This is a genomic window from Pseudonocardia sp. NPDC046786, assembly GCF_040645415.1.
Taxonomy (GTDB): Bacteria; Actinomycetota; Actinomycetes; order Mycobacteriales; family Pseudonocardiaceae; genus Pseudonocardia; species Pseudonocardia kongjuensis.
In genome coordinates this window covers 57036-113603 of record NZ_JBEYYF010000021.1, presented here as the reverse complement: position 1 = coordinate 113603, position 56568 = coordinate 57036, and the positions used below count along the sequence as shown (strand labels likewise).

At 75.1% G+C, this 56568-nt stretch carries 53 protein-coding genes and 1 pseudogene (2 of these 54 running past the window's edge); 23 read left to right on the top strand and 31 right to left on the bottom strand.

The window, feature by feature from the left end:
- Window positions 1-305 carry the final stretch of a response regulator transcription factor gene (locus ABZ881_RS23365; RefSeq protein ID WP_358487642.1) on the top strand. The gene continues 376 nt to the left of window position 1, outside the view, so 305 of the gene's 681 nt are visible here — the last part of the coding sequence; the start codon falls outside the window, past its left edge; the stop codon is at window positions 303-305.
- Complete coding sequence (locus tag ABZ881_RS23360) at window positions 302-1684, top strand: HAMP domain-containing sensor histidine kinase (RefSeq protein WP_358487641.1); 1383 nt, start codon at window positions 302-304, stop codon at window positions 1682-1684. Before ABZ881_RS23365 ends, ABZ881_RS23360 begins: the two co-directional genes overlap by 4 nt.
- A gap of 7 nt (window positions 1685-1691) precedes the next feature.
- On the opposite strand, the gene ABZ881_RS23355 is transcribed toward ABZ881_RS23360, so the two are convergent.
- A complete protein-coding gene (locus ABZ881_RS23355) occupies window positions 1692-2630 on the bottom strand; it encodes a TAXI family TRAP transporter solute-binding subunit (protein ID WP_358487640.1) in 939 nt (312 codons plus the stop codon).
- A gap of 129 nt (window positions 2631-2759) precedes the next feature.
- Here ABZ881_RS23355 and dctA point away from each other — a divergent pair, with 129 nt between their 5' ends.
- The 4 genes from dctA to ABZ881_RS23335 all read left to right on the top strand — a co-directional run bounded on the left by dctA (window position 2760) and on the right by ABZ881_RS23335 (window position 6995).
- Entirely contained in the window at window positions 2760-4256 is a 1497-nt protein-coding gene (gene dctA, locus ABZ881_RS23350) for a C4-dicarboxylate transporter DctA (RefSeq protein WP_358487639.1), read from the top strand.
- A 528-nt stretch (window positions 4257-4784) separates the two neighbouring features.
- A complete protein-coding gene (locus ABZ881_RS23345; RefSeq protein ID WP_358487637.1) occupies window positions 4785-5315 on the top strand; it encodes a hypothetical protein in 531 nt (176 codons plus the stop codon).
- Window positions 5270-5668 carry a UTRA domain-containing protein gene (locus tag ABZ881_RS23340; RefSeq protein WP_358487636.1) on the top strand — a complete coding sequence of 133 codons (399 nt, stop codon included), beginning with the start codon at window positions 5270-5272 and terminating at the stop codon, window positions 5666-5668. The genes ABZ881_RS23345 and ABZ881_RS23340 overlap by 46 nt, the downstream gene beginning before the upstream one ends.
- 457 nt (window positions 5669-6125) lie before the next feature.
- Entirely contained in the window at window positions 6126-6995 is an 870-nt protein-coding gene (locus tag ABZ881_RS23335; protein ID WP_358487635.1) for an LmeA family phospholipid-binding protein, read from the top strand.
- 46 nt (window positions 6996-7041) lie between these two features.
- Here ABZ881_RS23335 and ABZ881_RS23330 read toward each other — a convergent pair whose 3' ends face one another.
- From ABZ881_RS23330 to ABZ881_RS23265, 14 genes are all read right to left on the bottom strand, one after another.
- On the bottom strand, window positions 7042-8541 hold the full coding sequence (locus tag ABZ881_RS23330) for an FAD-dependent oxidoreductase (protein ID WP_358487634.1): 1500 nt from the start codon (window positions 8539-8541) through the stop codon (window positions 7042-7044).
- A gap of 14 nt (window positions 8542-8555) precedes the next feature.
- On the bottom strand, window positions 8556-9470 hold the full coding sequence (locus tag ABZ881_RS23325) for a diiron oxygenase (RefSeq protein WP_358487633.1): 915 nt from the start codon (window positions 9468-9470) through the stop codon (window positions 8556-8558).
- A gap of 344 nt (window positions 9471-9814) precedes the next feature.
- A complete protein-coding gene (locus ABZ881_RS23320; protein WP_358487632.1) occupies window positions 9815-10084 on the bottom strand; it encodes a hypothetical protein in 270 nt (89 codons plus the stop codon).
- A 40-nt stretch (window positions 10085-10124) separates the two neighbouring features.
- The gene (locus ABZ881_RS23315) at window positions 10125-11411 is read right to left on the bottom strand and encodes a YeeE/YedE family protein (RefSeq protein ID WP_358487630.1); all 1287 of its coding nucleotides are present in this window, start codon (window positions 11409-11411) and stop codon (window positions 10125-10127) included.
- Between the two features lie 52 nt (window positions 11412-11463).
- Window positions 11464-13515, bottom strand: coding sequence for a hypothetical protein (locus ABZ881_RS23310; RefSeq protein WP_358487629.1), 2052 nt, complete (start codon window positions 13513-13515; stop codon window positions 11464-11466).
- A complete protein-coding gene (locus tag ABZ881_RS23305; protein WP_358487628.1) occupies window positions 13515-15347 on the bottom strand; it encodes a hypothetical protein in 1833 nt (610 codons plus the stop codon). The genes ABZ881_RS23310 and ABZ881_RS23305 overlap by 1 nt, the downstream gene beginning before the upstream one ends.
- Entirely contained in the window at window positions 15344-15697 is a 354-nt protein-coding gene (locus tag ABZ881_RS23300) for a hypothetical protein (protein WP_358487626.1), read from the bottom strand. The genes ABZ881_RS23305 and ABZ881_RS23300 overlap by 4 nt, the downstream gene beginning before the upstream one ends.
- Window positions 15698-16034: 337 nt before the next feature.
- On the bottom strand, window positions 16035-16115 hold the full coding sequence (locus ABZ881_RS23295; protein WP_358487658.1) for a putative leader peptide: 81 nt from the start codon (window positions 16113-16115) through the stop codon (window positions 16035-16037).
- A 306-nt stretch (window positions 16116-16421) separates the two neighbouring features.
- Window positions 16422-17291, bottom strand: a complete 870-nt coding sequence (gene couO / locus ABZ881_RS23290; protein ID WP_358487625.1) for a 4-hydroxyphenyl-beta-ketoacyl-CoA hydrolase — start codon at window positions 17289-17291, stop codon at window positions 16422-16424.
- A gap of 50 nt (window positions 17292-17341) precedes the next feature.
- Window positions 17342-18283, bottom strand: coding sequence for a 3-hydroxyacyl-CoA dehydrogenase NAD-binding domain-containing protein (locus ABZ881_RS23285; protein ID WP_358487624.1), 942 nt, complete (start codon window positions 18281-18283; stop codon window positions 17342-17344).
- Window positions 18280-20166, bottom strand: coding sequence for an acetoacetate--CoA ligase (locus ABZ881_RS23280; protein ID WP_358487656.1), 1887 nt, complete (start codon window positions 20164-20166; stop codon window positions 18280-18282). The genes ABZ881_RS23285 and ABZ881_RS23280 overlap by 4 nt, the downstream gene beginning before the upstream one ends.
- 83 nt (window positions 20167-20249) lie before the next feature.
- The gene (locus tag ABZ881_RS23275) at window positions 20250-21062 is read right to left on the bottom strand and encodes a crotonase/enoyl-CoA hydratase family protein (protein ID WP_358487623.1); all 813 of its coding nucleotides are present in this window, start codon (window positions 21060-21062) and stop codon (window positions 20250-20252) included.
- Window positions 21059-22636, bottom strand: a complete 1578-nt coding sequence (locus ABZ881_RS23270) for a long-chain fatty acid--CoA ligase (protein WP_358487622.1) — start codon at window positions 22634-22636, stop codon at window positions 21059-21061. The genes ABZ881_RS23275 and ABZ881_RS23270 overlap by 4 nt, the downstream gene beginning before the upstream one ends.
- 59 nt (window positions 22637-22695) lie before the next feature.
- Window positions 22696-23199, bottom strand: coding sequence for a MarR family transcriptional regulator (locus ABZ881_RS23265; protein ID WP_358487621.1), 504 nt, complete (start codon window positions 23197-23199; stop codon window positions 22696-22698).
- A gap of 119 nt (window positions 23200-23318) precedes the next feature.
- On the opposite strand from ABZ881_RS23265, the gene ABZ881_RS23260 reads away from it, so the two are divergent.
- Window positions 23319-24674, top strand: coding sequence for an MFS transporter (locus tag ABZ881_RS23260; RefSeq protein WP_358487620.1), 1356 nt, complete (start codon window positions 23319-23321; stop codon window positions 24672-24674).
- A 33-nt stretch (window positions 24675-24707) separates the two neighbouring features.
- Here ABZ881_RS23260 and ABZ881_RS23255 read toward each other — a convergent pair whose 3' ends face one another.
- Entirely contained in the window at window positions 24708-26162 is a 1455-nt protein-coding gene (locus ABZ881_RS23255; protein ID WP_358487619.1) for an MDR family MFS transporter, read from the bottom strand.
- Window positions 26163-26437: 275 nt separating this feature from the next.
- Between ABZ881_RS23255 and idi the strand changes: the two genes are divergently transcribed.
- From idi to ABZ881_RS23240, 3 genes are all read left to right on the top strand, one after another.
- A complete protein-coding gene (idi, locus tag ABZ881_RS23250; protein ID WP_358487618.1) occupies window positions 26438-26977 on the top strand; it encodes an isopentenyl-diphosphate Delta-isomerase in 540 nt (179 codons plus the stop codon).
- 27 nt (window positions 26978-27004) lie between these two features.
- The gene (locus ABZ881_RS23245; protein WP_358487617.1) at window positions 27005-27997 is read left to right on the top strand and encodes a small ribosomal subunit Rsm22 family protein; all 993 of its coding nucleotides are present in this window, start codon (window positions 27005-27007) and stop codon (window positions 27995-27997) included.
- A gap of 154 nt (window positions 27998-28151) precedes the next feature.
- Window positions 28152-28724 (top strand): hypothetical protein, encoded by a 573-nt coding sequence (locus ABZ881_RS23240; protein ID WP_358487616.1) that lies wholly within the window; start codon window positions 28152-28154, stop codon window positions 28722-28724.
- A gap of 13 nt (window positions 28725-28737) precedes the next feature.
- On the opposite strand, the gene ABZ881_RS23235 is transcribed toward ABZ881_RS23240, so the two are convergent.
- Complete coding sequence (locus ABZ881_RS23235; protein ID WP_358487615.1) at window positions 28738-29754, bottom strand: GTP-binding protein; 1017 nt, start codon at window positions 29752-29754, stop codon at window positions 28738-28740.
- Between the two features lie 44 nt (window positions 29755-29798).
- Here ABZ881_RS23235 and ABZ881_RS23230 point away from each other — a divergent pair, with 44 nt between their 5' ends.
- The gene (locus ABZ881_RS23230) at window positions 29799-30788 is read left to right on the top strand and encodes a carbohydrate kinase (protein ID WP_358487614.1); all 990 of its coding nucleotides are present in this window, start codon (window positions 29799-29801) and stop codon (window positions 30786-30788) included.
- A 4-nt stretch (window positions 30789-30792) separates the two neighbouring features.
- Here the strand turns inward: ABZ881_RS23230 and ABZ881_RS23225 are convergent, their stop codons facing one another.
- Window positions 30793-31836 (bottom strand): glycoside hydrolase family 16 protein, encoded by a 1044-nt coding sequence (locus ABZ881_RS23225; protein ID WP_358487613.1) that lies wholly within the window; start codon window positions 31834-31836, stop codon window positions 30793-30795.
- 176 nt (window positions 31837-32012) lie between these two features.
- Here ABZ881_RS23225 and ABZ881_RS23220 point away from each other — a divergent pair, with 176 nt between their 5' ends.
- Window positions 32013-32540 carry a cupin domain-containing protein gene (locus ABZ881_RS23220; protein WP_358487612.1) on the top strand — a complete coding sequence of 176 codons (528 nt, stop codon included), beginning with the start codon at window positions 32013-32015 and terminating at the stop codon, window positions 32538-32540.
- Between the two features lie 15 nt (window positions 32541-32555).
- Here ABZ881_RS23220 and ABZ881_RS23215 read toward each other — a convergent pair whose 3' ends face one another.
- The 7 genes from ABZ881_RS23215 to ABZ881_RS23185 form a co-directional block, all read right to left on the bottom strand.
- A complete protein-coding gene (locus ABZ881_RS23215) occupies window positions 32556-33599 on the bottom strand; it encodes a PHP domain-containing protein (protein WP_358487611.1) in 1044 nt (347 codons plus the stop codon).
- A 10-nt stretch (window positions 33600-33609) separates the two neighbouring features.
- Window positions 33610-35193, bottom strand: a complete 1584-nt coding sequence (locus ABZ881_RS23210; RefSeq protein ID WP_358487610.1) for a CHAD domain-containing protein — start codon at window positions 35191-35193, stop codon at window positions 33610-33612.
- Between the two features lie 55 nt (window positions 35194-35248).
- On the bottom strand, window positions 35249-36754 hold the full coding sequence (locus ABZ881_RS23205; RefSeq protein WP_358487609.1) for an FAD-linked oxidase C-terminal domain-containing protein: 1506 nt from the start codon (window positions 36752-36754) through the stop codon (window positions 35249-35251).
- Window positions 36755-36895: 141 nt separating this feature from the next.
- Window positions 36896-37984, bottom strand: coding sequence for a pyridoxal-phosphate dependent enzyme (locus tag ABZ881_RS23200; protein ID WP_358487608.1), 1089 nt, complete (start codon window positions 37982-37984; stop codon window positions 36896-36898).
- Window positions 37981-38901: a GHMP kinase gene (locus ABZ881_RS23195; protein WP_358487607.1), complete on the bottom strand. Its 921-nt coding sequence runs from the start codon at window positions 38899-38901 to the stop codon at window positions 37981-37983. The genes ABZ881_RS23200 and ABZ881_RS23195 overlap by 4 nt, the downstream gene beginning before the upstream one ends.
- The gene (locus tag ABZ881_RS23190) at window positions 38898-39701 is read right to left on the bottom strand and encodes a DUF364 domain-containing protein (protein WP_358487606.1); all 804 of its coding nucleotides are present in this window, start codon (window positions 39699-39701) and stop codon (window positions 38898-38900) included. Before ABZ881_RS23190 ends, ABZ881_RS23195 begins: the two co-directional genes overlap by 4 nt.
- A complete protein-coding gene (locus tag ABZ881_RS23185; RefSeq protein WP_358487605.1) occupies window positions 39698-40399 on the bottom strand; it encodes a methyltransferase in 702 nt (233 codons plus the stop codon). Before ABZ881_RS23185 ends, ABZ881_RS23190 begins: the two co-directional genes overlap by 4 nt.
- 126 nt (window positions 40400-40525) lie before the next feature.
- Between ABZ881_RS23185 and ABZ881_RS23180 the strand changes: the two genes are divergently transcribed.
- Genes ABZ881_RS23180 through ABZ881_RS23165 form a run of 4 tightly spaced genes read left to right on the top strand, consistent with a single transcriptional unit; the run spans window position 40526 to window position 44554 of the window.
- On the top strand, window positions 40526-41557 hold the full coding sequence (locus tag ABZ881_RS23180) for an iron ABC transporter permease (RefSeq protein WP_344023511.1): 1032 nt from the start codon (window positions 40526-40528) through the stop codon (window positions 41555-41557).
- 5 nt (window positions 41558-41562) lie between these two features.
- On the top strand, window positions 41563-42342 hold the full coding sequence (locus ABZ881_RS23175) for an ABC transporter ATP-binding protein (protein ID WP_358487604.1): 780 nt from the start codon (window positions 41563-41565) through the stop codon (window positions 42340-42342).
- Window positions 42343-42365: 23 nt separating this feature from the next.
- Window positions 42366-43349, top strand: a complete 984-nt coding sequence (locus ABZ881_RS23170; protein WP_358487603.1) for an ABC transporter substrate-binding protein — start codon at window positions 42366-42368, stop codon at window positions 43347-43349.
- Window positions 43346-44554, top strand: coding sequence for an MFS transporter (locus tag ABZ881_RS23165; RefSeq protein WP_358487602.1), 1209 nt, complete (start codon window positions 43346-43348; stop codon window positions 44552-44554). The genes ABZ881_RS23170 and ABZ881_RS23165 overlap by 4 nt, the downstream gene beginning before the upstream one ends.
- Before the next feature lie 60 nt (window positions 44555-44614).
- On the opposite strand, the gene ABZ881_RS23160 is transcribed toward ABZ881_RS23165, so the two are convergent.
- Window positions 44615-45571 carry an FAD-dependent oxidoreductase gene (locus ABZ881_RS23160; protein ID WP_358487601.1) on the bottom strand — a complete coding sequence of 319 codons (957 nt, stop codon included), beginning with the start codon at window positions 45569-45571 and terminating at the stop codon, window positions 44615-44617.
- Between the two features lie 75 nt (window positions 45572-45646).
- Here ABZ881_RS23160 and ABZ881_RS23155 point away from each other — a divergent pair, with 75 nt between their 5' ends.
- A complete protein-coding gene (locus ABZ881_RS23155; RefSeq protein ID WP_358487600.1) occupies window positions 45647-46261 on the top strand; it encodes an MSMEG_1061 family FMN-dependent PPOX-type flavoprotein in 615 nt (204 codons plus the stop codon).
- Between the two features lie 138 nt (window positions 46262-46399).
- Here ABZ881_RS23155 and ABZ881_RS23150 read toward each other — a convergent pair whose 3' ends face one another.
- Entirely contained in the window at window positions 46400-47341 is a 942-nt protein-coding gene (locus tag ABZ881_RS23150) for an o-succinylbenzoate synthase (protein WP_358487599.1), read from the bottom strand.
- A gap of 11 nt (window positions 47342-47352) precedes the next feature.
- Window positions 47353-48822, bottom strand: coding sequence for an NAD(P)/FAD-dependent oxidoreductase (locus tag ABZ881_RS23145; protein WP_358487598.1), 1470 nt, complete (start codon window positions 48820-48822; stop codon window positions 47353-47355).
- Window positions 48823-48894: 72 nt separating this feature from the next.
- On the opposite strand from ABZ881_RS23145, the gene ABZ881_RS23140 reads away from it, so the two are divergent.
- From ABZ881_RS23140 to ABZ881_RS23125, 4 genes are all read left to right on the top strand, one after another.
- Window positions 48895-49509, top strand: a complete 615-nt coding sequence (locus ABZ881_RS23140) for a helix-turn-helix domain-containing protein (RefSeq protein WP_358487597.1) — start codon at window positions 48895-48897, stop codon at window positions 49507-49509.
- 36 nt (window positions 49510-49545) lie between these two features.
- The gene (locus ABZ881_RS23135; RefSeq protein WP_358487596.1) at window positions 49546-50307 is read left to right on the top strand and encodes a siderophore-interacting protein; all 762 of its coding nucleotides are present in this window, start codon (window positions 49546-49548) and stop codon (window positions 50305-50307) included.
- A 102-nt stretch (window positions 50308-50409) separates the two neighbouring features.
- Window positions 50410-51147 (top strand): response regulator transcription factor, encoded by a 738-nt coding sequence (locus tag ABZ881_RS23130; RefSeq protein ID WP_358487595.1) that lies wholly within the window; start codon window positions 50410-50412, stop codon window positions 51145-51147.
- Window positions 51148-51167: 20 nt separating this feature from the next.
- The gene (locus tag ABZ881_RS23125) at window positions 51168-52676 is read left to right on the top strand and encodes a HAMP domain-containing sensor histidine kinase (RefSeq protein WP_358487655.1); all 1509 of its coding nucleotides are present in this window, start codon (window positions 51168-51170) and stop codon (window positions 52674-52676) included.
- Here ABZ881_RS23125 and ABZ881_RS23120 read toward each other — a convergent pair.
- From ABZ881_RS23120 to ABZ881_RS23110, 3 genes and pseudogenes are all read right to left on the bottom strand, one after another.
- Window positions 52659-53429: a MerR family transcriptional regulator gene (locus ABZ881_RS23120; protein WP_358487594.1), complete on the bottom strand. Its 771-nt coding sequence runs from the start codon at window positions 53427-53429 to the stop codon at window positions 52659-52661. The genes ABZ881_RS23125 and ABZ881_RS23120 overlap by 18 nt on opposite strands.
- Window positions 53430-53812: 383 nt before the next feature.
- Window positions 53813-54139, bottom strand: a pseudogene (locus ABZ881_RS23115) (GNAT family N-acetyltransferase); the annotation flags it as partial.
- Between the two features lie 27 nt (window positions 54140-54166).
- The gene (locus ABZ881_RS23110) at window positions 54167-54367 is read right to left on the bottom strand and encodes a hypothetical protein (protein WP_358487593.1); all 201 of its coding nucleotides are present in this window, start codon (window positions 54365-54367) and stop codon (window positions 54167-54169) included.
- A 164-nt stretch (window positions 54368-54531) separates the two neighbouring features.
- Here ABZ881_RS23110 and ABZ881_RS23105 point away from each other — a divergent pair, with 164 nt between their 5' ends.
- Together ABZ881_RS23105 and ABZ881_RS23100 are read left to right on the top strand one after the other, a co-directional pair.
- Window positions 54532-56190, top strand: a complete 1659-nt coding sequence (locus ABZ881_RS23105) for an AMP-binding protein (RefSeq protein WP_358487592.1) — start codon at window positions 54532-54534, stop codon at window positions 56188-56190.
- A gap of 65 nt (window positions 56191-56255) precedes the next feature.
- Window positions 56256-56568, top strand: the 5' portion of a protein-coding gene (locus tag ABZ881_RS23100) for a sucrase ferredoxin (RefSeq protein ID WP_358487591.1). Its footprint extends 599 nt past the window's final position; 313 of the gene's 912 nt are visible here — the first part of the coding sequence; it begins with the start codon at window positions 56256-56258; its stop codon lies beyond the right edge, outside the window.

Sequence of the window (56568 nt, the reverse complement as noted above, 5' to 3'; positions counted from 1 at the left end):
CGCCGGCCGCCGTCGTGCACCGCTGGGGCGCCCTCGAGCTCGACGTGACCGCCCGGACCGTGCGGGACGCCGCCGACGGCTGGTCGGCCTCGCTCACCGCGATCGAGTCCGCGGTGCTGGCGCTGCTGTTCGAGCGGGCCGGGCAGCCGGTGGAGCGCGGGTTCGTGATCGACCAGGTGTGGGAGGCCCCGACCGAGTCCAGCTCGCGGACCCTGGACACGCACATGGCCACGCTGCGCGGCAAGCTCGGGGGCCGGGTCACCATCCGCACCCTGCGCGGCGTCGGATACCAGGTCGGCCCGTGAGACGCCGGCTGGTCGTGGCGATCGCGCCACTGCTCGTCCTGCTGATGCTGGGTGTGCTGGTGCCGACCGCCGGGACCGTCGCCGAACGGCACACCACCACGCTGGTCGCCGACCGGCTCAGCGACGCGAGCCGGTTCTCGGTGCTGGCCCTCACCGCGCTGACCGGCGGGACCGCCCTGCAGGCCGACCTGGTGCGGCTGCGCGCCGAGCTCGACGAGTACGCCGACCTCTACGACACCCCGATGTGGTTCCTCGACCGCGAGCAGCAGGTGCTGCACGCCACCGACGGCTCGCCGCCGCCCGCGGCCGCGACGGACCGGCTGACCGGCGTGCTGGCCGGGCAGCTGCCGCCGGTGGAACGCACCGTCTGGCCGTGGCGGATCGAGCCCGAGCTCATCGTGACGCCGGTCGGCCGGGACTCCCAGGTCGTCGCCGCGCTGGTGCTCGCCGTCCCGACGGACTCGGTGCGCGCCGAGATCCTCGGCGACTGGGCGCTGCTGGGCGGGCTCTTCGCGCTGGTCGCGACGCTGGCGGTGTGGCTGGTCGGGCCGATGACCCGGTGGATCCTGCGGCCGGTCGCGGACCTGGAACGCAGCGCGGCCGCGGTCCGCGCCGGCCGGCTGGACGCCCGCGCCGCACCCGACTCCGGGCCGCCGGAGCTGCGCAACCTCACCGCCGGCTTCAACGACATGGTCGACGCGGTGCGCCGCACCATCGAACGTCAGCAGCGGTTCGTCGCCGACGCCGCCCACCAGCTGCGCAACCCGATCGCCTCGGTCCGGTTGTCGGTGGAGAACCTGGAACCGCACCTGGCCGCCGACGACGACGCGCGGGTCGCCTACTCCGACGCCGTCGACGATCTCGACCGGATGAGCACCGTGCTGTCCAGCATGCTCGCCGCGACCGCGGTCGCCGACCGGCCCGCCGCGTCGTCCGGGCCGGTCGGGACGGCGCTGGGGCACCGCGCCGCGGCCTGGCGGGCGGTCGCCGAGGAGGCCGGGATGGAGTTCGCCGAGGACCTGACCGGCACCGCGACCCGGGTGCGGGAGCCGACCGGCGGGCTCGCCGCGGCCGTCGACGAGCTGGTCGCGAACGCCGTCCGGCTCTCCCGCGGCAGCACCGTCACGGTGCGCGGCCGCCCGGACGAGGCCGGCTACCGGATCGACGTCGTCGACGACGGCCGCGGGCTGGACGAGGAGGGCAGGCGGCGCGCGACGGAGCGCTTCTGGCGCAGCCCGCACGACCAGAACGTCCCCGGCACCGGGCTCGGGCTGGCCATCGTCGCCCAGGTTCTCGGCGACGCCGGCGGGTCGCTGGAGCTGACCGGGACGCCCGGCGGCGGGCTGACCGCCGTCGTCCGGGTGCCGCCCGCGACCTGATCGCGGGTCAGGGCTTGCGTTCCCGGAACCAGCGCCGGGCACCCGGGTGCAGCGCGACCGGGGTGGTCGCCGCGCCGGTGCGCGGGTTGATCTGGCTCGCCTCGCCGCGCACCCGGGACAGCTCGGCGGCGTGCGCGAACAGCACCCCGGTCAGCCAGTTCGCGAGCTGCTCGTCCATCGACGGCTGCACCGCGAGCAGGGTCGGCACGGCCAGCGCCGGCGCCGACTCCATCGGCGGGTACATCGTCGCCGGGACCACCACCGGCACGTACTCCAGCGGATGGGCCCGGACCAGCTGCTCGACCTGGGCGGTCAGGTCGAGCAGCCGCACCGCGCCGTCGCGGGCCAGCTCGGTGACCGCCGGGGTGGGCATCCCGGTGAGGCTGAGCACCGCGTCGACCTCGCCGGAACGGAACGCGCGCACCGAGTCGGCCTGCGAGTAGCTGCGCAGGTCGGCGTCGCTGCCGGCCTGGTCCAGCAGCCGGCGGGCCAGGTACCGGGTCCCGGACAGCGGCATCCCGGCGGCCAGCGTCGCGCCGTCGAGGTCGCGCAGGTCGCGCGCGGTGCTGCCGGACGGGACGAGCACGTGCATCACCGAGTCGAAGACCCGGGCGAGCGCCATCACCTGCCCGGCGTGCGCCGCGGCGACGTCGACGTTGACGAACGCCATCTCCACCCGGCCGCCGGTCAGCATCGCCATGTTCTCCGGCGCCGCGTCGGTGTAGACGAGCTCGACGACGGGCCGGCCCCACGCCCGGTCGAGTACCCCGGCCAGTGCGAGACCGATCTCCCGGTAGACCGCCCCCTCCGGGCCGGTGGCCAGCCGGAACGGCTCCGGCGGCCGCGGCGGCGCCGGGGCGCAGCCGGTGATCAGACCGCCGCCGAGCGCCAGTCCGGCGAGGGCGCCGGAGGTGCGCAGCAGCGCGCGACGCGACAGCCCGGTCATGTCCGAAGGGTACGGCGCACCCGATATGACCGGTACGTCAAGCCAATCCCAAGAAACCGTCCACTGAGTGGAAGACCGGGCCGCCGGCCGGGAGCCTCCCTGCAGCATCGTGACGCGAGGGAGCGAACCATGAGCAGTCCCACGGCGGACCCGGGACCACCGACGGTCGACCGGTCGCAGCGGAAGCGGACACCCATCTGGAAGCACCTGTACTTCTGGGTGCTGATCGGCATCAGTGCCGGAATCCTCGTCGGGCTGCTGCTGCCCGAGGTCGGCGCGCAGATGCAGTGGCTGGCCACCCTGTTCATCAACCTGGTGAAGGTGGTCATCGCCCCGGTCATCTTCGCGACCGTGGTCGTCGGCATCGCCGGCCTGGGCAACCTGGCCAAGGTCGGCGGCCTGGCCCTGCGGACGGTCATCTACTTCAACGCCACCACGGTCGTCGCGCTCGGCCTGGGCCTGATCACGATCAACCTGATCGCGCCGGGAGCCGGCCTGGGCTACAACCGGGAGACGTTCGACGGCTCGGCCGCGAACGACACCATCGAGTCCGCGGGCGGCGCCGCGGGCGGCGGCTTCACCGACTTCATCCTCAACCTGGTGCCGACCTCGTTCGCGTCGGCGTTCGTCGACGGGCAGTTGCTGCAGGTGCTGCTGCTGGCGATCCTCGTCGGCGTCGCGATCACCATGCTCGGTGAGCGCGGCAAGAGCGTCGTCTACGCGCTCGACTCCTTCGCCAAGGTCATGTTCGGCGTCATCAAGCTGGTCATGTGGGTCGCGCCGATCGGCGCGTTCGGCGGCATCGCCTACACCATCGGCGAGCACGGCAGCGCGATCCTGGGCAGCCTGGCGCAGTTCATGGTCACCTTCTGGCTGACCTGCCTGCTGTTCATCTTCTTCTGCCTCGGCCCGATCTGCCGGCTCGCCGGCTTCTCGATCCTGAAGTACATCCGCTACATCAAGGACGAGCTGCTGATCGTGCTCGGCACGTCGTCGTCGGAGACGGTGCTGCCGCGGATGATGACGAAGCTGGAGGCGGCCGGCACGCCGAAGCACGTCGTCGGCCTGACCATCCCGACCGGCTACTCGTTCAACCTCGACGGCACCGCCATCTACATGACGATGGGCGCGATGTTCATCGCCCAGGCGTTCGGCGTCGACGTGCCGATCTCCACCCAGATCGGCCTGCTGCTGTTCATGCTGATCTCGTCGAACGGCGCCGCGGGCGTCTCCGGCGCCGGGCTGGTCACCCTCGCGGCCTCGATCGCCGCGTTCGACCACATCATCCCGCTGGTCGGCCTCGCGCTGATCGTCGGCATCGACCGCTTCATGTCCGAGGGCCGCGCGCTGACCAACCTCACCGGCAACGGGATCGGCACCCTGGTGATCGCCCGCTGGACCGGGGAGCTGGACCGGGAACGGCTCGAGGCCGTCCTCGACGACCCGGGCCAGGTCGACGTCGACGAGCTGATGAAGGCCGAGGCCCAGGGCCACGGCCCGGGTGCGCCCACCGCCCCGGACGCCTCGGCCGAGGCGTCCGAGCGCAAGGCCGCCGTCGCCACCGTGAACACCGGCGAGGGGGAGGTGCAGGCCGGCCGGGACCTGGAGTCCGGCCCGGGGCGCTGACCCCCGCACGACCGCCACGACGGCCCGTCCCGAGCACCGCCGGGGCGGGCCGTCGGCCGTCGCGACCCGATCCGCCGGCCCGGCCGGTGAACCGGCACCGATGTGTATCAGGAACGTCGACGGACCGTCGTCACCTCCGTGATGATCGACATCCCGATCGACAACGGCGTCGCCTGGAACATCGGGACCGCCCCGGAGCGCCAGGTGGTGATCACCGACAACCGCTACATCGCGTCGTCCCGGTCACCCGGCACCACTTGCGCACCACGGCGAGCCGGGTGCACGCCTGCGAGGTGCTCGACCTGCACGTCGGCAACCCGATCCTGCTCTACACCCGCTACACCCTCGACGAGGGACGGGGCCGGCCGCTCGTCCCGCGCAGCCACGACGGGCGGTTCGAGGAGACCTTCGAGCGGACCTACCGGAGCCCGCTGGATCGACACCTGGGTCGAGGGCCACGCCGCCGACGACCGCACCGCCACCCAGCTGCGCACCTCCCCGGGCGCGTTACTGATCGTCAAGTCCCGGGTGCTGTGGAGCGCCGACCGCAGGCCGCGCGAGTTCAGCATCACGCACTACCCGGCGGCCCGCGTCGTGCTGTCCACCACGACCAGCGGGGCCGAGCTCGACGACGACCCGCTCGCCGCACCGTTCCCCGCGTCGCAGCCGACACCGCCCGGCCCGGCGGCGGCCCCGACGTTGCTCCGGAGCTCGCACGCCGACCTGCACATGGAGCTGCGGGCCGCGATCCGGGAGGGGATCCCGGCCGGATCCCGGCCGGTGGAGGCCGACCTGGCCCGCACCTACGGCGCCGCCCGCTCGACCATGAAGCAGGTACTCGCGCAGCTGCACGCCGGGGGCACGCTGGTCCGCCGCAACGGGCACACCATCGTCGCCCGGTCACCGCCTACCGGCTCAGCTCCGGCGTCCCGTTCCGGGAGAGCGAGGCCGGCCGGCACGGCTACCGGCACCTCACCTCGGTCACCATCCCGGTCGCGCCGTTCCTCAGCCGGATGCTGCCGACGGCCGGTGACACCGTCGCGCTGGACGAGTTCCTGATGCACCGGGACGGCCGGCCGTCCTCGCTGTACCGGCGCTACACCGAACCCAGCGCGGACCCGCGCCCGCTGGTGGTCGGCACCCGCCACGAGTTCAGCTCCGCGGTCCGGCGCACCTACGGGCGCCCGCCCGGCCGGATCCTCACCAACCTGCACGCGGTGTGCGCCGACGAGGCCGCGGCCCGCCGGCTGCGCGTCGCACCCGGCGCGGTGCTGCTGCTCTGGGAGCGGCTGCTGATCGACGCCGACGGGCGGCCCCGGAAGGTCAGCCACGCCTACCGCAGCGCCGCGCAGAGCTGCCTGGCGCCCCGGACACTGCTCGGCCACGCATCCCCGGCCGCCGTCTGCGCCTGACGGCACCGCAGGCGGCCGGGGCGGCACGGGCGGCCCGGCCCAAGCGCCGGCCGGGCGGTACAGCTCGGACCGGCCCGCGCGTGGGCCGGGGCCCGGCGCGGTCGGCCGGCCCGACCGCCGCGGCCCGGTCGTCGGGGCCGGTGCGCGGCCCGTCCGGCCGTCGCTGCTCGCCGGCGGCGCCGCCGGCCGACCGGCGTCCGCCGCACCGGGCCGACCATTGCGCCGCGGTCCGCGGGCGGCGCAAACGCCCGGATCGACGCCGGTAACGAGAGCGCAACCGGGCGGGCCGGAACGCCCCGCCGACCGCCAGTCACCGGCCCGTCGGCGCAGTGCGCGGTCACCGGTTCGCACCGGCCCGGCGGACCTGCGACGCTCGACGGGGTCCCGCTGGGACCGCCCGACATCCGCACCCGCCGGCCCGCTCCGGCCGGGCGCCGCCGAAGGAGCATCGAGCCGCATGGCCCTAGCGGAGACCGCCGGTACCGGAGCCGGGTACGCCGGCACCCGGTCCGGAACCTCCGGCCACGAGGCGCCCGGGACGTGGGAGACCGCGGCGCTGCTCGCCTCGGGCACCGGGCCGGGCACGGCGCTGCTGCTGCGCGCGCTCGTCGAGGCCGTCCGGTACCGCTACGTCGGCCGGGAGACCACGCTGCGCAGCGGGGAGGTCGACGTCCGGCTGGTGCCCACCTCGGTCTCGACGTCCGGGCTCGACCCGCGCGCGCTGAGCACCGGCAGGCTCGACGAGGTCCGGCTGACCGCCCGGGACGTGGTCCGTCCGGCGCTGCGGCTGCGCGAGCTCACCGTCGTCGCCAGCGACGTGCGGCTGCGGCCCGCGCTCACCCCGGGTCTGCGGACCGGCCCGGTCGCGTTCACCGCGGTGCTGGACCCGGCCTGGATCGCCGGCCGGCTGCGTGAGCGGGCCCCCGGGCTGGCGGTGACGATCGATCCGGACGGCGTGGTGCGGGCCCGCAGGCGCGGGCGCCCCGGGTTCGGCTCGGCCGACCTGGATCTCTCGCTGGACGGGCACACCCTGGCCTGGACCGTGACCGCTCTTACCGTCGCCGGGCGCCGGATGGGGCCGCCCCGCTCGGCGGAGGCGCGGCGGTCGGTGCGCGCGCTGCTCGACCGCAGCCCACTGCGCGGGGTCCGGTCCGGCACCGTCACGTTGCCCGGCCTGCCGGCCGGTCTGCGGCTGCACCGGCTGGACACCGCGCCCGGCCGGGTCGCCGTGCACGGCACGCTCGACGGCTGGCAGCGGGAGATCCCGGTCGCCGGGCTCGACGGGGTGCTGCGCGGCGCGCTCTCCCTGCTCGATCTCGGCCGCTGATCCGGCGCGGCCCGGTCCGGCGCGGCGCGGTCCTGCGCGGCCCGGGTCAGCGCCGCAGGCGGCCGGCGAGTGCGCGCAGCCCGGTGCCGGACCGGGACCGCTCCGGCAGCCGCCCGGCGACCGCGTCGTCGAGCAGCGCGCCGACGGTCTCCGCCGCGCAGGTCCGGTTGGTGCCGATCCCGCCGGACGGCCCGCGCTTGATCCAGCCGACCACGTAGTGCCCGGGCCTGCCCTCGACCCGTCCGGCGTCGTTCGGGACGATCCCGCGGCCGTCGTCGAACGGCAGGCCGGGGACGGGCCGCCCGCGGTGCCCGACCGCGCGCACCACCAGGCCGGCCGGGATCAGGGTCCCGTCGGCGGTCTGCACGCCCTGCACCCGAACGGACCCCTCCAGCCGTTCCGGCGCGGAGTGGAAGCGGAACACCACCCGCGGCCGGTCCGCAGGCACCGACCAGTCGATCTTCTCCCGGACCGCGCAGCGCAGCAGGCCGTGCGCCTCGCCGGCGGCCGGCCCGTCCAGCGACTCGGCGATCCGCGGATCGTGCTCGTCGACCACCACGTCCACACCGGACCGGCCGAGCAGCTCGCGCAGCTCCGGCGCCGTCGCGGCGACCGCCTCCGGCCCGCGGCGGGCCAGCAGCACGACCTCCCTGATCGAGCCGGCCCGCAGGGCGGGCGGCACGTGGGGCGCGACCGGGGTGCCGGCGAGATCGTCCGGGTGCGCGGTGAGCACCCGCGCCACGTCGATCGCGACGTTGCCGGTGCCGACCACGACGACCCGCGGCACCGCGGTGTCGACGGCGTCGGCGGGCACCTCGGGATGGCCGTTGTACCAGCCGACCACGGTGTCCGCGGCGATGCTGCCGAGCAGCCCGGCGCCGGGCAGGTCCAGGTCCCTGGGCTCCGGTGCGCCGACCGCCCACACGACCGCGTCGTGCCGGCGGGCGAGCTCGTCGGCGGTGACGTCGCGCCCGACCTCGGTGCCCAGCCGCATCCGCACCCGGGGATGGCGGTGGAACCGCGCGAACGACTCGCCGATCCGCTTGGTCGACGGGTGGTCCGGGGCGACGCCGAAGCGGACCAGGCCGCCCGGGGTGTCCAGCCGGTCCACCAGGGTGATCCGGGACGAGGTGTGCAGCAGCAGGTCCTGCGCGGTGTACATGCCGGCCGGCCCGGTCCCGACGACGGCCACGTCCAGCGGCGCCATGTTCGCGGGCAGCGTCCGGGTGAAGGTCGGCGGCTGCCACTCGTGGAAGGTCGGCGATCCGCCCGCGGTCGCCGCCGAGATCGGCCGGTCGGCGTAGAAGTCCGCGTTGACCTGCGCATACCCGGCGAGCGATGCGCTCAGCCGCTCCACCGGAAACACCGCGTCGACCGGGCACGCGTCGGCGCAGGCGCCGCAGTCGATGCAGGTCCGCGGATCGACGTAGAGCATGTCGGTGGTCCCGAAGTCGGGCTCACCGGGCGCCGGGTGGATGCAGTTGACCGGGCACACCGACACGCAGGACGCGTCGGTGCAACAGGTCTGGGTGATCGCGAAGGGCACGATGGACCGCCGGTTCAGATCAGGCTGGCGCGGCGGTAGAAGTGCAGCGCCGGCGTGGTGAGCAGGCCGCAGGAGGACAGGAACTCCATCAGCCCGGCGCAGGAGCTGCGCAGCAGCGCCTTGTGGTGCTCGTTGGCCCCGGCCTCGCGCACCGCGCGCGCCCGGTCCAGCCCCACGTTCTCGTAGACCTGCTCGTTCCACATGCTGGAGACGATGAAGTAGGCGGCCGCGGCGACGTAGAGCGCGTTGAACTGCCTGCGCACCCGGCCGGCCCGCTGCAGGTGCTCGCGGGTCTCCTCGCGGGCGAACTTCATGTGCCGCGACTCCTCGACCACGTGGATGTTGGAGACGGTGCGCACGAACGGGACGACGCGCTCGTCGCGCATCCAGTCCCGCTGCATCACGTCGAGCACCTCCTCGGCGACCAGGATCGACGCGTAGGCGGCCTCTCCGCTCGCGGTCGTCTTGAACAGCCTGCCGAGCTCGATAGTGGAGCGCTTCGGCACGTAGGCGGGTGCGCCGAGCTTCGCCGAGCCGCGGGCGAACATGATCGAGTGCCGGCACTCGTCGGCGATCTCGGTCAGTGCCCACTGGAACGACGGGTCGGTCGGGTCCTTGGCGTAGAAGTCCCGCAGCATCATCTGCTGCAGGATCATCTCGAACCAGATCCCGGTGGAGGCGACCGACGCGGCCTCGTGCCGGGTCAGCTCGGTGCGCTGCTCCTCGGTCAGCTCGTCCCAGTAGGCGGTGCCGAAGAGGCTGCACCACTCCGGGCTCATACCGTGCTTGGTGCGGTCGAGCGGGGTATCCCAGTCGACCTGGGTGGACGGGTCGAACGACAGCTCCGCGGACGAGCGCAGCAGCCGCTCGGCGGTGTCCTTCCGGTCGGCGGGCTGGTCGGCCCTGGCCTCGGGAACGGTCGCGGTCATCTCGACTCCTCACGGACGACGACGTCACATGGTCCAGGTCGTGTGCTGTAACCGGTGGTAACGTTACCACCGGTAACGCGATGATGCACGATCTCGTACCGACACGGAACCCCCGGATCGACGGGTGGCGGCAGGACCACCCGACGGGGCCCCGGCCCGCGCGGCGGGGACTACCGGGCGTCGCGGACCGTCGGCGGAAGCGTGATCCCGGCCACGTCCGGGTGCGGACATGCGGACGGCCACCCGGCCGCCGCCGGAGCGGTGGCCGGGTGGCCGTCGGTGCGGCTCGCGGGCCCCGGGCGAGCCGATCCCCCGGACGCCTGTGCGCACGCCCGGGGAGCTCGTCAGGTCAGGCCGTCGAGCACCGCGAACGCGGGTGCGGTCAGGTCGACCGGGGTGAGCAGTGCGTCCGGCGCCGGCAGTGCCGGGGCGCCGTCGAGCAGGAACACCGGGACGCCCGGTCCGGCGCTTTCGGTGGTCTCGGGGGCCTCGGGAACCTCCGGCCCGTCCGGGGCATCGGCGTGGGCGAGACCGCCGCCGAGGGCGAGCAGCGCTCCGGCACCCGCCACCGCGAGCGTCGCGCGTCCGGCAGCGGTCCTGGAATGTGCGTTCATGGGTCGAACCTTTCGTCGAGGGAGCGTCCGGCGGACCCGCTCAGCAGAGCGAGTCCGCAGGCTTGGGGTTGGTCAGGCCGAACAGCGGCCGCAGCCGCAGCCCGACCCAGGTGCCGCCGAGCGCGACGACGGCCCAGATCCAGCCGTGCAGGCTGAACGAGGCGATCCCGGAGAAGTAGGCGCCGATGTTGCAGCCGCCCGCGAGCCGGGCGCCGTAGCCCATCGCGATCCCGCCGAGCACCGCGCCGAGGGCGAGCTTCCAGGGGATCCGCCGGTGCAGCACGAAGGCGCCGCCGACCGCCGACGCGATCAGCGCGCCGATCATGATCCCGATGTCCAGGTTGGACACCCGGTCGGCGAGCACCGGCCCGGCGAGCGCCTGCGCGTTCGCCGGGACCTGCCAGTACGCCCAGCTCGCCGCGTCGGCGCCGAACAGCTCCAGGAACTTCGAGCCCCACAGCGCGAACGCCGCGGTCACCCCCCAGGGGGCGGCCGAGACGAACAGCACCGCGGCGTTGAGCACCGCCAGCACCAGCGCGCCGGCCCACATCGACCAGGAGCCGCGCAGCACCCGGGCGATCCCGCGGGCCGACGGCGGCCGCTCCACCGGCGGCGGGGTGCGGCGCCGGGCGACCACCCAGGTGACCACCGTGATCGTGGCGAGTGTCAGCAGGGTCACGGCCAGCGCGCCCGGGTAGCCGAGCAGCTCGGCCAGGTTCACGCTCGGCCCGCGGGGCACCGTCTCGGTCCAGAAGGTGTGCGTGAACACCGCGAACATCGAGCCGACGACGAACCCGAACAGGGTCAGCACGATCGCGCTCTGCCCGCTGCCGACGGCGAACAGCGTGCCGGACGCGCACGAGCCGCCGACCTGCATCCCCAGCCCGAACAGGAACGACCCGACGACCAGCCCGATGCCGATCGGCGAGGTGAACCCGCGCGGCTCGCCGGCCAGCGCGAACCCGGACGAGAGGATCACCGCGAACAGCACCGCGGCGGTGCCGAGCATCAGCATGTGCGCCCGGATCGCGGCACCCTGGCCGACGGCGACGAGCTGCCGCCAGCCGGAGGTGAACCCGAACCGAGAGTGGAACAGGGTGAAGCCGAGTGCCAGGCCGAGCGCGGCGGTGCCGACCATCGTGGCCGGGGCGACCGTGCCCACCCCGATCAGGAACAGCACCGCCAGCACCAGGCCGACGACAACCACCCGCCACTGCGGCGGCGGGGCCTCGCGGTCGCGCGGGCCGTAGGCCGCGCGTTCGGTGGCCGGGATCTCGCGCAGGGCGCGCACCAGCGGCCCCGGTCTGCGGTCCTGGGTGACGGACATGGTCTCTCCTCGGGAGGCTCGGGGATCGGGCAGGGATCGGGTGCGCGGGCGGTCACGGGGTGGTGGGCACCGCGAGCGGGCCGATGTGCACGACGGCGCCGCCGGGGAACCAGGCGGCGGTGTTCGGCCCGCCGTGGTGCCCGCTCTCCCCCGGCGGCTCGATGCTCATCGGCACCGCGACCGGGGCGGCGCCGTACAGGCCGAACGGCTCCTCGATCCGCTGCCCGGTGGCGTCCGCCCAGGCCAGCAGCCCGGAGGTGGACGGCGCCGAGCCCGGTGCGGTCGCGGCCAGCGCCCGGACGTAGCGCTGCGGCAGCGGCTCCTGCGGCCCGAACGGCAGCGGGAGGACCGCGCTCTGCGCGGTCCCGAGCACGCCGCCGGTCAGCAGCCACGGCGCCAGGTAGGTCCCGCCGAGCGCGGTCGGGGTATCGTGCGCGGCGAGCGCGACCTCCCGGACCGCGCGGGCGGCGTCCTGCCAGCCGGAGACGACGACGAGCGCGCCGTCCGCCCCGGCCTGCGGGAGCACCGGTATCCCGGCGGCGGCGGCCTCGGCGCGGACCGCATCGGCGGCGGCCCGGGAGCGGGGCGAGGCGTCCGCGGCGAGCGCGATCCCCGGGGCGCCGCGGACCGCCAGCGACCGGACGGTGTCGCGCAGCGCCCGCTCGTCGGCCGGGCGCAGCGACTCGGCGGGGCAGGCCCCGACGGCGCCGGCCGCCGGGCCCGCGGCGACCACGGCGCCGAGCACCGCGGACGCGCACTCGGGTCCGTCCGGGCCGGTGGCCCCGGCCGGTGCCACCCGGTCGGATCCCACGTCGACCGGCACGGTGCGGGAGATCCCGCCGGCCAGCACGTCCAGCGATCGGGTCCCGGCGGGCAGGTCGACCAGGGCCCAGCCCCCGGGTGCCCCCGGGCGCGCGGTCACCGGGACCTCGCGGTCGGCGACCCGCACGCCGAACCCGGTCCCGCCCGCGGGCCCGGGTCCGTGGCCGGCCATCGGCTCAGCGGTGGTCACCGGGGCCGGGTCCGGCCCGGTCGCATCCGGCACGACGAGTCCGGGGCCGGTCAGCTGCACCAGGTTCGGGCCGGGCCGCATCGGGGTCACGACCAGGGTGAGCGGGCCGGAGCCGAGATCGACGCCGCGGGCCAGCAGCCGTCCGGGTTCGGCCGCGGCGGCCGGCACCGGCAGTGCGGCGAGCACCGACGCGGCGGCGACGCCCAGCACCGCGGCGACCGCGGCGACGGTCCGGGTCCGCTCCCGCAACGCGGCGGCCCGGGCCCGGGCCCGGCCGGTGCCGGTGCCGGTCCGCGCCGTACCGCGGCCCGCGAACAGATCGAACGCGAGCACCCCGGTGACGACGGCCGGGGCGAGGGCGGCGGCCAGCGCGGCCCGGCCGTAACCGGTCCCCACCAGGTCGATCCCGCTGAACGGGCCGGTGAGCAGGATCTGCGCGAATGCGACCGCGGTGGCGAGCACGCCCGCGACGACCGCGATCCACTCGAGGGGGGCGCTCCGGTCCCGGCCGGGGGCCCCGGGGGCCGCCCCCCGCCGCGTGAGCAGGTGCAGCGCCGCACCGGTGAGCAGAGCGGCGGCGACGGCGTATCCGGCGTCCAGCGCGGTGGCGACGGGCCCGCTCCGCGCGGAGGCCAGCAGGACCGCCAGGAACCCGGTCGCCGCCGCGCCGGGCAGCGCGGCGGTCACCGGACGGCGGGTGCCCAGCAACACCGGGACCGCGACGGCGACGGCGACCAGCCCGATCCCCCACGCGGTCCAGCCGGACCGGGTCGTCGCCGCGACCGCGGCGCCGGCGACGGCGAGAGCCGCGGCCGCGGCGACGACCCGCTCCGCCCGCAGCGGGGGCCCGGCGACCGGGCGGACCAGCCCGGCGCCGGCGACCAGCGCCAGGCCGGTCAGCAGCACCAGCCGGGCGACGGCGATCCCGGCCGGGGCGCCGTCGAACGGTCCCGCCGCGAGGACGGCGGGATGGGCCGGGACCACGGCCCCCGCCACGAGGGCGGGGACCGTCCCGGCCGGGCCGGCGGGCAGCAGCCCGCCGGCCGGCACAGGTGCCACCAGGTACGGCAGCAGGGTGACCGACATCGTCATCAGTCCTTGATGTCCTCGTCCGCGGCGACGAACAGCATCGAGTGCGGCTTGGCGTTGCCGAACGCACCGTGCGGCCAGTTCTCGCGGTTGAAGTTGATGCAGGTCTCGCCGGTGTCCTCGTCGACGAAGGTCTCGTCGAGGGTCAGCGCACCGTCGCGGGCGATGTCCACCATGCAGACCCGGTGGTCACCGTCGAGCCCGGTCCGGGCCACGAAGTAGTTCGCCGTGGCGAGGCGCTGGGGCTGGTCGGTCTCCCGGTAGAAGCCGTCCTCGCCCAGGTCCAGGTTGTCCAGCGCACCCCAGTGCGGACCGGCCCCGGTCTCGTCCGGGTTGATCCCGACGCTCGACCGGACGGTCGGGCAGTCCGGCTCGGCACCACCGGCGGTGATCTCCTCCTCGGTGTCGATCGAGCAGGTGGTGCCCGTACCGGCGCCGACCAGCTTCTCGATGTCCAGCGCGACGACCCCGCCCGCGGTGCCCTTGTCGTCGGGTCCGAGCGTGCCGGCCTTGCGGCCGATGGTGGCGTGGTAGAGCGTCCGGTCGTCCGGGCTGGTCTGCAGCCAGCCGCCGTTGGCGCTCGGACCGCCGTTCTCGCCGCCGACGCCGAACTCCGGGGCGACCGTGCCGAGATCGAAGACCTCGCGCCACTCCGGGTTCTCGACGGTGATGTCGGGCGTGTAGAAGATCGCGCCGCCCTGCATGGTCTGGGCGAACGCGCCCTTGTTCTCCGGCCGGTTGGTGACCGTGGTCTCCATCGCGGCGCGGTTCTCGTTGCGCAGCGGGTCCTGCCCGTTGGAGCGCGGCCCGGTGGGCAGGTAGGCCACCGACTTGACCTTGGGGTGGTTCAGGTCGGAGATGTCCCAGGTGCGCACCGTGGGCCGGCGCAGGTAGGGCGACGGGTTCTTCACCGGGTCGAGGATGATCGATCGCGGTTCGGCGTAGTCACTGGTGACCATCGTGTCCAGGTCCTCGCGGACCTGGATGCCGTGCGGGTTGGCGCAGGTGGGGTTGCCCAGGGCCGGCATGTTGAGGCACTGGGTCGGGTCCTCCGGCGTCTCGGTCGCGGCCGGGGCCTCGACCAGGTTCTCGCCGTCCTCACCGAGCCGGACGACCGAGCCCGGGGAGCCCGCGAACCCGTTGCCCGTGCGGACCTCGCCGTGCGTGTAGCGGCACGGGCCCGGTGCGACCGGACCGCCCATGTAGGTGCCGTAGGCGGTGCCGTCGTTCAGCACCCAGTAGGCGTCCGGTACCGAACCGCAGAGCGTCTGCGAGGGCAGCGAGATGCCGGACAGCTTCAGCTCCGGCAGCGCGGTGACGTCGAAGACGTAGGTCGCCGCGGAGTACAGCCCGCCTGCGTAGATCTTGTCGCCCTTGCGCCACGAGTACTGCATGTGGTGCGGCTCGTTCTCCACCAGCGGCCCGACGGTCGCGGTGTTCACCACCTTGCCGTAGTCCGGGGAGCCCTTCGTGGCGTCGACGACGGCCATGAAGTCCGGACCGGGCAGCGCGTCGCGCACCTTGTCGATCGGATCGGCCAGCGATCCGGGCAGGTTCCGCACGTCGGAGACCGCGGTGTCGGCGACGTTCTCGTCACCGGCCCAGACGACCATGTACTCCTTGCGGGGTCCGTCGGCGGACTGCTGACGGGCCTCCGGCGTGAGGTTGTTCTCGACCCAGTAGGTCTTGTCGTCGGCGCCGGTCACCTCCGACCGGACCACGTCGATGCTGTTCTGGGCCTGCGCCGGGAGCACCGCGACCCCGGCGACGACGGCCGCGCCCAGCAGCGCGAACGCGGACCGCCGCCCCCACCGGGACTTCGGGATGAGACTCATTCGCCGACCGTTCCGTTCTGCAGCACGGTCGGGGTGATCTGCTTCGGCGCCTTCGAGACGACGTCCACCAGGCCGGCGACGGGCACGCCGGCCGGCGCGAAGTCACGCAGCTGCTGGAGCGGCTGGTCGGAGTCGAACGCGGTGTACGACGGCTCGACGTACGGCGCCTGGGGGGCCGGGGTCGGCTGGGCGTCGTTCGGGGCGCTGAGCAGCGGACCGAGGTCGGGCACGACGTCCGGGGTGGCCGCCTGGGCGGCGCCGGACAGGCCGAGCAGGGCGGTGCCGGCGAGCGCGGCGCCTCCCGCGACGAGCCCGACCCGGGAGGGCCGGTGTGCACGGTACTGGGGCACGAGGTGCCTCCTGATTCTTCGGTGGGGAGCGGAGTCGGGGTCCGGCACGGAGCGGGGCGCCTGAGGCCGGCGCCCACTGTGGACGTCGCGGTAGCAGCGGGCCGGGCCGTCCGCCGGTGCGGGCACCGTCGGACGCCGGGGCGCGGCAGGCCGGACGTGGGGGTTCCGGCGGGTGTCGGACCCCGCCCTCCCGGACCGCCGTGATGGCGGGGCGGGAGGGTCGCGCACGGGGCGCGGGCCGGAGGGGTGGTGCGGGCCGGGCCCGTTCCGGGAGGCACGGGACCGGCAGGCACCGGAGGAGGGTGGCCACGGCGGGCGCACCCCCTGGTCCGACGCGTCAGGCGCCGGAACAGAGCGCGCTCGCCTGGCGGCGCAGGTCGACGTGACGCCGACTCGCGAACCGGGGGACGAGGTGCATGACAGACAGTGTGCACACCCGTTCGGACTAACCCCGAGGCCGGATACGTCCACACTGTGAGAAGTCGTCCGAAAGCGGCCGTTCCCCGGCGCAATGAGTGATCCAGGTCACTTCGCGCGCCGCGAAACGAACCGCTGCGCGCCGGGAAACGTTGCGGAACGAATCATCCGATCGTGTCAACGACGTCGGGAACCGGATCGATGCGCCTCGCTGACCTGCGACGATGCCGGCGCTGTCAATCTCTGCGGGAACCCGTCCGGACAGCCGTCGCGCACGGTGGGCCCGCCGGGGCGGGCCGGCGGTGCGTCAGAGCCCGAGCATCCGGACCGCGTTCTCCTTCAGGATCAGCGGTCGGACCTCGGGCTTGAGGTCGAGCCGCTCGAAGTCCGACAGCCAGCGGTCCGGGGTGATCACCGGGAAGTCCGATCCGAACAGCACCTTGTGCCTGATCAGCGAGTTCGCCGCCCGGACCAGCGGCGGCGGGAAGTACTTCGGCGACCAGCCGGACAGGTCGATGTAGACGTTCGACTTGTGGGTGGCCATCGAGATCGCCTCGTCCTGCCACGGCACCGAGGGATGCGCGAGCACCACGGTCAGCTCCGGATGGTCGGCGGCGACGTCGTCGAGCAGCATCGGGTTGGAGTAGCGCAGCTTGATCCCGCGCCCGCCGGGCAATCCGGCACCGATCCCGGTCTGCCCGGTGTGGAACAGGGCGGGTACACCGAGCCCGGCGATCGCCTCGTACAGCGGGTAGAAGCTGCGGTCGTCCGGTTCGAACGCCTGCAGGCTCGGGTGGAACTTGAAACCGCGCACCCCGTGCTCGGTGACCAGCCGGTGGATCCGGGCGACGGATGCCTTGCCGCCGTGCGGATCCACCGAACCGAACGGGATCAGCACGTCGGTGTGCTCGGCGGCGAGATCGGCGATCTCCTCACTGGACAGCGCCGGATGCCCGGTGCCAGCCGGTGCGTCGACGGTGAACACCACCGCGGCGAGCCTGCGCTCCCGGTAGTGCTCGGCGATCGAGGCGATCGTCGGGGTGCGGTCCTGGCCCGATTTGAAGTAGGCCGCCGAGGCGTCCATCAGCTCCTGGTCCAGCGCGAAGCAGCCGTGACCGTCCTGCTCGACGTGCACGTGCACGTCGATGGCGTCCACGGTGCTCGGGTCGAGTGCCATGTCGTCGTCCTCCGGTCGGGGCGGGGTCGGGGCGGGGTCGGGGGGCGGGATCAGGGCAGGTCGATGCGGGACTTGGCGTCCAGCAGCTCGGCCAGCACGGCGTCGCGCCGGGCGGCCAGCTCGGCCGGGTCGGTGTCGCCCAGCTCGTCGTGCACGCCGTCGACCAGGGTCCGGGCGAGCTCCGGGGTGAGCGTGACCCGGCCGAGGTCGCGCCAGTAGCGCTCGGTCGGCGGGCCCAGGTGCTCCAGCACGTGGGCGAGGCCGCCCGGGCCACCGGAGAGGTGCTGGTTGGCGAACGGCCCGAGCACCGCCCAGCGCAGACCGGGGCCGTGCGCGATCGCCGCGTCGACGTCGGCGACGCTCGCGACGCCCCGCTCCACCAGCGAGTACGCCTCCTGCCACAGCGCGGCCTGCAGCCGGTTCGCGATGTGTCCCGGGACCTCGGCGCGCAGCCGGATCGGCCGCTTGCCCAGCGCGGTGTAGAACTCCAGCGCCTCGGTCACCGCGCGCTCCGCGGTCCGCTCCCCCGGCACCACCTCGACCAGCGGGATCACCTGCGGCGGGTTGAACGGGTGGCCGACCAGCACCCGTTCCGGGTGCCGGGTCGCGCCGCGGGCGATGTCGGTGGGCAGCAACCCGGACGAGCTCGACGCGAGCACCACCTCGGGCCGGGCCGCCTCGTCCAGCTCGGCGAACAGCCGGTGCTTGACGTCCTCGCGTTCCGGGCCGTTCTCCTGCACGAAGTCGGCGTGCTCGGCGGCCGCCGCGGCGGTCGGCGCGAAGCCCAGCCGGTCCGGTGCGGCGCCCGGTACCGGATCCAGCCGCGGCCAGAGCGCGGCGACGCCGTCGCGCAGCCGCTGCTCGGCCCCCGGCGAGGGATCGGTCGCGGTGACGTCCAGGCCGCGGGCCAGGAACAGCGCGGTCCAGCCGAGACCGACCACCCCGGTCCCGACGACGGCGACCCGGCGGACCGGGCTCCCGGCCGGGCTCACAGCCGGGTCCCGGCGAGCTCGGCGAACGCATCGAGGGCGTCCGGATCGGCCAGCACGTCGCGCGAGGCGACCTCGTCCACCGCGGCCCCCAGCAGGATCCGCTTGGCCGGGACCTCCAGCTTCTTGCCGGTCCGGTTGCGCGGCACCACCGGCACCTCCTCGATCCGGTCCGGCACGTGCCGGGGGGTCAGCTCGGTCCGCAGCGCATCCGCGATCCGGCGGCGCAGCGCGTCGTCGAGCACGGTCCCGGGTGCCGGCTGCACGAACAGCATCAGCTCGCCGTTGCCGCCCGCCGGGTCCTCCAGGTGCAGCACCAGGCTGTCCTCGATCCCGGGAAGCTCCTCGACGACCCGGTAGAACTCGGCGGTGCCCAGCCGCACCCCGCCCCGGTTGAGGGTGGCGTCCGACCGGCCGGCGACGACCGCGCTGCCGGTGGGGCCGAACCGCACCCAGTCGCCGTGCCGCCAGATTCCCGGGTAGTGGTCGAAGTAGGTGGCCCGGTAGCGGCTGCCGTCGTCGTCGCCCCAGAACCCGACCGGCATCGACGGCAGCGGCCGGGTGATCACCAGCTCGCCGAGCTCGCCGACCACGGCTGCGCCGTGCTCGTCGAAGGCGCGGGCGTCCACCCCGAGGCAGGGCCCGGAGATCTCACCCGCCCACACCGGCTGCCACGGGCCGCCCTGCAGGATCCCGGAGCAGATGTCGGTGCCGCCGCTGCCGACGTTGAGCAGCACGTCCGGGCCGAACTGCTCGGCCACCCAGCGGTAGCCCTCCGGCGGCAGCGGGCTGCCGGCGGCGCCGAGCTGGCGGACCCGGGACAGGTCGTGCTCGCGGGCCGGGCGCAGGCCCGCGGCGCGGCAGGCCATCAGGAAACCTGGGGCGGCGCCGACCAGGGTGGCCCCGGTCTCGGCGGCGAGCCGCCACTGCAGGCCCAGGTCGGGGTACTGCGGGTTGCCGTCGACGAGCACGATCGACGCGCCCCGCAGCAGCCCGGAGACCAGCGCGTTCCACATCATCCAGGCGGTGGTGCTGAACCACAGGATCCGGTCGCCGGGGCGCAGGTCCCAGCTCAGCGCGTGGTTCTTGAGGTGCTCCAGCAGGATCCCGCCGTGCCCGTGCACGATCGCCTTCGGCTTGCCGGTGGTGCCCGAGGAGAACAGCACGCAGAGCGGATGGTCGAAGGGCACCGGATCGAACGCGAGCTCCCCCGGCCCGGCCAGCAGCTCCGCCCAGGACAGCGTGCCGGGCAGCGGATCCGGCCCGTACCCGACGTCGACGACGTGCCGCAGCCCCGGCAGCCCGGCCCGGATCGCGGCCACCTGCTCGCGCCGGTCGACGTGCTTGCCGGCGTAGCCGTAGCCGCTGACGGCGAGCAGCACGACCGGTTCGACCTGGCCGAACCGGTCGAGCACGCTGCTCGCGCCGAACTCGGGCGCGCAGGAGGTCCAGATCGCGCCGAGCGATGCGGTGGCGAGGAAGGCGACCACGGTCTCGGCGATGTTGGGCAGGTACCCGGCGACCCGGTCGCCGCGGCGGACGCCGAGCCGGCGCAGCCCGGCCCGGGTGGCGGCGACCTGGCCGCGCAGGCCGCCCCAGGTGAGCTCGGTGGGGTCGCGGGTCTGCGAGTACCCGACGACGGCGACCGCGTCGGCGTCGGCGCCCGCCGCGGCGAGGCCGACGGCGTGCTCGGCGTAGTTGAGGGTGGCGCCGGGGAACCACTGCGCGCCGGGCATGGCGGTGTCGCCGCGGACCGCGGTCGGCGGCGTGGCGAACCGGACGCCGGTGTGTTCGGCGAGTGCGCCCCAGAAGCCGTCCGGGTCGGCCACCGACCAGCGGTGCAGGTCGGCGTAGTCGTCGAACTCGCGGCCGTGCGCGCGGCGCAGGTGCTCGACGAAGCCGCCGAGCGCGCTGTCCGCGGGCGGGCGGGCGGGCGCGGCCCGCAGCAGCTCCGGCCCGTCCGGGCCGGTCACCGGTCCCCCTCCCGGCGGACCCGGCCGCTGCGGCCGTCGAGGAAGGCGCGCATCCGGGCCTGGGCCTCGTCGCTGCTGGCGGCCACCGCGGCGACCAGCGACTCGAGCAGGTAGCCCTGGGCGGGTGCGGCCTCGGCGATCCGGGGCAGCGCCTGCAGCACGGCGAAGTTCGTCATGTCGGAGTTGGCGGCGACGGCCCGGGCCAGCTCGAGCGCCTTGGGCAGGCCCTCGCCGGGCCCGACCAGGTGGTGCGACAGCCCCAGGGCGAGACCCTCGGCGGCGTCCAGCACCCGGCCGGTCAGCATCATCTCGGCCATCCGGTGCGCGCCGATCAGCCGGGGCAGCCGGACCGATCCGCCGCCGCCGACGAACAGGCCGTGCTGGCCCTCCGGCAGCGCGTAGAACGCGCTCGGCTCGGCCACCCGCACGTGCGTGGCGGCGGCCAGCTCCAGCCCGCCGCCGACCACCGCGCCGCGCTGCACCGAGACCACCGGCACCCGGCCCTCGGCCATCCGCTCGAACGCCCGGTGCCACATCCGGGAGTGCTCCACGGCTGCGACGACGTCCCGGTCCCCCAGCTCGGACAGGTCCAGGCCGGCGCAGAAGTGGTCGCCCTCGGCGTCCAGCACGACGGCGCGCACACCGGGCGGCGGATCGGCGAAGAACGCCTCGATGCCGAGCACGGTGGCGTCGTTCAGCGCGTTGCGCTTGGCCGGGCGGGCGAGCCGCAGCACCACGACGTCGTCGTGCCGCTCGGTCTCCAGCGACGCGGGCAGCGACCGCAGCCCGGGCGGGTCCAGCGCGGTCATCGGGCCGCCGCCCGGTCCCGCAGCTCCACCCGGCGGACCTTGCCGGTGGCGTTGCGCGGCAGCTCGTCGACCAGCTCGATGTGCTTGGGCACCTTGTACCGGGCGAGCCGGGCGGACAGGTACCCGCGCAGCTCGTCCGGGTCGACGACGGCGCCGTCACGCGGCTGGACGTAGGCGACGCCGACCTCGCCCCACCGCTCGTCGGCGATCCCGACGACGGCGCAGTCGGCGACCGCGTCGTGCCCGACGGCGACGGCCTCGATCTCGGCCGGGTACACGTTCTCGCCGCCGGAGATGAACATGTCCTTGACCCGGTCCACGGCGAACGCCCAGCCGTCCGGGCCGGCCCGCACGACGTCGCCGGTGCGGAACCAGCCGCCGTCCACCCGGGACGCCGTGGTCTCGTCCGGCCGTCCCCAGTAGCCGGGACCGACGTGCGGGCCCCGGACCAGCAGCTCGCCCGGCTCGTCGCCGACCGGCTCCGGACCGCCCCCGCGCAGGATCGCGACGTCGGTGAAGAAGTGCGGCACCCCGATCGACGTGGGCGGGTGCCCGGCGGTGCCGTCCCGGGTGGCCATGTAGACGCCCGGTGACGCCTCGGTCATGCCGTAGCCCTGCTGCAGGTGCACCCCGCGTTCCAGCCAGGCGCGGGCCACCCGCTCCTGCACTGGTGAGCCGCCGTAGACGACGCTGCGCAGCGACGACAGGTCGGTGTCGGTCCAGCCCGGGTGCTCGCAGAGCATCTGCAGCATGGTCGGCACCGCGGCGAAGCCGGTGATCCCGGAGGCGATCCGGGACAGCACCAGCGCCGGGTCGAACCGCTCGACCAGCTCGACGCTCGCGCCCTTGAGCAGCGCGGGCAGCGTGACCTGACTGAGCCCGACGCAGTGGAACAGCGGCGAGATGCACAGCGTGCGGTCGGTGGAGAGCAGATCGACGTGTGCGAGCTGGTTGACCGTGTTCCAGGTCAGGTTCCCGTGGGTGAGGATCGCGGCCTTGGGGCGGCCGGTGGTCCCGGAGGTGTAGAGGAGCACGGCCGGGTCGTCGAGCCCGGTGGCCGCATCGGACAGGTCGGACGCGGCGGGCGGGGCGGCGGCCAGCTCTGCCTCGAACTCGGCCTCGAACTCGGCCTCGCCGGCCCGGTCGGGGCCGGACGGGTCGGGGCGGACCGCGACGAGATGGCGCACCGAGGGCGGCAGCGGCGCGGCGGCGGCGACCAGCCCGGCGGCGTCGGCGCTGTACACGAGCACCCCGGCGCCGCAGTCGTCGAGCATGTAGCGGACCTCGTCACCGGCCAGCCGGTGGTTGAGCGGGACCGCGATCGCGCCCAGCGACCAGGCCGCGAAGCAGGTCTCCAGCACCTCGACGGCGTTCACGCCCAGGTAGGCGACCCGGTCACCGCGGCGGACGCCGAGCCGGGCGAGGCCGCCCGCCACCTGCGCGACACGCTGCGCCAGCTCCGCGTAGGTCAGCGACCGGTGCCGGTCGAGGAGCGCGGGGGCGTCCGGACTGATGCGGGCCCGCCGGGCGGGCCAGGTGCCCAGGCCGAGGCCCGGACCGGTGATCGGGCTCATTGCTCCCTCGCACGTCAAACTATATCAGGCACCTTGATAGCAAGGATGCTGATAAAGGGTCAAGCGTCGAGGCCCGCGTCTGCAGGGGGAGGTTCGATGTAGCCGTCCGGCCCGGTCAGCGCGTCCAGGCAGCGTTCCAGCGTGATCGCGAAGGCGGTCGCCTCGTCGGGCTCCAGGTTCGCGAGCATTCGCTGCTCGACCTGACCGGCGGCCTCGTGGCAGGCGGCGAGCATCCGCTCCCCGTGCTCGGTCAGCCAGACCCGCAGGATCCGCCGGTTCGCGCTGTCCGCCCGGCGCTCGATCAGCTGGTCGCGCTCCATGCCGGCGACGAGCTGCTGCATCGCCTGCGGGGTCACGAAGTGCCGGCGGGCGAGCTGTGCCGAGGACAGGCCACCCCGGCGCTCCAGCACGCTCAGCGCCGTGTACTGACCGAGCGTCACCCCGAGCGGGCGCAGGCGCTCCTCGAGGCGGGCGCGCTCGGCCATCTCCAATCGTTTCACCAGGTAGGTCAGTCGTTGACCGCGCCGCCCGGTGGGCACGGCCGGAGTCGCCGGATCAGTCACGACTGCCAGCGTAACGGCCCTCGACCCAATGACAACCTACTTGCTATAAAGCTGCTTGGCATACATCCGGGTGCCCCGGCGGACCGGTGCCCGGGACCGACGACATTCAGGGAACTGCAATGACGCAACCCCGGTTCTCCCGCAGCCAGCGGCGCCGTGCCGTCCTGTCGAGCTACCTCGGCAGCATGATCGAATACTACGACTTCCTGCTCTACGCGACCGCGTCCGCGGTCGTGTTCAACCAGGTGTTCTTCTCCGATCTGGATCCGCTGGTCGGCACGGTCGCCGCGTTCGGCACCCTGGCAGCCGGTTACGTCGCCCGCCCGATCGGCGGCATCGTCTTCGGGCACTTCGGCGACCGGGTCGGCCGCAAGAAGATGCTCGTGATCAGCATGGTCATGATGGGTGTGGCGAGCACCCTGATCGGCCTGCTGCCCACCTACGACCAGGTCGGTGTCCTCGCGCCGATGCTGCTGGTGTTCCTGCGGATCATCCAGGGCATCGCGGTCGGCGGCGAATGGGGCGGCGCGGTCCTGATGTCGGCCGAGCACGCCTCCTCCCGGCGCGGGCTCTGGGCGAGCTTCACCAACGCCGGGGCGCCCAGCGGCATGGTGCTGTCCACCGTGGTGCTGGCGCTGTTCGCCTCGATCTCCGGCCCGGAGGGCTTCCTCGTCTGGGGCTGGCGGATCCCGTTCGTCCTGAGCGTGGTGCTGCTGGCGATCGGGCTGTTCGTGCGGCTCTCGGTGACCGAGACGCCGGTCTTCGCGGCCGCCGCGGCCGCGAAGAGGCCGGCCCGCCCGCCGCTGATGGAGGTGCTCCGCAACCACCCGCGCAACCTGGCGCTGGCGGTCGGCATCGGGTTCGGTGCGTTCGTCGCGCAGGGCACGCTGACCACGTTCCTGATCTCCTACGCGGTGCAGGCCGGCTTCGAGCGGCAGACCGTCCTGAACGCGCTCACCCTGTCCTCGGTGGTCGCGATCGGCGGCATCATCGGGTTCTCGGCGCTGTCCGACGTGGTCGGACGGCGGCCGGTGGTCCTCGGCGGCGCCGTCGCCACCGGCGCCTGGTGCTTCGTGGTGTTCCCGATGGTCGACACCGGATCGGCGGTGCTGCTGACGCTCGCCGTCGTCGTCGGACAGGGGATCACGCACGCCGCCTGGTTCGGCCCGTCCGCGGCGCTGTACTCGGAACTGTTCTCCACCGGGTCCCGCTACACCGGGGCCTCGATCGGGTTCCAGCTCTCGGGGGTCGGCGCCGGGCTCGCCCCGGTGACCTTCGCATCGATCATGGCGGCGGGCGCCGGGCCGTGGACGATCAGCGTGGTGATCGGCCTGTTCTCGCTGGTGTCCGTCGGCTCGGTGCTGGTGCTCTCGGAGACCTCGCGCGGCGGGCTCGCCGACACCCGCGACGCCGTGCCGGAGGGCGACACCGAGACCGGCCGGGCGGCCAGCGAGGGCGGGGCGGGCCGGTCCTGAGCGGACCGGGACGGACCTGAACCGTTGGGCGGCTCAGCCGGCCGCGGGGGCCCGGTCCGCCGGGCGCCCGACGAACAGCGCGACCACCAGCACGACCAGCGACACGAACGCCGCCGTCAGGAACGCCGCCTGCACCCCGGCCGCGTCCACCCCGGCCCCGGCCGAGGCCAGCGTCATCACCGTGATGAACAGCGCGGTCCCGGCGGCCCCGGCGACCTGCTGCAACGTGGTCAGGATGGCGCTGCCGTGCGAGTACAGCCCACCGGGCAGCGAGCCGAGCGCGTCGGTCATCAGCGGGGTGAACATCAGTGCCAGTGCCGCCGACAGGCCGACGTGCAGCACCACGACCAGCCAGATCGGGGACGCCGCGCCGAGCGTGGTGAACCCCCACATCACCGCGCTCAGCAGCAGCGCGCCCGGGACCACCAGCGGGCGCGCCCCGATCCGGTCGTAGGCGCGGCCGATGAACGGCGCGAGCAACCCCATCACCAGGCCACCGGGCAGCACCACCAGCCCGGCCACGAACGCGCTGTCGCCGAGCACGTCCTGGATGTAGAGCGGCAGCAGGATGATCGCGCCGAACAGCGTCATGAAGCCGACGGCGACCAGCACCACCGCGACGGTGTAGCGGCGGATCGCGAACGGCCGCAGGTCGAGCAGCGGCGCGGCGGTGCGCTGCAGCCTGATCTGCCGGTATACGAACAGCGTCAGCGCGAGCACACCGGCGACCAGCGGCACCCACGGCGGGACGCCCTCCCCGGCACCGGCACCGCCGTGCGCAGCGCCCGCTGCGGACTCACCGAACGCGGACAGGCCGTACACCAGCCCGGAGAAGGCGACCGCGGAGATCAGCACGGACAGTACGTCCAGCGGGGCCTTCGAGGTCTCCGCGGTGACCCGCAGCCAGACCGCCCCGGCCGCGAGCGCGACCAGCGCGATCGGCAGGACCAGCCAGAACATCCAGCGCCAGCCGAACGCGGAGAGGATCACCCCGGACAGCGCGGGCCCGACCGCGGGCGCCACCGCGATCACGATCGAGATGGTGCCCATCGTCTGCCCGCGGCGGGACGCCGGGACCAGGCGCAGAATCGTCGTCATCAGCAGCGGGATCATCACCGCGGTGCCGGTGGCCTGCACGACCCGGCCCGCGAGCAGCATCCCGAAGACCGGGGCGAGCGCGCACAGCAGGGTGCCCGCACTGAACAGGCCCATCGCCGCCAGGTAGACCGAGCGCGGCGGGAACCGCTGCAGCAGGTACCCGGTGATCGGGATGACCACGGCCATCGTCAGCAGGAACCCGCTGGTCAGCCACTGCGCGGTGGAGGCGGTGATCCCGAGGTCGGCGATCAGCACGGGCAGCGCCACGCTCATGATCGTCTCGTTCAGGATCATCACGAACGCGGAGCCGACCAGCAGCGAGATGATCAGCGGTGCGCCCGCCGGGAGCCGTTCGGCCCCGGCGGGCTCGGTCGTCGGCTCGGTCGTCACGGCGGGTCGCCTCCTGCGGTCGGGGCCGGGCCCGGACGTGCGTGGACCCGGCGAGGTCGATGCGGTGGAACCGAGTCAACACCAGACGGTCCCGGGCGGCGACCGGATTCGTGCTGCGCGGACGCCGCGCCGGACCCGTCACCGGTGGCGCTCGATCTGAGGATGGCACGCGGGTCCGACAGTTCCGTGGCGCATCCGCGGCCCGAGCGCTCCCCCGAGGGTGATCCGGCACCGCCGCCGGGCCGGTGCGGGCCCGGTCCGGTAGACAGGGACACATGGAACAGGTCGTGTTGCTCGACGACGACGGCAAGCCGGTCGGGGTCGCCGACAAGGCGACCGTGCACGGCGCGAGCACCCCCCGGCACCTGGCGTTCTCCTGCTACGGCGTGGACGACGCCGGGCGTCTGCTGGTCACCCGGCGGTCCCGGAGCAAGGCCGCGTTCCCGCTGGCCTGGACGAACACCTGCTGCGGGCATCCGGCACCCGGCGAGGACATGGCGGACGCGGTGCAGCGCAGGCTCGGCGACGAGCTCGGGATCCGGGCCACCGAGCTGCGGCTGGTGCTGCCCGACTTCAGCTACCGGGCGTCCCAGGACGGGGTGGAGGAGAACGAGCTCTGCCCGGTGTTCGTCGCCCGGCTCGCCGGTGAGCCGGATCCCCGGCCGGACGAGGTCGAGGACGCCGAGTGGTGGAGCTGGGGCCGGTTCCGGGCCGCCGCCGACGATCCCGGGTCCGGCCTGTCGCCGTGGGCCCGGCTGCAGGTGCCGCTGCTCGACGCCCTCGACGACCCGCTGCTGGCGGCCGCGCGCGGCTGACCGCGCCCGGCTGGTGTGATGGTGGGCGTGAGACCCGCGCCCACCGGACCCGATCTCGCGGCCGACCTGGCCGCCGCGCTGGACGACGCGCTCGATCCGGTCCCGGCCGGGCGGCTCGGCCCGGTGGTGGACCGGCTGATCCGCGACTACCGCAGCGGTTCGGTGCCGTCCGCGCCGATCCTGCGCACCGCCGACGACGCCGCGGCCTACGCCGCCTACCGGATGCCGGCCACCCACGCCGCCGTGCTGGACGTGCTGGGCCGGGCCGCCGGCCGGGTGCCGGAGCCACGGGAGCTGCTCGATCTCGGCGGCGGCACCGGCGCGGCGGTCTGGGCGGCGGCGCAGACCTGGCCGTCGCTGCGCCGGGCCACGGTACTGGAAGCGGCCGCCCCGGCCCGCGCACTGGGCGGCCGGCTCGCCGCCGGGGCCCCGACCGCCGCCGTGCGGGACGCGCGCTGGGAGCCCGCGGTGCTGGGCACCGGCACCGAGCTGCCGGCAACCGACCTGATCACGGCCTGTTACCTGTTGGTTGAGCTGCCGGAGCCGGTGCGGGACGCGCTGGTGGACGCCGCCGCCCGGGTCGCCCGGGTGGTCGCCGTCGTCGAACCGGGTACGCCCGCCGGGTACGCCCGGGTGCTGGCGGCCCGGCAGCGGCTCGTCGCCGCCGGGATGACGGTCGCGGCGCCCTGCCCGCACTCCGGCGCCTGCCCGGTGACCGGCGACGACTGGTGCCACTTCGCCGTCCGGGTGAGCCGCAGCTCGCGGCACCGGGCACTCAAGGCCGGCTCACTGGGTCACGAGGACGAGAAGTTCTCCTACGTCGTGGCGACCCGCCCCGGCGACGCCGGACCGGCCCCCGGACGGGTCGTCCGGCATCCGCGTTCCCGCAAGGGGTTGGTGACGCTGAGTGTCTGCTCGGCGGACGGCTCGCTGCGCGACACCCCCGTTCCGCGCAGCCGCCGGGAGCAGTACCGGGTCGCCCGCGACACCGCGTGGGGCGACCCGTGGCCGCCCGCCTGACGATCATCGGGCAGAGTGACCGAGCACACGTCTGTGATCCACGACATTTTCGTTGTGAACCTGTAACACACACCGGCATCGTGGGCGACTGACCGGGCGCGACGGCCATCCGGTGGGCCGCGAGCAGCGACTTTCTAGTAGATCGAGCACGACCATGACTCACACCCCCACCGGTGCCCCCACCGATCGACTCCCCACCCTCGTGCGCACCCGGCACGGCTACCGGGTGCACGACCCGGCACTGGTCGCCGGCACCTCCTACGTGATCGACGACGCCGGCGATCTGGTCTGGACCCGGGTCCCGGCCGGCGCGATGACCGCGGGCTCCGTGATCACCTCGCTCGTCGTGGCCGTCACCACGGGTGACAACAGCTGGACCTGGTCGATGCTCACGTTCCTGGTTGCGCTGCCGGTGTCGTTCGCCGCCGCGATCGCCGTGCTGTCGGTGGTGCACGCCGTGACCGATCCGGTGCGGGCGTACCGGGCGCGGTTCGGGCACAGCCGGTTCGCGGTCGACGTCACCGACCGGGGATCGGCGCGGTGGCAGCTCTGCGTCCGGGCCGAGCGGCTGGCCGCGAGCCGGTCCTGGCAGGCCGGCCGGGTCGACCCGACCCGCACCCTCGGCGGCCTGCTGTGGACCGCGGTCGGCGGCGGCGAGGAGTGGGCCGCCCAGGCGCTGCACTCGCTCACCGAACCGGCGACCGGACCGGATCTCACGTCCGTCTGAACCACGACGGCGGTCACACCGCGTAGCGGGCCACCGGGAGCAGCGCCTCCGGATCGCGGCGGTCGCCCTCGGCGGCGACGCAGGCGCGCAGCGAGCGTTCCAGGGCGTCCTCGTCGAGCCCGGTCCCGATCAGCACCAGCGTGGTGCGGCGCGGCTCGCCGGCGTCCCACCGGTTGCGCTGGAACCGGACGTAGCGGCCGACCGTGTGCAGGTCCCAGCGCTCCCGGGCCGGGGCGGCCGCGAACCGCACCGAGCCCTTGATCCGGTACAGGCCGGACGGGCGGGCGTCCAGCAGGTCCTGCAGCCGGGCGGCGTCCAGCGGCTCGTCGCACTGGAACGTCACGCTCTGGTAGCCGGCGTGCAGGTGCGCGGCGTGGTCGCCGGCGGCGGGACCATCGCGCACCTGCTCGCCGAGCATCAGCTGCCGCCCGGGCACGATCTCGATGTCGAACAGCAGCGCCGGGTCGATCATGCCGTCGCGGACCGGGACGATCGGGGCCCGCGGGTTCGCCTCCCGGCACAGCCTGCGCACCCGCCACAGCGGGCCCGGCCCGACCCGGTCGATCTTGTTGAGCACCACCAGGTCGGCCATCCCGACGTGCCGGTCCAGCTGCGGATGCCGGCGGCGGGTGGTCTCGAACTCGGCGGCGTCGACCACCTGGACGAGACCGCCGAAGCTCAGGTGCTGGCCCAGCGCGTCGAGCACCAGCCGGACCAGCGTGCCCGGCTCGGCGATCCCGCTGGCCTCGATCACCACGACGTCGATCTCGTCCCGGCGCCGGGTCAGGTTCGCCAGCACCTCCCCGATGCCGCCCTCGCCGATCTCGCAGCACAGGCAGCCGTTGCCCAGCCCGACGACGCCGCCCGCCTGGCCGGCCAGGCGCATCGCGTCGATCCCGACCGAGCCGAAGTCGTTGACGACCACGCCGATGCGCGCGTCCCCGCCGGCGACGAGGAGGTGGTTCAGCAGGGTCGTCTTGCCGGCTCCGAGGAACCCGGCCAGCACCACGACCGGGATCTTCCGGGGCACCCGACATGAGTACCACGCTGGGCGACCGTGGCAGAGTTCCCCCTATGCCCGACTCAGCTGCCGGACGTCCGCCCCGCGGGACGATCGCCGTCGCCGGTGAGGCCCTCGTCGACATCGTTCCTGCTCCCACCCAGGGCTACTGGGAGTTCGCGCCAGGTGGCAGCCCGGCGAACGTGGCGGTCGGGCTCGCCCGGCTCGACGTGCCGGCCCGGATGCTCGCCCGGCTGGCCGACGACCTGCTCGGGCGCAGGCTGCGCGACCACCTCGCGGTCAACGGCGTCGACCTCACGCACTCGGTCGAGGCGGACGAGGCGTCGTCGCTGGCGATCGTCGAGATCGCCGGGGACGGGCAGGCGTCCTACGACTTCCGGGTCGACGGCACCGCGGACTGGCAGTGGACCCCGGACGAGCTGTCCGGGGCGCTCGACGACGGCCCGGCCGGCCCGGTCGTGGCCGTCCACTCCGGGTCGCTCGCGCTCACCACGGCACCCGGTGCCGAGGTGCTGCGCGAGCTGATGGCCACCGCGGTGGACACCGCGACGGTCAGCTACGACCCGAACTTCCGGCCGCTGCTGATGGGGTCCCCGGCCGAGGAGCTGCCCGGGGTGCACGAGCTGCTCGGCCTCGCCGACGTGGTGAAGGTCAGCGAGGAGGACCTCGGCTGGCTGCATCCCGGCCGGGCGCCGGGTGACGTCGTCGGTGAGTGGCTGGAGCTCGGGCCGGCCGTCGTCGTCGTCACGCTGGGGGCGAACGGGGTGCTCGCCGGCACCGCCTCCGGGCTGCACAGCGTGCTGCCCGGGCGGAAGGTCGACGTGGTGGACACCGTCGGTGCCGGGGACAGCTTCTCCGCCGCCCTGCTCGCCGGGCTGCACCGGCGCGGGCTGCTCGGCGCGACCGCCCGCGACGACCTCTACCGGATCGACCGGGCGGCGCTGGACGGCGTGCTCGGCGAGGCCGTCACCGCCGCCGCGATCACCTGCTCGCGGCACGGCGCCGATCCGCCGACCCGCGCCGAGCTCGACGCCGAGGGCTGAGCCGCTACTCGCCGGCCAGCATCGCGATCTGGGCCCGCTGCTCGTCGGGCGTCAGCTCGCGCGGCGCCCGCTCCGGGTAGTCGCGCGGCTGACCGGTCGCGTTCGCGCCCGGCGGCAGGCTCAGCGTCGCCGGCTCGCTCTCCGGGACCGCCCACTGGCTCGCCCAGTCCATGTGCATCGCGGTGGGGCCGCCCGCCGGCGGGAAGTAGTCGAGCTGCATGGTCATGTTCATCGGGCGCGGCGGGAAGTGGTCGGTGGTGGTGTTGGTGTACCACTCCTCCCCGTCGACGTAGGCGGTCATCTTCTCCGGCGTCCACTCCAGCGCGTAGGCCGACCACTCGGTGGAGTCGTGCTGGGTGGCGCCGTAGTCCTGGTCGTTGTTCGGCCCGTAATGCAGGAAGAAGCTCGTCTCCTGGCGGTCGTCGGAGAGGATCTCCATCCAGTCGATCTCGCCGCCGACCGGGAAGTCCTCGGCCACCGGCCAGAGCAGCAGCAGCGCGTTGAGCCCGCCGCTCGCCTCGTCGGACTTCACGCACGCCTCCCACCGGCCGTGCCGCTGCCCGGGGTGCCAGCTGACCGCGCCGGTGGTGCCCTCGGCATCGGCGGTGATGGACATGACGCCGTCGGCAACGGTCACCGCGTCCGGGGTGCGGATGCCGTTCTTCGCGTGGCCGGGCTCGGGGCCGTAGGGGTGCCAGTCCGGCGGGACCTCGTCGATCCCCTCGAAGTCGGAGTGCCGGTCCGGTTCGCCCCAGCCGTGGCGCTCGGCTGCGGTGGCCGAGCACCGCGACGGGGGTGGGGTGGGCTGGGCCGGGGCCGGCTCGGTGCCCGGCGGCGCGGGGGCCGGTTCGGTGCCCGGTTCGGTGCCCGGCTGCGCGGGGGCCGGCCGGTCCGCGCCGGTCCGTGCCGGGCCCGGGTCCTCCTGGTTCACCACGGCCGACGCGGCCGACGCGGCGGGGGCGCCCGCCACGGTGGTCCCGGCCGACACCGCCACCGTCGCGGCCAGCACCGTCAGCGCCGCCAGACCGGTCCTCGTCCTCGTTCGCACCGTGGGCCACTCCCGTCCCTCGCGTTACCGTCCGTCCCATCAGACGAGCGGACGGTGAACGAGACCAGCAGAAACACCCGTCCGAGCCTCCCCCGATCAGGGCGACATACCGGACACCTCACCCACCGTGAGTCCACCGGGCGCCCCCGTCACCTCGGGTAGCCCCGGCGGAGGCCGTGCGAACCGTGCACGCCCGTGCGGGCGGTGGGAGAGTGCGGGATGTGGGGCGTCCTGGGGTGGCTGTCGCGTTGGACCTCGCACCGCATCCGGAGGGCGGCTGGTACCGCCGCACCTGGGCTTCCCCGTTGACGGTCGACACGCCGTACGGGCCGCGGCCGTCGGCGACCGCGATCCTCTACCTGTTCGACGGGCCGGGGCGCTGGCACCGGGTGCGCTCGACCGAGCTGTGGTGCTGGCACTCCGGCCCGGAGGCGGAACTTCTCCTCGCCGGTGACGGCGACGAGCCCGGCGATCCCGTCCCGCTCCGGCTGGGGCGCCCCGGCCGGCTCGTGGTGCCGGGCGCGGACGACCGTCCGATGGCGGGCCCGGGCGATCCGGCGGGTCGGCCCACGCCGGACGTGCTGCCGCAGCGGGAGGTACCGCCCGGGGTGTGGCAGCGGGCCGTTCCGCTGGGCGACGGTCCGGTGCTGGTCAGCTGCGTGGTCTCCCCCGGCTTCGACTTCGCCGACTTCGAGATGCGCTGATCCCCCGCTGCGCGGTCAGCGCCCCAGCAGCCCGGCCGCGTCCCGGGTGTTGCGGATCCGCTCCGGCGGCACCCCGCAGGCCACGGCCCGGGCGCAACCGTGGTCGAGCCAGTCGAGCTGGCCGGGGGCGTGCGCGTCGGTGTCGATCGTGAACTCGCAGCCGGCCTCGACGGCGAGCCGCAGCAGCCGTTTGGGTGGGTCCAGCCGCTCCGGCCGCGAGTTGATCTCGACGGCGACGCCGTGCTCCGCGCAGGCGTCGAACACCCGCTGCGCGTCGAACTCGGACTCGGGGCGCTTGCGGCGGCCGGTGACCATCCGGCCGGTGCAGTGCCCGAGCACGTCGACGTGCGGGTTCGCGACGGCGGCGAGCATCCGGGCGGTCATCTCGTCGCGGGGCATCCGCAGCTTGGAGTGCACGCTGGCGACCACGACGTCGAGCTGCGCCAGCAGCTCCTCGGACTGGTCGAGGCCACCGTCGTCGAGGATGTCGACCTCGATCCCGGTGAGCACCCGGAACGCGGAGCCGGCGGCGGCGATCCGCTCGTTGAGCGCGGCGACGTCGTCGAGCTGGCGGCGCAGCCGCTCGGCGGACAGCCCGTTCGCGACGGTGAGCCGCGGCGAGTGGTCGGTGACGACGAGGTAGTCGTGCCCCAGCCCGATCGCGGTCTCGGCCATCTCGGCGAGCGGCGAGCCGCCGTCGGAGGCGTCGGTGTGGCTGTGACAGTCCCCGCGCAGCGCCTCGCGCAGCCGCTGCGCGGCCCCGGCCAGCGGGACGCCGTCGGCGTCGGCGCGGGCCACCGCGTCCTCCAGCCGGCGCAGGTACACCGGTTCCTCGCCGGTCACCGACTCGCCGACGCAGCGGGCGGTGACCTCGCCGACGCCGCGCAGCTCGATGAGCCCGCCGGAGGCGTGCAGCCGGGCCAGCTCGTCGGGGTCCCGGCCGCGCAGCGCGGCCGCCGCGGTGCGGAACGCACGGACCCGGTAGGTGGACTCCCCGGCCCGTTCCAGCAGGAAGGCGATCCGCCGCAGGTCGGCGACGGCGTCGCGCGGCTCGCTCATCCGGACGAGGTTAGCCGCGCATCCAGCGCCGGGCCCGCGGCGTCCACACCTCGGCCCAGACCCCGGGCAGCCGCCGCTCCAGCTCCAGCATCCGGGCGGTGTCCCGGCCGTGCAGCACGCCGAAGGTGAACCCGTTGCCGTTCTCCGCGCCAGCCCGGGCACCGAGGGTGCGCAGCAGGTCCCGGGAGACGACGGCGTCCTGGTGGTCGCCCAGCACCCGCTGCACCCGCTTGAGCCGCTTCGCGAACCGGCGGGCGTCGGCGCCGGCGACCGGGCGGGCCACCTCGGTGGCGTAGCGCAGCTGCTTGCCGGTCTTGCGGGCGTCGTGCAGGGTCACCGGGGCCACCTCACCGGCCTCCAGGTCGCCCAGCGCGCGTTCCATCCGGCGGTCCAGCTTGCGGGCGGTCCGGCCGATCATCGCCGGCATCGTCCGCGCGGCCGGGCGCTCCGCTCGCGACGACAGCGGCGGATCGGCCAGCAGCCTGCGCAGCGCACCCTTCAGCGCGGCGTACCGCTCGCCGTCGACGACCTCCAGCACCGCCGCGCCGGTCTCGGCACGGGTCCGGGCGAAATGCCGGGTGACGGCGGCCTGCACCGGCCCGAGCAGCAGCTCCGGCTCCAGCTCGGCGAGCCGGGCGTCGAGCCGTTCCTGCTGCACCTCGGCGTCGCGCTCCCCGGCGAGCGCCCGGCCCAGCCAGCGCAGCTCGGCGATCAGGTGCGCCACCCGGGGACCCTCCAGGACCCGGCGGTAGGTGCGCAGCGCGCTGCGGGCCCGGCGGGCGGTGACCCGCATCTGGTGCACCGCGTCCGGCACGCCCTCGCGCAGGTCCCGCTCCCGGGCGGTCAGCGTGTCGAGCTGACCGCCCAGGTAGTCGAGCAGCACCGCGCCGGCGCTGCCCCGCCGCCCGGTGCGCCGCGGCGGCTCCGCAGCGGCGGCGACGGCCAGCAGCTCGACGAGCCTGCGCTGGGCGACGCCCGGTCCGCGGCTCAGCCCGGTGGTGCGCAGCGCCTCGTCGATCTGCTGCAGCAGACCCGTCGGGGCGGCACCGGGCCGGACGACGGTCTCGGTCCAGCTCTCCACCGCGGTGGACGCACCGAGGGTGGCCACCCGGACCTGGTCGCGGCGCAGCAGCGCCAGCTCGCGGCCGCCGGCGTCGTGCAGCTGCTCGACCGAGCGCACCACGTGCACCCGGCCGACCGGGCCCAGCTCGCCGTCACCGCGGACCCGCCGGACCAGGGTGTCGATCTCGTCCGGGACGCCGCCGGTGCCGGTGCCCTCGACCTGCGGTTCCGGCAGGTCGACACGCAGCTCGTCGTCCGGCTCGCCATCCGGGAGCCGGAGCACCCAGGCCGAGCTGCCGGGTCGTCCGCTCGCCCGGTCCGGCACGATCCGTTCGACGAGGAGCTCGATCCCGGCGGCGGACAGCCGCAGGTCCGGGGTGTCGAAGCGCTCGTGCTCGCGGACCTCCGCGTCGGTCACCGTGCGGACGCCGTGCAGCCCGGCCAGGCCGGTCAGCCGGGGCGCCCCGGTGTGCGCGGGCCCGCGGTAGGCCAGTTCCCCGGAGGACGTGCTGGTCGTGCGGGTGTCACTCATGCCACCGGGGTTCCCGGCGGCCACCCGGCGTAGTCGCCGCCATCCGGGGGACCGTTCAGACCGCCTTGCCCGGATTGAGGATGCCGTGCGGGTCCAGCGCCGCCTTCACCGCACGCTGCATCGCGACCACCCGCGGGCCGAGCTCGCGCTCCATGCCGTCCCGCTTGAGCAGCCCGACGCCGTGCTCACCGGTCACCGTGCCGCCCAGCTCGACGGCCGCGGCGATGATCTCGTCGAACGCCGCGCGGGTGCGCTCCCGGGCGGCCGGGTCGCCGTGCGGGGTGAGCATCAGCGGATGCAGGTTCCCGTCGCCGGCGTGCGCGACGGTGGCGATCCGCACGTCGAGCCGGCGGCCGATCTCCTCGATCCGGCCCAGCATCTGTGCCATCCGGGTGCGCGGGACGCAGACGTCCTCGGTGAGCATCCCCATCCCGAGCTGTTCCAGCGCCGGATAGGCCATCCGGCGGGCGGCGAACAGGGCGTCGGCCTCGGTGGGATCGGTGGAGGCCATCGCGTCGGTGGCGCCGTGCCCGGTGAAGGCGTCCAGGATCGCCTCGGCCTCCGCGGCCGCGGCCGGCTCGGGCAGGTCGGTCTGGGCGAGCAGCAGCGCCGCCGCGCTCTCCGGCAGCCCGGCGTTGCGCCAGCTGTTCACCGCGGCCAGGCACTCCCGGTCCAGCAGCTCGAACACCGCGGGCTGCAGCCCGCGTTCGGTGACGGCGGCGACCGCCGCGCCGCAGTCGACGAGCGAGTCGAAGAACCCGACGACGGTGCGCGGCGCCGCCGGGCGGGCCGGGCGCAGCTTCACCGTCACCTCGGTGATGACGCCGAGGGTGCCCTCCGAGCCGACGATCAGCCCGGCCAGGTCGTAGCCGACGACGCCCTTCGCGGTGCGCCGCCCGACCCGCACGATCTCGCCGTCGGCAGTGACCACCTCCAGCGCCAGGACGTAGTCGCGGGTGACGCCGTACTTCACGCAGCACAGCCCGCCCGCGTTGGTGGCGACGTTGCCGCCGAGCGTCGACCAGGGTGCCGACGCCGGGTCCGGCGGGTACCAGAGGCCCTGCGCGGCGCAGGCGGCCCGCAGGTCGTCGTTCACCACCCCCGGTTCGACGACGGCGAGCCGCTCCCCCGCCGAGATCTCCCGGATCGCGGTCATCCGTTCCAGCGACAGCAGCACGCAGCCCTCGACCGCGTTCGCGCCGCCGGACAGCCCGGTGCCGGCGCCGCGCGGGACGACCGGGACCCGGTGCCGCGCGCAGGCGGCGACCACGGCGGCGACGTCGGCGGTGCTGCGCGCCCGGACCAGGCACAGCGGGGTGCCGTGCTCGGCCCACTCGGCCTCGTCGTGCACGTAGGGGCGGACCGTGTCCGGGTCGGTGCGGACCTGGTCGCCGCCCAGCGCCGCGGCCAGCTCGGCGAGCACCGCCCGGCCCGCTGCGTCCGGGCCGGACGGGTCCAGCCGGGCCGGGGCGGTGGACCCGCCGAACGGCCTGCCCTCCGGTTCGACGACCACCGGCGGGCCGTCGAGCAGGTGGTCACCGACGGGTTCGCGCTCGGACATGCCGCTGACGGTAGGTCCCGGCCCGGCACCGGGCCAGCGCGCCGGCCGCACGGCTCGAACACCGCCGCCGGCACAGGCCCCGCCCGGCGCAGCCCCGCCCGGCGGATGCCCGACCCGGCCGCCCGGCGCAGCCCGGCCCGGTCAGGCCCGGCCCGGGCGCACCCCGGGGAGCCGGGTCCGCGGCGCCGGGACCGCGGCGTCCGGCCCGGGCACCGCGGCCGGCGGCGCGGGCGCCCCGGCCCACTCCATCCGCGACCACGGCAGCGCCAGCTCCCCGGTCCCGGTGACCGGGTGCGGCGCCAGGTCCGCCAGCGGTCGCGCCTCGGCGTGCCGGGCGAACACCCCGCCGACGTAGCGGTGCCCGGTGTCCGGCGCCACGAACAGCATGGTGCGGTCCGGTTCCAGGCCGCCTTCCCAGCGGGCCGCCAGGTACGCCGCGCCCGCGGACAGCCCGGCGAACACCGCGTGCCGGCGCAGCAGCGCCACCGCGCCGGACAGCGCGGCGCCGAAACCGGTCCAGTGCACGACGTCGTAGGCGGTGTGGTCGACGTTGCCGAACGGGATGGAGCTGCCGATCCCGGCGATGATGATGTCCGGATCGGCGACGTGCTCGCTGCCGAAGGTGACGCTGCCGAACGGCTGCACCCCGACCAGCCGGGTCCGCCGCCCCGGCGGGTCGCCGGCCCGCAGGTAGCGGGCCAGCGCACCGGTGGACGCCCCGGACCCGACGCCGCCGACGACGGTCAGCGGGACCGGCCCGAGCGCCTCGCGCACCATCCGGGCGACCGGGCGGTAGCCGAGATGGTGCACGTCGTCGTGGTACTGGCGCATCCAGTGCAGCCGTGGATCGGCGGCCAGCAGCGCGTGCACCCTGGCGACCCGCCTGCTCTGGTCGAGCTTGAGATCGTCCGAGGGCGGCATCGGGTCCAGCCGGGCGCCGAGCAGCTCCAGCTGGACCCGGACGGCGTCGTCGACCGTCGTCGAGCCGACGACGTGACAGCCCAGCCCGTAGCGGTGGCAGGCCAGCGCGAGGGCGATCGCGTAGATGCCGCTGGAGGAGTCCAGCAGCGTGTCGCCCGGCGCGATCCGGCCGGTGTCGATCAGGTGCCGGACGGCGGCGTCGGCGCTGAGCACCTTCATCGTCTCGAACCGCAGGCAGTGCAGGCGCTCGCCGACCCGGACCAGGTCCGGCCGGCCGACGGCGTCGGCGACGTGCTCGACCGGGTTCACCGGTGCACCCCCGCCGCGACGGCGGGCGCTCCGGAGCCGGCCGCGAACGTCCCGGTCACCGGCAGCCCGGCGGCCCGCAGCGCCCGCGTCGCCCGCCGCAGCACCGCCGCCGGATCGGTGCCGGCCGGGTCCACGACCAGCCCGGCGACGTTGCCGCTGTGCGCGATCTGCACGCCCAGCACGCCGGGTTCGTCGGCGGCGCCGAGCAGCCGGTCCAGCTGCCCGTCGGTGCGGTGCAGCCGGGCGCTACAGGTGGCGACGGCGGCGACCCCGGCCGGGTCGGCGCGCTGCACCGCCGTCCGCAGCCGGTCCCGCAGCTCCTCGTAGCCGTCGACGACCGGCGGTGGCGGGACCGGGGGCGCGTCGGCCGGGGTGTCGACCGGGCGCCCGCCGTCGAGCAGGCAGCCGAGCACCAGCAGCGGCGGCAGCGCCGGTCCGAGCACCTCGGCGACGACGCCGTCGCGCTGCGCGAACAGCCGGGTGGCCGGGTCGTCGAACATCAGCGGGTCGCTGGCGCCCTCCGCGGCGACCGCGATCCGGGCGACCGTGCGCGGATCGGGCACCACCCCGCAGGCGTCGGCGACCGCGCGGATGGTGGCGACGACGTCGGCGGTGGACGAGCCCATCCCCAGCCCGGCAGGAACCGGCCCGGTCAGCCGCAGCCGGCCGCCGGCCGGCGCATCCGGCGGGGCCACCGCGCGCAGTGCGAGTGCCGCGGCGCGGGCCGCCTTCGTGCGGTCCCGCGGGTGCACGGCGACGCGGGGGGACGCCGGATCCGGCCGGAACCGGGCGTGCACCCCCGCGACCGGCGACGGCAGCGTGACCAGGCCGGGCCGCGGGCGGCCGTCCGGGCCGCGGAAGAACCCCTGCAGCAGCTCCCCGTGATGGCACCCGCCGTACCCGTGGCCGGTCCTCACCGGCCCGTCCGGTACCGGTACAGCGCCGTCGGATCGGCGCTGAACTGGGAGAACGGGAACGGCTCCGCGGACAGCGCGGTGACCCCGGCGCCGAGGAACGCCCGCGCCACCGCGGCCCCGGTCTGGGCGTAGACGGTCAGCGGCACACCGCGCTCGCGGCAGCGCGCGACGATCGGGTCGAAGGTGCCGTTGGCCAGCGTCATCCCGGTCGCGACGACCGCGTCGGCGGCGTCGATCACCTCGTCCGCCGAGTCGGACACCGGATCGTCCCACTGGGTGCGGCGCAGGTCCAGGTCGCACGGCAGGCACTGCGCGCCGCGCTCCCGGATCGCCGCGACCAGCGGGTTCACCACGCCGATCAGCGCCACCCTGGCCCCGGCGGGCACGTCGAGCAGCCCGGCGACGGCGGCGTCGCGGGCCAGCGCCCGGGTCTCCGGGGTGCCCGCGGGCAGCTCGACGCGTTCGGCGCCGGGATCGGTGGCGAACGGCCGGCCCGCGGCGAGCCGGGCGTCCAGCGCGGCGATCCGCACCGGGTAGGGCCGGTCCGGCGCCATCAGGTCGGTCAGCGGGAGGCCGGACAGGTCCTGACAGGCGACCGGATCGAGCTTGCCGGCCCGCACCGAGGCCGCGCCGAACGCCCGGCCGCAGCGGACCAGCACGTAGTGGTTGCGGTAGGTCACCGGGCCGCCGGCCAGCCGGGTCCCGTGGCCGAGCCAGAACACGCTGGTGGCGGTGTCGCCGTCGGGCAGCGGCCCGGCGCCGCCGGTGAGCGCCTCGTCCAGCAGCTCCGCGACGCTCACCGCGGACACCCGGTGAAGCGGAACAGGTGGGTAAGCACGCCGTCACCCCAGTCGTGCCGCAGCGCGAGCTCGGCGTCGAAGCCGTGCCCCTGCGCGGCGGCGACCAGGCCGGGCAGGTCCGCGGTGTTGGAGGCGATCACGAAGACCTCCGCGCCGGGGGCGAGCACGTCGCGCCCGGCCAGCTGGGCGAAGAACCGCTCCAGCAGCGCGACGCCCTGGCAGACGTTGCGCACCACGTCCGGGTCGTCGGCGACCGGGACGCTGACCGCGGGCGGGTTGAACGTCACGACGTCGATCCCGAGCCCCTCGGGCAGCCCGTCCAGCAGGTCGGCGACCACGCCGGTGCAGGCGTCGCCGCCGGCGAACCGCCGGTGGTGCCGCACGGCCGTCTCGACGCTGGCCGGGTGCACGTCCACCGCCCAGGTGTGCGCGGCCCCGCGGAGCCCGGCGGCGATCACCTCGATCCCCACCCCGCAGCCCATCGCCAGGTACCGGCGCCCGCGCGTCTCGATCTCCCCGGACAGCACCCGGTCGGCGACCATCGCGCTGGTCAGGCCCGGCTTGAACACCCCGGGCGGCAGGTCGAGCTCCAGGTCGTTCCAGCGGTGCGTGCGCGGGGTGTGCAGCGACCCGTCCGGCCGGTTCAGCTCGGCGATCCGGTCGGCGGGCAGCGGTGGCGGCAGCTCTCGCGGCGTCACGGGAACGGGTGAGATCGTCATGTGTTAACGACTATCATTATCATTACGGTCCCGCAACGGTGACAGGTCGTACAGGCCGCCCCCCTGGCCGCCGTCCCGTCCGGGTGATAAATACTCACGATAATCATGTTCATCAAAGGCGCCCTCGGGCTCTCCGTCGTGCTGCTCGTCTCGATCGTCCTGGCGATCGGGCTCGGGCCGGCACCCGTCCCCCCGGACGACACGCTCCGCTACCTCACCGCCGCGGTCACCGGCGGCTCGATCACCCTGGACGAGCTGCCCACCTACGAGATCATCTGGCAGCTGCGGACCCCGCGGGTGCTGCTCGCCGCGGTGGTCGGGGCCGGTCTGGCCGCGGTCGGGGTCGGGGTCCAGGCGCTGGTGCGCAATCCGCTCGCCGATCCGTTCGTGCTGGGCATCTCGTCGGGCGCCTCGGTCGGTGCGGTGACCGTGATGGTGACCGGCGCGCTCGCCTTCGCCGGGATCCACGCGCTGTCGGTCGGGGCGTTCCTCGGCGCGCTCGCCGCGGCCGCACTGGTGCACCTCGCCGCGCGGCGGCGCGGGCCGGCCGGGACCAGCCCGCTGCGCCTGGTGCTCACCGGGATCGCGCTGGCCTACGCCTTCCAGGCCGCGATGGCGCTGCTGATCTACCTGGTGCCGCAGGGTGAGGCCACATCCACGGTGCTCTACTGGACACTCGGCGGGTTCGGCGCCGCGACCTGGGAGTCGCTGCCGGTGGTCACCGTGGTGGTGCTGGCCGGGATGGTGCTGCTGCGGTCCGGTGCCCGCGACCTCGACGTGCTCGCCCTCGGCGACGAGACCGCCGCCAGCTCGGGTGTGGACACCCGCGTCCTGCGCAGGCGGCTGTTCGTGCTCACCTCGCTGATGACCGGTTCGATGGTCGCCGTCTCCGGTGCCATCGGGTTCGTCGGGCTGATCGTGCCGCACCTGGTGCGGATGGTCACCGGGGCGGTGCACAGCCGGGTGCTGCTGCTCGCGCCGCTGGTCGGCGCGGTACTCGCGGTCTGGGTCGATCTGCTGTCCCGCACCGTCGTCGCACCGCGCGAGCTGCCGCTCGGGGTGGTCACCGCGCTCGTCGGCGTCCCGGTGTTCCTGGTGCTGCTGCGCCGCCGCGGCTACGTGTTCGGCGGGGCGTGAGACCGGTGGGCCTGGAGCTGAAGGGGATCTCCGTCGTCGCCGGTGGCCGGGAGATCGTGCGCGAGCTGTCCCTGGACGTCGCGACCGGCACCGTCGTCGGGCTGGTCGGGCCGAACGGCAGCGGCAAGTCCACCGCGCTGCGCTGCATCTACCGCGCGCTGCGGCCGGTCCGCGGCACCGTCCGGCTCGACGGCGACGATCTCGCCGGCTCCGGGCTGCGCGAGAACGCCCGCCGGATCGCCGCGATGACCCAGGACCACGGGTCCGATCTGGACTTCACCGTCACCGAGCTGGTGTCCCTGGGCCGCGCGCCGCACGTGGCCGGGCACCGCTCCCCCGGTCCGGAGGACGAGCGGATCTGCGCCGAGGCGATGGCCAGGGTCGGCGTCACCCACCTCGCCGACCGCGGGGTGCTGACGCTGTCCGGCGGTGAACGGCAGCGGGTGCTCGCCGCCCGCGCGCTCGCCCAGACCCCCGAGGTGCTGGTGCTCGACGAGCCGACCAACCATCTCGACATCGCCCACCAGCTCGGCCTGCTCGCCGCGCTGCGCGACGCCGGGCTGACCGTGCTGGTCGTGCTGCACGACCTCAATCTCGCCGCGGCGGCCTGCGACCGGGTCGGCGTGCTCGACGACGGCCGGCTGGTCGCCGCGGGCACCCCGGAGCAGGTGCTCACCCCGGACCTCGTGCAGCGGGTGTTCGGGGTGCGCGCCGACGTCGTCGCGCACCCGGTGACCGGCGCACCCCGGCTGCTCTACGCGCTGCCGTCCCCCGACTTCCCCTGATCGACCCGACCCTGGAGGCCCCCGTGCGGACCACCCGCGCCGTCCCGTTGCTGCTCGCCACCCTGCTCACCGCCACCGCCTGCGGCGCGCAGGTGGAGGGCGCCGACGCCGCTGCCACGACGACCGTCCCCCGCTGTGCCCAGCCCGTCGAGTACCGCGAGCCGCAGAACGCGGTCGCCTACGAGGGCGGCAGCGCCGACAAGCTGTTCGCGCTCGGCCTCGCCGACAAGGTCCGCGGCTACGTGATGCCGCCGGCGAACCCGCCGGTCACCGAGTCCCCCTGGGCCGAGGACTACGCGAGCGTCGAGATGCTGTCCGACGACCTGCTCAACCGCGAGCTGGTGGTCGACGCCGGCGCCGATCTCGTCGTCGCCGGCTGGCGGTCCGGGTTCAGCGACGAGCGCGGCATCACCCCCGAGCTGCTCGACCGGCTCGGCATCGCGAGCTTCATGCACACCGAGACCTGCTGGAACTACCCGGGTTTCCCGGAGCGGGTCACCCCGATCGAGGGGCTCTACGAGGACCTGCGCCGGCTCGGCGACATCTTCCGGGTGCCCGAGCGGGCCGACGCCGTCGTCGCCGACATGCAGGCCCGGGTCGCCGCGGTCGAGGCGGCCGCGCCCCGGCTGGACCCGCCGCCGTCGGTGTTCCTCTACGACTCCGGCACCGACCGGCCGAACAGCGCCGCGAACCAGGTGCCGCCGAACGACATCATCCGACTCGCCGGTGGCCGCAACATCCTCGACGACGTCGACGGCCGCTGGACCGACGTCGGCTGGGAGACCGTCGTGGAGCGCCGGCCCGAGATCATCATGATCCTCGACTACGGTGACCAGTCCGCCCAAGAGAAGATCGACTTCCTGAAGTCGCTCCCGACGCTGCGGAGTGTCCCGGCCGTGCAGAACGACAACTTCTTCGTGCTGAACTACAACGAAGGCATCTCCGGTCCGCGCAACATCGACGGCCTGGAGCGCTTCGGCGGCTACCTGCGGGAGTTCAGCCGGTGACGGCCCGGTCGGTGCTCCGCGAGCGCGCCTTCCTGCGGCTGTGGACCGGGACGACGGCGTCCGGCCTGGCCACCTGGGCGCTGCCCTTCGTGCTCGGCCTGGCCGTCGTCGACGGCTCGGTCACCGCGGTCGGGCTCGGGCTGGCACTCGGGGTGCGCACCGCGGGGTTCCTCGCGGCCGTCCCGGTGAGCGGGGTGCTGGCCGACCGGTACTCGCGACGGGCGACCGTCGGCTGGTCCGGCGCCGCGGCCGTGCTCGGCTCGGTCGCGGTGGCCGGCGGGCTCGGCGGGCCGCTCTGGCTGCTGCTGGCCGGCTGCGCGCTGGCCGGGGCAGGCCAGGGCGCCTGCCGGCCGGCGTTCCAGGCGCTGGTCGTCGAGGTCGTCGACGCCGAGCGGCGCCAGCAGGCCAACGCGGGGATGACCTTCTCGGTGCGGGCCAGCACCCTGGTCGCGCCCGCGCTGACCGCGCTGGCCGCCACCGCGTTCGGCGTGCGGGTGCTCGCGCTGGCCATCGCCGCGCTCTGGGTGGTCGCCGCGGCGCTGCCGCCGCGCGGGCTGCGCCGGCCAGCACCCGCCGGCCCCCGGCCGGGCTTCCTCGCCGAGTTCGCCGAGGGCGTCGCCGAGGCCCGGCGGCACCCGTGGTTCCTGGCCGGACTGGGCGCACTGACCGCGGTCATCGCCACCGGGTACTCCGCGACCGGGGTGGCGCTGCCGCTGGTCAGCCGGGACACCTACGGCGGCGCGGCGGTGCTCGCCGCCGCGCTCACCGGCTACACCGCGGGCGCGCTGCTCGGCGCCGTGCTGGTCGCCCGGTGGCGGCCGGTCGCCCGCGGATGGACGGCGCTGGCCGGGCTCGGGGTGTACGCGGTAGCCCCCCTTGCTCTGCTCACCCCGCTCCCGGTGTGGGTGGTCGTCGGGGCCTACGTGGTCTGCGGGATCGGCATCGAGCTGTTCAACGTGCCGTGGTTCACGGCGGTGCAACGCGAGGTCGATCCGGCGACCCTGGCCCGGGTGTCCTCGCTGGACTTCCTGCTCTCCTACGGCCTCGCCCCGCTCGGGCTGGCGCTGATCGCGCCGGCGATCGCCGCCTTCGGGCTGCAGCCGGTGCTGCTGGTGTGCGCCGCGGTCTGCCTGCTGGCCCCGGCGCTGGCCGCGCTCGCCCCGGGGGCCCGGCGGTTCTCCCGGGAGCCGGCGACCACCGGCTGAGCAGCGCTCCCGCACCCGGCCCGGCCGGCCCGGCCCGGCTGCCCGGTCCGGCCGGCCCGCTCAGCTGCCGAGCCGGGCGGCCAGCTCGCGGCCCAGCCGCAGCCCGGACAGCCACGCCGTCTGCACCCGGGACCGGCCCCAGCCGTCCCCGGCCAGGCCGATGCCGTCGTCGTCGAGGTGGAACGCAGGCTCGCGCCGCCCGCGCGGGGCGGCGAACCGCCACCGGTGCTGGTGCGTCCACTCCGGCTCCGCCCCGATCCCGAGCAGCCGCCGGACGGCGGCGGTCATCGTGGCGGTGGCCCCGTCCGGCGCGGCGTCGTAGGCCCGGGCCAGCGCACCGGTCGAGTGCGCGACCAGCACCGGGGCGCCGTCGCCGCGCCGGTCGCCGTCGTCGGCCACCGACGACAGCACCGGATGGTCGTTGACGAACGCGGCGGGCAGCTCCGGCCAGTCCCGGCGGGCGAACCCGAGGGTCAGCGCGAGCACCGGGTCCCACTCCCGGTCCGCGACGGCCGCGCCGGCCGCGGTGTGCGGGTCGAGCAGCCGGGCGGCCTGCGGGTCCGGCATCGCGACGACGACCGCGTCGCACGGTTCGCCGTCCACCCGGGGGCGCCCGTCCGGGCCGGGCCGGACCTCGCGGACCTCGTGTCCAGTGCGCACCGTCAGGTCCCGCGCGGACTCGGTGACCAGCGAGCGCAGGCCTCCGGGCGCGGCCCAGCGCATCGGGCCGGGACTGTCCGCGACCCGGGCGCCCGACTCGAACACGGCGAACGTGTCGGTCCACTCCCGGACCAGGCCGTCCCGGCGCCAGTGGCGGACGCGGGCGTCGAACTCGTCGTCGGACACGGTGAAGTAGGCGGCCCCGATGTCGGCCGGGCGCCCGCCGTGCCGGTGCACCGCGAGCCGGCCACCGACACCGCGGGCCCGCTCCAGCACGACGACGTCCACCCCGCGGGTGGCGAGCTCCCCGGCACAGGTCACCCCGGCGATCCCGGCTCCGATCACGATCACAGCCACACCGACGAACCTAGGGCGCCGCTTCCGGCGCCGCGCACCGGCGGTTAGGGTCGCCTCACAACGAGAGGGGGCCGGGTGGAGGACATCACCGACGAGGCACGGTTGCGGGAGATCGTCGGCGAACCGTCGAAGGCGATCAGGGAGAAGGAACGCGACCGGGTGGACGCGGTGACCGCCGAGTGGCTCGCCGCGTCGCCGTTCTTCCTGCTGGCCACCTGCGGGCCGGACGGCGTCGACGTCTCCCCGCGGGGCGATCCCGCCGGCAGCGTGCTGGTGCTCGACGAGGGCCGGGCGATCGCGTTCGCCGACCGGCGCGGCAACCACCGGCTCGACTCGATGCGCAACATCCTGCACGACCCGCGGGTCGGGATGATCTTCCTGGTGCCCGGGTCGAACGACACCGTGCGGGTCAACGGGCGGGCCCGGATCGTGCACCGGCCGGACTTCGCCGAGCAGCTGGCCGTCAAGGGCTCGACGCCGGAGCTGGCGATCGTGGTGCAGATCGACGAGCTGTTCCTGCACTGTGCGAAGGCGTTCCTGCGGTCGGCGCTGTGGGATCCGGCGACCTGGCCCGGCAAGGGTGAGGTGCCCAGCGCCGGGAAGCTGGTGAAGGGCCAGTACCGGATCCCCGGCCCGGCCCGGGTGTTCGACGCCGCGATGCGCCGCGAGGCGCGCGCCAACCAGTACTGACCCCCCGAGCACCCCGCCGCACACCCCTTCGCCCCGGTTCGCACCCGCTGCAGCGGGTGTGCAGCGCGGCGAAGGGGTGTGCACCGCGGTGACGGGGTGCGGACCGGAGCGCCGCGGTGCGATCAGCGCGCGGCGCGATCAGCGCAGGGCGGCGACCCGGTTGTGCCGGGCCCGCCACCAGGCGTCCCGCTCCGGCGGCGCGGCGACCTCGGCACGGCGGACCGGCTCGGGGGCGCGGCGCGGCACCGGGAGGGTGCCGTCCGCGGGCAGCAGCCGGTCGGCGTCGGCGACCACGTCCTCGGCGAGCAGCGACGCCGTCCCCAGCCCGCAGGCGTGGTGCAGCTCGGGCAGCGCCCCGGCGAGCGCGAGCCCGGCGGCCAGCCCGACGCTGGACTCGACCGCCGACGACACGACCACCGGCAGACCGCACTCCTGCGCGATCCGCAGCGCGCGGCGCACCCCGCCGAGCGGCGCGACCTTGAGCACGACGATGTCCGCCGCCCCGGCCCGCACCACCCGCATCGGGTCCTCGGCGCGGCGCACCGACTCGTCCGCGGCGACCGGGACGTCCACCGCGCTGCGCACCGCGGCCAGCTCCTCGACGGTCGCGCACGGCTGCTCGACGTACTCCAGTCCCCCGGCCGCGCGCCCGATCCGGCGGATCGCGGTGATCGCCTCGTCGACCGGCCAGGCCCCGTTGGCGTCCACCCGGACCAGGCCGGACGGGCCGAGCGCGTCGCGCACCGCGGCGACCCGCTCCTCGTCGGCGCCGGCGGGCGCGCCCGGCTCGGCGACCTTCACCTTCACCGTCGTCGCCCCCGAGGCGCGCACGATCCGCTGCGCGTGCTCCGGCCCGACGGCGGGGACGGTGCAGTTGACCGGCACCCGGTCGCGCACCGGCTCCGGCCAGCCGTCGTCGGCCGCCTCCCGGGCCGCGGCCAGCCAGCCGAGCGCCTCGCGGTCGTCGTACTCGGGGAAGGGGCAGAACTCACCCCAGCCGGCCGGGCCGTGCAGCAGCAGCCCCTCCCGGACGGTGATCCCGCGGAAACGGGTGGTCATGCCGAGCGCGTAGACGTGCACGGCGGGCCACGCTAGGCGACCAGCTCGTGCGCAGCCGGATCGACCCGGCGGGTCCGGTTGCGGAAGGTGAACGTGTAGCCGGGCCACAGGGTGCGGTTGTGGCCGTCGCCGTCGAGGTACCAGGAGGCACAGCCGCCGGATCCCCAGACCGCGGCGCCGAGCCTGCGCTGCAGCTCGGCGTTGTACTCCTCCTGCACGTCGGCCCGGGTGTCGATGGCGACAGCGCGGTTGCGGTCGACCAGCGCCATCGCGTCGAGCACGTAGTTCAGCTGCGACTCGATCATGAGCACCATCGAGCTGTGCCCGAGCCCGGTGTTCGGCCCGACGACGGTGAACAGGTTCGGGAAGCCGGCGATCGTGGTGCCGTGGAACGCCTGCGCGCCGTCCCGCCACACGTCGGACAGCTTGACGCCGTCGCGCCCGGTGATCGCCATCCGGCCCAATCCGGCCCCGGCCGAGGAGCCGACCCGGAACCCGGTGCCGAAGACGATCGTGTCCACCTCGTGCAGCACGCCGTCCGCGGTGACGACGCCGCGCTCGGTGATCCGCGCGATGCCGGCGGTCTCGACCGTCACGTTGCCCCGGCGCAGGGCCGGGTAGTAGTCGTTGCTCATCAGGACCCGTTTGCAGCCCATCGTGAAGTCCGGGGTGACGGTGCGGCGCAGCTCCGGGTCGCCGGCGAACACCCGGCGCAGGTGCAGCCGGGCGACCCGCTCGGCGAGCTCCATGAGGCGCGGGTGCATGAAGCCGAGCACCATCGCCTCGTGCCGCCAGTAGAGCGCGGCCCGGTACCCGGCGCGCAGCCAGGGGGCCCGGCGGAACGCCCGCCGGGTGCGGTCGCGGATCGGCTTGTCCGGCTTGGGGAGCACCCACGGGGCGGTGCGCTGGAAGAGCGTGAGGTGCTCGACACCGGGGGCGACGGCGGGCACGAACTGGATCGCCGAGGCCCCGGTCCCGATCACCGCGACCCGTCTGCCGTGCAGGTCCTCGCCGTGCGGCCAGCGCGCGGAGTGGAAGGCGGTGCCGGCGAACCGGTCGAGGCCCTCGATCTCGGGCACCGCGGGCTCGTGCAGCGCGCCGGTCCCGAAGATCACGTAACGGGCGCGCAGCGCGGAGCCGTCGGCCAGCCGGACGTCCCAGCCGGTGCCGTCCCACTCCGCGCCGGTGACGTGCGCGCCGAACCGGATCCGGCCACGCAGCCGGTGGTGGTCGGCGACGTCCTCCAGGTAGCTGCGGATCTCGGCCTGACGGGCGAAGGTGCGGGTCCAGTCCGGGTTCGGGAAGAAGGAGAACGAGTACAGGTGCGACTCGACGTCGCAGGCGCAGCCGGGGTAGGCGTTGTCCCGCCAGGTGCCGCCGAGGGTGTCCGCCTTCTCCAGCAGCAGCCAGTCCCGGCGGCCCGCCCGGTCCAGCCGGACGGCCGCGCCCAGCCCGGCGAACCCGCTCCCGACGATCAGCGTCTCGACCTGCTGCCCGGACATGCGACCTCCGACAAAGGCGTGTTACCACCGGTAACATACCACGGGTAACCTACTGCCGGTAGCGTCCGCGCCATGACCTCGCGGACCGCCCCGAACGCGCGGCGCCGGGTGCCGCGGGCCGAGCGGGAACGCCAGATCGTGGACGCCGCCGTCGCCGTCTTCGGGGAGCGCGGATACGCCGCCACCTCGATGGACACCGTCGCCGAGCGGGTCGGTGTCACCAAGCCGGTGCTCTACACGCACTTCGGCTCCAAGGAGGGGCTGCTGCTCGCCGCGATCGCGCGGGCCAGGGCGGAGCTGCTGGAGGTGGTGGCGGCCGCGGCCGCCGGCGCGACCGATCCGGAGTCGATGCTGCGCGACGGGACGCTGGCGTTCTTCACCTACCTGGACCGGCGGGCGCCCGCCTGGCGGCTGTTCTGCTCCGAGCCCGGGGTCGCCGACACTGCGCTGGAGGAGATCCGCGCCCAGCAGACCGAGTTCATCGCCGCGCTGCTCGCCGCGCAGGTCCCCGGCACCGCACCGGAACGGCTGACCGGCTGGGCGCAGGTGATCGTCGGCGCCTGCGAGCGGCTCGCGGTGTGGCGCGGCCAGGACGACGACGACGCCGTGACCGCCGAGCAGGCGACCGAGTACCTGATGGAGGTCGCCTGGACCGGGCTGGCCGGGCTGGGTCGGCGGACCGGGTAGCGGGCCGAGGTGCGCAGTCCGGGAGACTGGACCGCCATGAGCACGACCGCCCCCCGCCTGCTGCAGGTCGCCCGCACCGAGCGGATCACGCCCGCGATGATCCGGGTCACCCTCACCGGCGAGGAGCTGGCCGGCTTCCCCGGGCACGGCCCGGACCGCCGGATCAAGATGTTCTTCCCGGTCGAGGGCCAGGAGCGGCCCGCGGTGCCCCGGGCGAGCACCGGCGGACCGGTATGGCCGGCCGGTGAGGCCCGTCCCGCGATCCGCACCTACACGGTCCGCCACTTCTCCCCCGACACCGGCGAGCACGGCGAGCTGGACGTGGACTTCGTGGTGCACGCCGGGCACGGGCCGGCCGCGGCGTGGGCGGTCGCGGCCGCACCCGGGGCGTGGGTCGGGGTGTCCGAGCCGGGCGGGCGCTGGGAGCCCGACCCGCACGCCGAGCACCATCTCGTCATCGGCGACGAGTCCGCGCTGCCCGCCGTCGCCACCGTGCTGGAGACGCTCGCCGCGGACCATCCGGCGGTCCCGGTGCGGGCCGTGCTGGAGGTCGCCGACGCCGGTGAGGAGCAGCGGCTCCCGGGGACGGCCGTCGTCGACTGGGTGCACCGGGGCGACGCCCCGGCCGGCACGCCGCTGGTCGACGCGGTCCGCGCGGTCACGCTGCCGGACGGACCCGGTCAGGCGTGGCTCTCCGGCGAGTCCGCGGCGGTGAAGGAGCTGCGCGGGCACCTGATCGCCGACCGCGGATTCGACCGCCGGGCGGTCTACGCGACCGGCTACTGGCGCGCGCGCTGACAGCGGCGTCCGGCGCGGCCCCGCCGCGGGAGTCGCAGCCGCCGGACAGCCCGCGCACAGCCGGTCCACAGGTTCCTGCGATGTGCTCCTAGCATGACCGAGGTGACCACCCGGGCTCCGCGCGACGGCGCGCTCGTCCGCGCCGACGGCAGCCCGATCCGGGTGCTGGTGGTGGACGACGAGGCGACCCTGTCGGACCTGCTGTCGATGGCGCTGCGCTACGAGGGCTGGGAGGTCCGCACCGCGGGCGACGGCGGCACCGCCGTGCGGCTGGCGCGCGAGTTCCGACCGGACGCGATCGTGCTCGACGTGATGCTGCCCGACATCGACGGCGTCGAGGTGCTGCGCCGGGTGCGCGCCGACACCCCGGAGGTGCCGGTGCTGTTCCTGACCGCCCGGGACGCCGTGGAGGACCGGATCGCGGGGCTGACCGCGGGCGGCGACGACTACGTGACCAAGCCGTTCTCGCTGGAGGAGCTGGTCGCCCGGCTGCGCGGGCTGCTGCGCCGGGCCGGGATGGCGGCCGCACAGCGCTCCTCCGAGCTGGTCGTCGGCGACCTGGTGCTCGACGAGGACGCGCACGAGGTGCGCCGCGGTGACCGCCGGATCGACCTGACGGCCACCGAGTTCGAGCTGCTGCGGTACCTGATGCGCAACCCGCGCCGGGTGCTGTCGAAGGCACAGATCCTCGACCGGGTGTGGAACTACGACTTCGGCGGCCAGTCCAACGTGGTCGAGCTCTACGTCTCCTACCTGCGCAAGAAGATCGATGCCGGGTACCAGCCGATGATCCACACGGTGCGCGGCGCCGGGTACGTGCTGCGGCCGGCGGCGGGCTGACCGACGTGGTCGTGACCCGGATGTCGGGCCGGGTCCGCTCGCTGCGGGCCCGGCTGGTGCTCACCGTGCTGCTGGTGTTCACCGTGGCCTGCGTCGCGATCGGGGTCGCGACGACGGTCTCCCTGGAGCACTACCTGTCGTCCCGGCAGGACCGGGAGCTCGTCGTCGCGCTGGACGGGTTCGTCGCCCGGCAGACCGGCCGGCCGCCCGGCGCGGGCGTCGTCCCGCAGCCGGAGGGCGTCGACGGGTACCGCACCGCACCCGACGGCGGCAGCCCGGAGACCGGCACCGGGCCGCCCGACGAGGGCTTCCTGCTCGGCCCCGGGCAGGGCCCGGACTCGGTGGGCGCGGTGTTCCGCGACGACCGGGTCGTCCGCGCCGAACAGGCCCGGCGCGGCGGCAGCACGGCGGTGCCCGCCGACGATCTCGCCGCGCTGCAGGCCACCCCGGCCGACGCCGCCCCGCACGACGTCACGCTGTCCTCCGGCCCGTTCCGCTCGATCGCCTATACCGACGGCACGACGACCTACCTCGTCGCGCAGCCGGACAGCGCGGCCGACACGGTGAGCCGGCTGCTCGTCACCGAGATCGTGGTGCTCGGCGGCGCGGTGCTGCTGGCCGGGCTGGGGGCGGCGGTGCTGGTGCGCCGCGAGCTCCGGCCGCTGGAGCGGGTCGCCGACGTCGCGGCCGGGGTGGGCGCGCTGCCGCTGGACCGCGGCGAGGTGCACCTGGTGGCGCGGGTGCCCGATCCGGACCCGCGGACCGAGGTCGGCCAGGTCGGCACCGCGCTGAACCACATGCTGGACAACGTCGAGGGCGCGCTCGCGGCGCGGCAGGAGTCGGAGACCCGGTTGCGCCGCTTCGTCGCCGACGCCAGCCACGAGCTGCGCACCCCGCTGGCCGCGATCCGCGGCTACGCCGAGCTGTCCCGCCGGGAACCCGATCCGGTGCCGCCGGGCACCGCGCACGCGCTGGTCCGGATCTCCTCGCAGGCGGAGCGGATGAGCGCGCTGGTCGAGGACCTGCTGCTGCTCGCCCGGCTGGACTCGGGCCGTCCGCTGGAGCGCACCGAGGTGGACCTGACCCGGCTGGTGCTCGACGGCGTCGGGGACGCGCACGTCGCCGGCAAGGAGCACCGGTGGTCGCCCCGGCTGCCGGACGAGCCGGTGACGGTGACCGGCGACGAGCACCGGCTGGCCCAGGTGGTGACCAACCTGCTGGCGAACGCGCGCACGCACACCCCGCCCGGCACGTCGGTGACGGTGGAACTGGACCGGCCCGCCCCGGACCGGGTGCGGCTGCAGGTGACCGACGACGGCCCGGGCATCCCGCCGGAGGTGGCACCGCGGGTGTTCGAGCGGTTCGTCCGGGGCGACGAGGGCCGCAGCCGGGCCGGGAACGGCACCGCGGGCACCGGCCTCGGCCTGGCAATCGTGTCCGCGGTGGTGGCCGCGCACGGCGGGACGGTGTCGGTGCACAGCGAGCCCGGCCGGACCACGTTCGGGGTGGAGCTACCGGTCGGCGGATGACCGGTCGGCGGGTGCGAGGTCCTCGGACAGCTTCCGGATGAAGTCGTCCATGGCCTCCTGCATGGTCTGCCGGAACGCGCCGAGCAGCGACTGGGTCGCCACCGGCTGCAGCGCCTCCACCGCGGTCCGCAGGTCGGCGACGCCGCTGCGCGGCAGCCCGGCCTCGACGTGCCGGCGCCACACCTCGTCGCGGAACAGCCCGACGAACACCTCGGCGATCTCCCGGGTGCGTTCCTGCAGCTGCACCCCGACCTCGACGACGGCGTCCGGCGACAGCCCGAGCGCGACGGCGTGCGCCCCGGCCCGCACCATCGACGGGTTCAGGATCCGCAGCCGGCCCGGCCGGGGGCGTTCCACCAGCCCGGACCCGGCGAGCCGGGCGGTCGCCGCCGCGGGCAGCTCGGTGCCCGCCCAGCACGCGAAGTCGTCCTCGTCGATCTCGACCGGCTCCTCGGGCTGCCAGGGCGCGAGCATCCCGCGGTAGAGGCGCAGCGCGTCCTCGGCGCTGCCCGAGGGCGTCTGGTTGATCAGGACGCCGATCGCGGCGAGCGAGAACCCGCGCCGCTGCAGGCCGGAGATCAGCTCCAGCCGGGCCAGGTGCTCGGGGCCGTACCAGGCGGTGCGCCCGCGCATCTCGCCCGGCGGGACGAGGCCGCGGGACAGGTGCGCGCGCACGTTGCGCACGGTCATCCCGGCCTGCGCCGCGAGCCGGTCGATCGGGTACACGTCCCCCGTGGACGACGATCCGGACATCGCCGGGGAGCCTACTCGCGGACGCCCGGTCCGGCCTCCCGTCACGAACCGGGACCGGCCGTCGTCGGTCAACGGTGACACGCCGGGCAGGACACCGACGGCGACATCGGAACCGAACCGGCAGGGTCATGATCTCTGCAGCTCACAGGCTCCTCCGAGGCATACGTTGACATGGCGACACCACCGGCGAGTAGGGTTCGGCGGTGTCTTCGTCACGCGGGTGGACGCGGCTGCGGCCGCCCCGGCGGGCCGGTTCCCGGCCCGCGGCGCCCCGGGTGGCGGTGACCCGCCGGACGCCGGCCGCATGCCCGCGGCAGGCGCTCCCCGGGCCGGCCGGCGGGCCCCCCTCCCCGCCGGCCGGTCCGGACCCCCGGGGGCCCGGTTCAGCTCCGGCCGAGGTACTCGCGCTGCAGGATCGCCATCCGGTGGGCGTCCCGGTAGCGCCCGCCGGCGAAGTACTCCTCGCGCAGCGTCCCCTCGACGGTGAAACCGGTCTTCTCGTAGACCCGCACCGCCCGGGGGTTCTCGACGTCGACGACCAGGTAGATCTTGTGCAGGCTCAGCACGCCGAAGGCGTGGTCGAGGGCGGCGGCGGTCGCCCGGGCGGCCAGCCCGCGGCCCTGGAAGCCGGGATGCACGATGATCTGGAACTCGGCGTTGCGGTGGATGTAGTCGAGCTCCACCAGCCCGGCCCGCTCACCGACGCAGTCGACGACGAACCGGCGCTCCCGGCATGCTCAGCGGCCCGCGCGCACCCGCTGCGGGGTGCAGGACGGACAGTCCCGCCAGGGCAGGGTGCGGACGTCGGCGGGCCGGGCCTCGCCGCACCGGCAGACACCGGCGATACCGCCGAAACCGGGCATGGCCTTGGCCGGACGACCGGCCCGGACGAGGGTCGCGCCGGTGGCGGACGTGCGGGCAGGCAGGTACAGACGCATCAGGATCCCCGACGGTGTGTGCTGGGAGGGCGGCGACCGGTGGGTCACCGACAGATACTTCGTATTCACCCTACGAAACATGACGGACACACCCAGTGACCTCTGACACAGATCACCGCAACGGGTCCGGCGACCACCCGGATGTGCCTGCGAGACTGCGGCTCATGGCCGCCTCCCCGCTGATCCGGAACCTGACCGGCACCGCCCGCACCGCCTACGAGCTGGGCAGCGGCACGGCGCGGGCAGGTGTCGCGCTGGCCCGGTCCGGCGTGGTCCGCCCGGTCGGGCCCGGCCGGCTGTTCGGCATGGGCCGGGCGCTGGTGCGCTACGGCCACAGCATCACCGCGGCCTTCGCGGTCGGCGCCGCCCGGCACCCGTACCGGCTGGCGGTCGTCGACGACGACGGCGTCACCACCTACGCCGAGCTGGAGGAGCGCACCGACCGGCTGGCGCTGGCCCTGCTCGACTCCGGCGCGGGGCCCGGTGCGCCGGTCGGCGTGCTGTGCCGCAACGCCCGCGCCCCGATCGAGGCGATGATCGCCGCCGGCAAGGTGGGCGCCGACGTGGTCCTGGTCAACACCGGACTGTCGGCCGAGCAGCTGCGCGGCGTACAGGAGCAGCAGGGGCTGCACACCGTCGTCACCGACGAGGACTTCCTCGACGTCGTCCCGGCCGGGCCACGGGTGGTGCTGACGTCCACACCGGACGGTCCGCGGCCGGCGGGCGACCGGGCGCTGGACGATCTCGGCTCGATGATCGCCCGCAGCGGGCCGGGCGAGCTGCCGTTCCGGCCGGAGCCGTCGAAGCAGATCGTGCTGACCTCGGGCACCACCGGAACCCCGAAGGGCGCCAAGCGGCCGCACCCGTCCACCCTCGCCCCGGCGGCGTCGATCCTCTCGGCGATCCCGCTGCGCGCGGCGGAGCCGGTGCACATCGCCGCGCCGCTGTTCCACACCTGGGGCAACGCCGGCCTGCTGCTGGCCGCACTGCACGGTTCGACGGTCGTGCTGCGCCGCCGGTTCACCCCGGAGGGTTTCCTCGGCGCGGTGGCGCAGCGCCGCTGCACCACGGTGTTCGCGGTGCCGGTGATGCTGCAGCGGGTGCTCGAGTCGGGGGCCGACGGCTGGGGTTCGGCGCACGCCCCGCGGATCGTCGCCGTCTCCGGTTCGGCGCTGCCGGGCGGGCAGGCGACGGCGTTCATGGACCGGTTCGGTGACTGCCTCTACAACCTGTACGGCTCCACCGAGGTCTCCTGGGTCTCGATCGCCGGGCCGGAGGACCTGCGCGACGCGCCCGGCACCGCGGGCCGCGCCCCGGCCGGGACCACGCTGGTGATCCTGGACGAGCACGACGAGCCCGCCGGGACGGGCGTCGAGGGCCGGGTGTTCGTGGGCAACGACCTGCCCTTCGACGGCTACACCGGCGGCGAGGCGGGCCTGGAGGAGCGCGACGGGCTGCTCGGCACCGGCGACGTCGGGCACCTCGACGAGCAGGGCAGGCTGTTCCTGACCGGCCGGGCCGACGACATGATCGTCTCCGGCGGGGAGAACGTGCACCCCGGGCCGGTGGAGGACCTGGTGTCCGGCATGCCGGGCGTCCGCGAGGCGTGCGTGCTCGGCGTCGACGACGACGAGTACGGCCAGCGGCTCGCCGCGTGGGTGGTGCGCGATCCCGGCGGGGACGTGACGGCCGACACGATCCGCGAGAAGGTCCGCTCCGACCTGGCGAAGTTCGCCGTCCCGCGGGACGTGCACTTCCTGGAGGCGTTACCGCGCAACCAGACCGGCAAGGTCCTGCGGGCGGAGCTGCCCGGGCGGGGGTGACCCCCAACCGGGTGGCGCAGCCTGCCCCGTCTTGAACTTAGGCTGCCCTTCCCTACACTGTCCCGATGACGGTGACGGACGCGCAGCGCGGTTCTGCGCCCGCTCCTGGCCGCCCGGGCACCGGTTGCGCGGCCCTGAGCGGCACGGCAGGCGAACCGCTCGCCGGTACCGCACCGGCGGCGCCCCGGCTGGTCGCCGTGGAGCACGTGGGTGCCTGGCCGCGCACGGTCGCCGGACATCCCGATCCCGATGTCACCGAGCTGTTCCACCGGTTGCGCGGCGACGGTGTCGTGCTGCTGCTGATCCGGCGCACCGGCCGGGCCGGCCGGGACTGCGACGGGGCGCGCACCGTCTACGTCGCCGATCTCGCGCCGGGCG

What these genes read in the sequence shown, in the direction of transcription:
- ABZ881_RS23205 (WP_358487609.1), bottom strand. Translation starts at nt 36,754, where the DNA reads ATGTCCGAGCGCGAACCCGTCGGTGACCACCTGCTCGACGGCCCGCCG.
- ABZ881_RS23110 (WP_358487593.1), bottom strand. Translation starts at nt 54,367, where the DNA reads ATGCGTCTGTACCTGCCTGCCCGCACGTCCGCCACCGGCGCGACCCTC.
- ABZ881_RS23240 (WP_358487616.1), top strand. Translation starts at nt 28,152, where the DNA reads ATGACTCACACCCCCACCGGTGCCCCCACCGATCGACTCCCCACCCTC.
- ABZ881_RS23320 (WP_358487632.1), bottom strand. Translation starts at nt 10,084, where the DNA reads ATGAACGCACATTCCAGGACCGCTGCCGGACGCGCGACGCTCGCGGTG.
- ABZ881_RS23355 (WP_358487640.1), bottom strand. Translation starts at nt 2,630, where the DNA reads ATGACCGGGCTGTCGCGTCGCGCGCTGCTGCGCACCTCCGGCGCCCTC.
- ABZ881_RS23135 (WP_358487596.1), top strand. Translation starts at nt 49,546, where the DNA reads ATGAGCACGACCGCCCCCCGCCTGCTGCAGGTCGCCCGCACCGAGCGG.
- ABZ881_RS23325 (WP_358487633.1), bottom strand. Translation starts at nt 9,470, where the DNA reads ATGACCGCGACCGTTCCCGAGGCCAGGGCCGACCAGCCCGCCGACCGG.
- idi (WP_358487618.1), top strand. Translation starts at nt 26,438, where the DNA reads ATGGAACAGGTCGTGTTGCTCGACGACGACGGCAAGCCGGTCGGGGTC.
- ABZ881_RS23315 (WP_358487630.1), bottom strand. Translation starts at nt 11,411, where the DNA reads ATGTCCGTCACCCAGGACCGCAGACCGGGGCCGCTGGTGCGCGCCCTG.
- ABZ881_RS23145 (WP_358487598.1), bottom strand. Translation starts at nt 48,822, where the DNA reads ATGTCCGGGCAGCAGGTCGAGACGCTGATCGTCGGGAGCGGGTTCGCC.
- ABZ881_RS23310 (WP_358487629.1), bottom strand. Translation starts at nt 13,515, where the DNA reads ATGACGATGTCGGTCACCCTGCTGCCGTACCTGGTGGCACCTGTGCCG.
- ABZ881_RS23340 (WP_358487636.1), top strand. Translation starts at nt 5,270, where the DNA reads ATGCTGCCGACGGCCGGTGACACCGTCGCGCTGGACGAGTTCCTGATG.
- ABZ881_RS23335 (WP_358487635.1), top strand. Translation starts at nt 6,126, where the DNA reads ATGGCCCTAGCGGAGACCGCCGGTACCGGAGCCGGGTACGCCGGCACC.
- ABZ881_RS23230 (WP_358487614.1), top strand. Translation starts at nt 29,799, where the DNA reads ATGCCCGACTCAGCTGCCGGACGTCCGCCCCGCGGGACGATCGCCGTC.
- ABZ881_RS23140 (WP_358487597.1), top strand. Translation starts at nt 48,895, where the DNA reads ATGACCTCGCGGACCGCCCCGAACGCGCGGCGCCGGGTGCCGCGGGCC.
- ABZ881_RS23305 (WP_358487628.1), bottom strand. Translation starts at nt 15,347, where the DNA reads ATGAGTCTCATCCCGAAGTCCCGGTGGGGGCGGCGGTCCGCGTTCGCG.
- ABZ881_RS23295 (WP_358487658.1), bottom strand. Translation starts at nt 16,115, where the DNA reads ATGCACCTCGTCCCCCGGTTCGCGAGTCGGCGTCACGTCGACCTGCGC.
- ABZ881_RS23105 (WP_358487592.1), top strand. Translation starts at nt 54,532, where the DNA reads ATGGCCGCCTCCCCGCTGATCCGGAACCTGACCGGCACCGCCCGCACC.
- ABZ881_RS23210 (WP_358487610.1), bottom strand. Translation starts at nt 35,193, where the DNA reads ATGAGTGACACCCGCACGACCAGCACGTCCTCCGGGGAACTGGCCTAC.
- ABZ881_RS23125 (WP_358487655.1), top strand. Translation starts at nt 51,168, where the DNA reads ATGTCGGGCCGGGTCCGCTCGCTGCGGGCCCGGCTGGTGCTCACCGTG.
- dctA (WP_358487639.1), top strand. Translation starts at nt 2,760, where the DNA reads ATGAGCAGTCCCACGGCGGACCCGGGACCACCGACGGTCGACCGGTCG.
- ABZ881_RS23275 (WP_358487623.1), bottom strand. Translation starts at nt 21,062, where the DNA reads ATGACCGCGCTGGACCCGCCCGGGCTGCGGTCGCTGCCCGCGTCGCTG.
- couO (WP_358487625.1), bottom strand. Translation starts at nt 17,291, where the DNA reads ATGGCACTCGACCCGAGCACCGTGGACGCCATCGACGTGCACGTGCAC.
- ABZ881_RS23270 (WP_358487622.1), bottom strand. Translation starts at nt 22,636, where the DNA reads ATGAGCCCGATCACCGGTCCGGGCCTCGGCCTGGGCACCTGGCCCGCC.
- ABZ881_RS23120 (WP_358487594.1), bottom strand. Translation starts at nt 53,429, where the DNA reads ATGTCCGGATCGTCGTCCACGGGGGACGTGTACCCGATCGACCGGCTC.
- ABZ881_RS23215 (WP_358487611.1), bottom strand. Translation starts at nt 33,599, where the DNA reads ATGAGCGAGCCGCGCGACGCCGTCGCCGACCTGCGGCGGATCGCCTTC.
- ABZ881_RS23180 (WP_344023511.1), top strand. Translation starts at nt 40,526, where the DNA reads ATGTTCATCAAAGGCGCCCTCGGGCTCTCCGTCGTGCTGCTCGTCTCG.
- ABZ881_RS23260 (WP_358487620.1), top strand. Translation starts at nt 23,319, where the DNA reads ATGACGCAACCCCGGTTCTCCCGCAGCCAGCGGCGCCGTGCCGTCCTG.